This is a genomic window from Oleiphilus sp. HI0066, assembly GCF_001635725.1.
This window is the reverse complement of the sequence record NZ_LWFH01001200.1, coordinates 1-47512: the sequence shown is the minus strand read 5'-3', so window position 1 is coordinate 47512 and position 47512 is coordinate 1. Positions and strand designations below refer to the sequence as shown.

At 44.4% G+C, this 47512-nt stretch carries 42 protein-coding genes, 1 tRNA gene and 1 pseudogene; 17 read left to right on the top strand and 27 right to left on the bottom strand.

Annotation, left to right across the window (positions count from 1 at the left end):
- Window positions 1–515, bottom strand: a pseudogene (locus tag A3738_RS16465) (hypothetical protein); the annotation flags it as partial.
- A 3-nt stretch (window positions 516–518) separates the two neighbouring features.
- On the bottom strand, window positions 519–1361 hold the full coding sequence (locus tag A3738_RS16460; RefSeq protein WP_068479702.1) for a MoxR family ATPase: 843 nt from the start codon (window positions 1359–1361) through the stop codon (window positions 519–521).
- Window positions 1362–1562: 201 nt separating this feature from the next.
- On the opposite strand from A3738_RS16460, the gene A3738_RS16455 reads away from it, so the two are divergent.
- The 7 genes from A3738_RS16455 to pta all read left to right on the top strand — a co-directional run bounded on the left by A3738_RS16455 (window position 1563) and on the right by pta (window position 8415).
- The gene (locus A3738_RS16455; RefSeq protein ID WP_068477186.1) at window positions 1563–1919 is read left to right on the top strand and encodes a sirohydrochlorin chelatase; all 357 of its coding nucleotides are present in this window, start codon (window positions 1563–1565) and stop codon (window positions 1917–1919) included.
- A 55-nt stretch (window positions 1920–1974) separates the two neighbouring features.
- A complete protein-coding gene (locus A3738_RS16450) occupies window positions 1975–2886 on the top strand; it encodes a TIGR01777 family oxidoreductase (RefSeq protein WP_068503042.1) in 912 nt (303 codons plus the stop codon).
- Window positions 2887–2911: 25 nt separating this feature from the next.
- Window positions 2912–3502 (top strand): hypothetical protein, encoded by a 591-nt coding sequence (locus A3738_RS16445; protein WP_068479700.1) that lies wholly within the window; start codon window positions 2912–2914, stop codon window positions 3500–3502.
- 82 nt (window positions 3503–3584) lie between these two features.
- A tRNA-Glu gene (locus tag A3738_RS16440) sits at window positions 3585–3660 on the top strand.
- A gap of 186 nt (window positions 3661–3846) precedes the next feature.
- Window positions 3847–5058 carry an EAL and HDOD domain-containing protein gene (locus A3738_RS16435; protein ID WP_068479698.1) on the top strand — a complete coding sequence of 404 codons (1212 nt, stop codon included), beginning with the start codon at window positions 3847–3849 and terminating at the stop codon, window positions 5056–5058.
- 19 nt (window positions 5059–5077) lie between these two features.
- Entirely contained in the window at window positions 5078–6265 is a 1188-nt protein-coding gene (locus A3738_RS16430) for an acetate/propionate family kinase (RefSeq protein WP_068479696.1), read from the top strand.
- Between the two features lie 41 nt (window positions 6266–6306).
- Window positions 6307–8415: a phosphate acetyltransferase gene (gene pta, locus A3738_RS16425; RefSeq protein ID WP_068479694.1), complete on the top strand. Its 2109-nt coding sequence runs from the start codon at window positions 6307–6309 to the stop codon at window positions 8413–8415.
- On the opposite strand, the gene A3738_RS16420 is transcribed toward pta, so the two are convergent.
- From A3738_RS16420 to A3738_RS16400, 5 genes are all read right to left on the bottom strand, one after another.
- Window positions 8393–9166 (bottom strand): hypothetical protein, encoded by a 774-nt coding sequence (locus tag A3738_RS16420; protein ID WP_156504256.1) that lies wholly within the window; start codon window positions 9164–9166, stop codon window positions 8393–8395. The genes pta and A3738_RS16420 overlap by 23 nt on opposite strands.
- Window positions 9167–9260: 94 nt before the next feature.
- Window positions 9261–10829: a cation:proton antiporter family protein gene (locus tag A3738_RS16415; RefSeq protein WP_068479690.1), complete on the bottom strand. Its 1569-nt coding sequence runs from the start codon at window positions 10827–10829 to the stop codon at window positions 9261–9263.
- A gap of 44 nt (window positions 10830–10873) precedes the next feature.
- Window positions 10874–12211: an AarF/ABC1/UbiB kinase family protein gene (locus A3738_RS16410; protein WP_231876678.1), complete on the bottom strand. Its 1338-nt coding sequence runs from the start codon at window positions 12209–12211 to the stop codon at window positions 10874–10876.
- The gene (locus A3738_RS16405) at window positions 12201–12887 is read right to left on the bottom strand and encodes a fumarylacetoacetate hydrolase family protein (RefSeq protein ID WP_068479688.1); all 687 of its coding nucleotides are present in this window, start codon (window positions 12885–12887) and stop codon (window positions 12201–12203) included. Before A3738_RS16405 ends, A3738_RS16410 begins: the two co-directional genes overlap by 11 nt.
- 19 nt (window positions 12888–12906) lie before the next feature.
- Entirely contained in the window at window positions 12907–14301 is a 1395-nt protein-coding gene (locus tag A3738_RS16400) for an FAD-binding oxidoreductase (protein ID WP_068479685.1), read from the bottom strand.
- 264 nt (window positions 14302–14565) lie between these two features.
- Between A3738_RS16400 and serA the strand changes: the two genes are divergently transcribed.
- Window positions 14566–15795: a phosphoglycerate dehydrogenase gene (gene serA / locus A3738_RS16395; protein WP_068479682.1), complete on the top strand. Its 1230-nt coding sequence runs from the start codon at window positions 14566–14568 to the stop codon at window positions 15793–15795.
- Window positions 15796–15937: 142 nt separating this feature from the next.
- Complete coding sequence (locus A3738_RS16390) at window positions 15938–17086, top strand: acyl-CoA dehydrogenase family protein (protein WP_068479474.1); 1149 nt, start codon at window positions 15938–15940, stop codon at window positions 17084–17086.
- 110 nt (window positions 17087–17196) lie between these two features.
- Here A3738_RS16390 and A3738_RS16385 read toward each other — a convergent pair whose 3' ends face one another.
- From A3738_RS16385 to A3738_RS16365, 5 genes are all read right to left on the bottom strand, one after another.
- On the bottom strand, window positions 17197–18171 hold the full coding sequence (locus tag A3738_RS16385) for an alpha/beta hydrolase (RefSeq protein WP_068479680.1): 975 nt from the start codon (window positions 18169–18171) through the stop codon (window positions 17197–17199).
- 328 nt (window positions 18172–18499) lie between these two features.
- Window positions 18500–20464 (bottom strand): hypothetical protein, encoded by a 1965-nt coding sequence (locus A3738_RS16380; protein ID WP_068479678.1) that lies wholly within the window; start codon window positions 20462–20464, stop codon window positions 18500–18502.
- Window positions 20465–20607: 143 nt separating this feature from the next.
- The gene (locus A3738_RS16375) at window positions 20608–21933 is read right to left on the bottom strand and encodes a DUF6160 family protein (protein WP_068479676.1); all 1326 of its coding nucleotides are present in this window, start codon (window positions 21931–21933) and stop codon (window positions 20608–20610) included.
- A gap of 90 nt (window positions 21934–22023) precedes the next feature.
- Window positions 22024–23394: a DUF6160 family protein gene (locus A3738_RS16370; protein WP_068479674.1), complete on the bottom strand. Its 1371-nt coding sequence runs from the start codon at window positions 23392–23394 to the stop codon at window positions 22024–22026.
- 424 nt (window positions 23395–23818) lie between these two features.
- Entirely contained in the window at window positions 23819–24403 is a 585-nt protein-coding gene (locus A3738_RS16365; RefSeq protein WP_068479323.1) for a hypothetical protein, read from the bottom strand.
- A 218-nt stretch (window positions 24404–24621) separates the two neighbouring features.
- Here A3738_RS16365 and A3738_RS16360 point away from each other — a divergent pair, with 218 nt between their 5' ends.
- Window positions 24622–25860, top strand: a complete 1239-nt coding sequence (locus A3738_RS16360; RefSeq protein ID WP_068479672.1) for an anthranilate synthase component I family protein — start codon at window positions 24622–24624, stop codon at window positions 25858–25860.
- 50 nt (window positions 25861–25910) lie between these two features.
- Here A3738_RS16360 and A3738_RS16355 read toward each other — a convergent pair whose 3' ends face one another.
- The 15 genes from A3738_RS16355 to gspE form a co-directional block, all read right to left on the bottom strand.
- Window positions 25911–27029 carry an SET domain-containing protein gene (locus tag A3738_RS16355; RefSeq protein ID WP_068479670.1) on the bottom strand — a complete coding sequence of 373 codons (1119 nt, stop codon included), beginning with the start codon at window positions 27027–27029 and terminating at the stop codon, window positions 25911–25913.
- An 83-nt stretch (window positions 27030–27112) separates the two neighbouring features.
- Entirely contained in the window at window positions 27113–27781 is a 669-nt protein-coding gene (gene scpB, locus A3738_RS16350) for an SMC-Scp complex subunit ScpB (protein ID WP_082890070.1), read from the bottom strand.
- Between the two features lie 92 nt (window positions 27782–27873).
- Window positions 27874–28755: a ScpA family protein gene (locus A3738_RS16345; RefSeq protein WP_082878520.1), complete on the bottom strand. Its 882-nt coding sequence runs from the start codon at window positions 28753–28755 to the stop codon at window positions 27874–27876.
- A gap of 13 nt (window positions 28756–28768) precedes the next feature.
- Entirely contained in the window at window positions 28769–29986 is a 1218-nt protein-coding gene (locus A3738_RS16340) for a tryptophan--tRNA ligase (protein ID WP_082878521.1), read from the bottom strand.
- A gap of 88 nt (window positions 29987–30074) precedes the next feature.
- On the bottom strand, window positions 30075–31427 hold the full coding sequence (gene gor / locus A3738_RS16335; RefSeq protein ID WP_068479668.1) for a glutathione-disulfide reductase: 1353 nt from the start codon (window positions 31425–31427) through the stop codon (window positions 30075–30077).
- A 28-nt stretch (window positions 31428–31455) separates the two neighbouring features.
- Entirely contained in the window at window positions 31456–32082 is a 627-nt protein-coding gene (locus tag A3738_RS16330; protein ID WP_068479666.1) for an N-acetyltransferase, read from the bottom strand.
- A gap of 68 nt (window positions 32083–32150) precedes the next feature.
- On the bottom strand, window positions 32151–32651 hold the full coding sequence (gene gspM / locus A3738_RS16325; protein ID WP_068479664.1) for a type II secretion system protein GspM: 501 nt from the start codon (window positions 32649–32651) through the stop codon (window positions 32151–32153).
- Window positions 32652–32659: 8 nt separating this feature from the next.
- Window positions 32660–33952, bottom strand: coding sequence for a type II secretion system protein GspL (gspL, locus tag A3738_RS16320; RefSeq protein ID WP_068479662.1), 1293 nt, complete (start codon window positions 33950–33952; stop codon window positions 32660–32662).
- 2 nt (window positions 33953–33954) lie between these two features.
- The gene (gene gspK, locus A3738_RS16315; RefSeq protein WP_082878522.1) at window positions 33955–34974 is read right to left on the bottom strand and encodes a type II secretion system minor pseudopilin GspK; all 1020 of its coding nucleotides are present in this window, start codon (window positions 34972–34974) and stop codon (window positions 33955–33957) included.
- The gene (gene gspJ / locus A3738_RS16310) at window positions 34971–35768 is read right to left on the bottom strand and encodes a type II secretion system minor pseudopilin GspJ (protein WP_156502718.1); all 798 of its coding nucleotides are present in this window, start codon (window positions 35766–35768) and stop codon (window positions 34971–34973) included. The genes gspK and gspJ overlap by 4 nt, the downstream gene beginning before the upstream one ends.
- Window positions 35769–35772: 4 nt before the next feature.
- Window positions 35773–36153 (bottom strand): type II secretion system minor pseudopilin GspI, encoded by a 381-nt coding sequence (gspI, locus tag A3738_RS16305; RefSeq protein WP_068479656.1) that lies wholly within the window; start codon window positions 36151–36153, stop codon window positions 35773–35775.
- Complete coding sequence (gspH, locus tag A3738_RS16300) at window positions 36153–36761, bottom strand: type II secretion system minor pseudopilin GspH (protein ID WP_068479654.1); 609 nt, start codon at window positions 36759–36761, stop codon at window positions 36153–36155. Before gspH ends, gspI begins: the two co-directional genes overlap by 1 nt.
- A gap of 3 nt (window positions 36762–36764) precedes the next feature.
- Entirely contained in the window at window positions 36765–37202 is a 438-nt protein-coding gene (gene gspG, locus A3738_RS16295; protein ID WP_068479652.1) for a type II secretion system major pseudopilin GspG, read from the bottom strand.
- Between the two features lie 29 nt (window positions 37203–37231).
- The gene (gene gspF / locus A3738_RS16290; RefSeq protein ID WP_068479650.1) at window positions 37232–38443 is read right to left on the bottom strand and encodes a type II secretion system inner membrane protein GspF; all 1212 of its coding nucleotides are present in this window, start codon (window positions 38441–38443) and stop codon (window positions 37232–37234) included.
- Window positions 38444–38445: 2 nt separating this feature from the next.
- Complete coding sequence (gene gspE / locus A3738_RS16285; protein WP_369819816.1) at window positions 38446–39972, bottom strand: type II secretion system ATPase GspE; 1527 nt, start codon at window positions 39970–39972, stop codon at window positions 38446–38448.
- 302 nt (window positions 39973–40274) lie between these two features.
- On the opposite strand from gspE, the gene A3738_RS16280 reads away from it, so the two are divergent.
- The 7 genes from A3738_RS16280 to A3738_RS16250 form a co-directional block, all read left to right on the top strand.
- Complete coding sequence (locus tag A3738_RS16280; protein WP_156502719.1) at window positions 40275–42275, top strand: methyl-accepting chemotaxis protein; 2001 nt, start codon at window positions 40275–40277, stop codon at window positions 42273–42275.
- Window positions 42276–42395: 120 nt separating this feature from the next.
- Window positions 42396–43028: a type II secretion system protein N gene (locus A3738_RS16275; RefSeq protein WP_068479646.1), complete on the top strand. Its 633-nt coding sequence runs from the start codon at window positions 42396–42398 to the stop codon at window positions 43026–43028.
- Window positions 43028–43726 carry a transglutaminase-like cysteine peptidase gene (locus A3738_RS16270; protein WP_197473657.1) on the top strand — a complete coding sequence of 233 codons (699 nt, stop codon included), beginning with the start codon at window positions 43028–43030 and terminating at the stop codon, window positions 43724–43726. Before A3738_RS16275 ends, A3738_RS16270 begins: the two co-directional genes overlap by 1 nt.
- Before the next feature lie 72 nt (window positions 43727–43798).
- The gene (locus tag A3738_RS16265; RefSeq protein WP_068479644.1) at window positions 43799–44176 is read left to right on the top strand and encodes a MerR family DNA-binding transcriptional regulator; all 378 of its coding nucleotides are present in this window, start codon (window positions 43799–43801) and stop codon (window positions 44174–44176) included.
- A gap of 57 nt (window positions 44177–44233) precedes the next feature.
- Window positions 44234–45406, top strand: coding sequence for an isovaleryl-CoA dehydrogenase (locus A3738_RS16260; RefSeq protein WP_369819815.1), 1173 nt, complete (start codon window positions 44234–44236; stop codon window positions 45404–45406).
- 12 nt (window positions 45407–45418) lie between these two features.
- Entirely contained in the window at window positions 45419–47023 is a 1605-nt protein-coding gene (locus tag A3738_RS16255; protein ID WP_068479642.1) for a carboxyl transferase domain-containing protein, read from the top strand.
- A 26-nt stretch (window positions 47024–47049) separates the two neighbouring features.
- Window positions 47050–47512: enoyl-CoA hydratase-related protein (locus A3738_RS16250; protein WP_197473891.1), on the top strand; the 463-nt coding region annotated here is incomplete at its 3' end.

Sequence of the window (47512 nt, the reverse complement as noted above, 5' to 3'; positions counted from 1 at the left end):
TTATAACCGCGTTTTTCCCATACCTTTACAGCCTTCCCATGGCGCCCTTTCTTCTGACCAATTCGAACCCCTTCAGGGTTGTAACCGTTTTGGCCGAAAGGTGAGGTACCACCAGAGCCAATCATTCGGTTGCCGCCCTCGTGTTTTTTCTCTTGATTCTCGAGACGATCTTTCAAGGCATCCATGAGCTCTTCAAAACCGCCCATAGATTCAATTTCTTCTTTCTCTTCGTCAGTAAGAAACTTTTGAAGCTCAGACTTTAACCAATCTTCGGGAATCAGTTCGTTTAACAACTCATCCATAGCTTCAATGCCTTTGAAGTAGCTCTCAAAAGCACGATCAAACTTGTCGAAATTTTTCTCATCCTTTACTAGGCACAAACGACTCAAGTAATAAAAGTCGTCGATCGACGCAAAAGCGAGATGGTTCTCAAGCGCATTGATAAGATCCAACAACTCCTTAATGGTTGCAGGAACCTTATTTCTGCGAACTTCCTGAAAAAAGCCAATCAGCATGGATTACCCCTTGCGTCGAGCCATAAACGCTAAGCGCTGTAACAACTGTACGTCTTGTTCATTTTTGAGCAATGCGCCATACATTGGTGGAATCGCTTTGCTAGGGTCACGTTCGCGTAAAAGCGCTTCACCTACTTCGTCTGCCATTAGGAGTTTCAACCAATCTATCAATTCACTAGTAGATGGTTTCTTCTTAAGGCCTGGTACCTTACGCACGTCGAAGAACACGTCTAAAGCATCTCTAAGAAGCTCTTTTTTGATGTCTGGATAATGCACTTCAACGATTTTCTGCATGGTTTCGGCATCAGGGAAATCAATATAGTGAAAGAAGCAGCGGCGCAAGAATGCATCAGGCAGTTCTTTTTCGTTATTACTCGTGATGAGAACAATTGGGCGATTTTTAGCAACGATTCGCTCTTGTGTTTCGTAAACATAAAACTCCATTTTGTCGATCTCAAGTAAGAGGTCATTTGGAAACTCAATATCAGCTTTGTCGATTTCATCGATCAACAGAATGACACGCTCTTCTGCCTCGAATGCTTCCCACAGTTTACCCTTCACAATGTAGTTAGAAATGTCGTGTACTTTATCGACACCAAGCTGAGAGTCACGTAGGCGAGATACTGCATCGTACTCGTACAAACCTTGCTGCGCTTTCGTGGTTGATTTGATATGCCACTGAATCAAACGAGCGTCTAGGGATTTTGCTAACTGCTCAGCAAGCATGGTCTTACCCGTGCCAGGCTCACCTTTAATTAGTAGAGGTTTTTGCAATGTAATCGCCGAATTAACAGCCATTTGAAGATCACTAGTAGCGACGTATTCGTTTGTACCCTTGAAACTCATAACCAATTCCTAAAACATTTGTTGTAGCGCGAGCATTTTAATCTATGCCTAGCCTCTGCGGGTATTCAAAATATAGAATACTGTGTTCAGATACCAGAGTTGATGGTTCATCGCGCACGGAATACCCAATATAACTCATGAAACTAATCGGACATGACGATTCATCCGTAGCGTCGAGCAGAACTACTTTCAGGAAAATACATGAAGACAAAAATTATTCTTTTGGCTCACGGAAGCAGTAATACGAGTTGGTCCGACGCCTTTTTTGATATGACAAAAACATTGCGCGAGCAATTTGATCAAGCCGACTTAGCCTTTATGGAGCTAAGCGAGCCTAGCCTGCAAGACGTTTGTGCACACGCTGCGAGCGAGGGATACGAGCAAATACAGGTTCTCCCCTTATTTTTCGCGACAGGCCGACACTTGAAGAAAGATGTGCCGAACATGATTAAAGAGATCAAAAACGATCTGTCGGTCGATATAAAACTTCTACCCGCTATTGGGGAGTTGCCTGAGTTTCGCGACGCGCTAATGACAATCGTGCAAAGTAAACTATAAGTCAGATCAAGGCGTAGCGATTCATACTGAACTTGCCATGTTACAGGATGCGACAATGCAAACACATTATGATTACTTGGTCACTGGTGGTACTGGACTGATAGGTTCAACATTTATTAAGTCGCTACCAGCCGGCATCACAGTTCTTGTATTAACAAGACAAAAGCACCCAAAACGTCTCGATAAGGTCACAGCGAACCTTAAGTTGATTAGCAACTTAAATGATATTAGCGACGACACGATAATCGATCACGTGATTAATTTAGCGGGTGAGCCAATTGTCGATCGCCCATGGACCGAGTCACGCAAGCAGGTTCTACGCAGCTCACGAATCGGAGTAACTGAACAACTTGCAGATCTGTCGGCTCGTCTAGCAAAGCCCTTTAAAACCCTCGTATCCGGTTCAGCAATTGGTTACTACGGTTCAGATAACGGCACTCAGTGTAGCGAAACAAGTCCTAGAGGGAGCGATTTCGCCGCAAGCTTGTGCAGCGGGTGGGAGCAAGCTGCTACGACAATCAGATCCGAGCGAAGGACAGTATTAAGGATCTCTATTGTTTTGTCCGGAGATGGCGGAATGCTCGCTAAGCTCTATCCGAGTTTTATATTAGGCGCCGGCTCAGTGATAGGTGATGGCAAACAAATGATGTCTTGGATTCATATTTCAGACCTGGTTGAACTTATTCATCAGGCTATCAATGATCAATCAATGGAAGGCGCATTCAATGCTGTCGCCCCTATAAACACGACTAATCAGGAATTTAGCCGCGTACTCGCTCAAAATCTTAGGCGCCCTCTACTATTGAAAATGCCAACTATTGTGACGAAATGGATCTTTGGTCAGCGTAGCGATTTACTTCTCGGAAATCAGGATGTTGTTTCGGATAAGCTTCAGGCTTTAAGCTATAGTTTTAAATATCCTGAAATTCACGACGCACTTTCTCAGATCTATAAGCATAAGAGATAGGCGTCTTTTAAACCGGCAGTCGAACTTGCGTAATCAACACCTTGTTAAAGTATTAACTTATCTAATCACATTAGCCACTTTAACAAACGCTCACGCATCTACCGATACGAACAGCGCGCAAAGTAGTTTCATTGAACACAGCTATATTTCATGCAGCGTATTGAGCGCAGAGCAGCTTACAATTGCCCAGCTCGCGCAGCGTGGGGTTAGTGAGGATCAAGCTCTTAAAAACCTCCCCCAAAAAACCAAGAATGCCAGTTCGCGTATTAAACAGGTTTATCAACTGATTAGTGATGAAGGCATCTTAAACGCCTACTCTATTATCAACAGCAACTATGCGCGATGTGCAAAACTTGTCCATGAGCGCGATGGGGCGCCTGCTCAAGATATGTATGAGTTTGGTTTTTATTATTGTGCCGGTGAGAATAAAATTCGTTACGAAACGATTTTACGAATTAATAATAGCTTCAACATTGATCGCGTACTTGCTGAGACACCAGACTCCCATTTTGATGTCGCAATTAACTACTTTAAGCTCATCGAATCGAAAGGACTTTTAGCCGGATTTGATTACACAGCGAACAATTTAAAGGCCTGTTTAGAGCGTATTAGATAATTTTTAATTTCTTTAATTATTTTTGTTGACTTGAAAAAACATTGCGCCTAATATTCGCGCCACTTCGACGAAGTACAGATGTGTCCCGTTCGTCTAGAGGCCTAGGACACCGCCCTTTCACGGCGGTAACAGGGGTTCGACTCCCCTACGGGATGCCACTTTCTTCGTTAGCAAATTAACCACTTACGGTTTCCGTAACGTGGTTTTTTTGTGCCTGAATTTTGTTATTTTAGGTTTTGTGCTCACAGACCTCCGCAAAGTTCATAAGCTCGTCTACACTAATAATTCAAGCGTACAAAAACAAATGCTCACTCATAGAGCTCATCGCGTATTTACCTGAAGTTATGCAAAAACAAGACGTCTTATTGGCTCGTCAGCCTATTTATAATCGACAAAAAGAAGTACATGCGTACGAGCTACTCTTCAGGGATAACGAAGAAAATAAAGCAACTTTTTTCTGCGATCTCAGCGCAACATCAAACGTGCTTTTAAACCTGTTCACTGAAACGGACCTAGAATTTGTGACGTGTGGATTACCCGCGTTTATTAACTTTTCAGGCGAACTGTTAATGGAAAAGCCCATCTTTGATCCTCACATGGTGGTCATCGAAATCCTTGAGCACGTTAAAATTACTCCAAGCTTCATAAAGCGCGTCATTGCGCTTAAGAAAGTCGGTTATACGATTGCGCTGGACGACGTAGTAAAAGCACCTCACTACAAACCTCTGCTTCCTTATATCGATATCGTGAAAATCGATCTACCTAGTTTGAGTGAAGATGAGTTGCGACAATCAGTCGACTATCTAAAGGACTTCGACGTCACTTTGCTTGCCGAAAAAGTTGAAACTCACGAAGAGTTTCAACTTTGTTCCGATTTAGGCTTTGAGTTGTTTCAGGGTTATTTTCTTGCTAAGCCTGAATTGGTTAAGGGTAAAAAATTAAACACCAACCAAATATCGGTACTTGGGCTAATCGCTGAACTCCAAGACCCCAATATAGACATAAACCACGTCAGCGATATTATAAGCCAAGACCCCATTATCAGTTTTAAGTTACTGAAATTGATTAATTCAGCCGCTTATCGACGCACGAAAGAAATTGACTCAATTAAATCAGCTGTCGCCTTACTTGGTTTAAAGCGCATTAAAAGTTGGGCAACACTGCTTGCGTTGAGCAAACTTGATAACAAGCCTGATGCACTACAATACATCGCCATTGTTCGTGCAATGACCTGTGAAAAACTCGCGGACTTTGTAAGTTCAGATTTACAGAATGAATTCTATACAACTGGTCTGCTCAGTTGTTTAGACGCGTTTTTTGACCAACCTATCGATCAAGTTATTGAAAGTATTCCAATTAAAGACTCAATGCGCTCTGCACTGATGGAACGTAAAGGCGTGCAAGGTTTAATATTGCAATCTACACTGCTTTTCGAACAAGGTTTACTTGAACAAATAGACTGGAAGGCTCTCGGCGAACTGGGCTTAGATGGGCAAACCTTTAACGACATTTATTATGAATGCTCTGCAATAGCACTAGAGGCAACCGCAGCTTAATCACACACGGAAGAAAACTATGAGCTCAAAACACGTACTTGTCATTAATTGCGGTAGCTCTTCATTAAAGTACGCGTTATACGCCGTAGGCGACGCCACCCCATTACAAACCGGTCTCGCTGAAGAACTTAATAGCACCAATGCAAGGCATATTTCAAAAGATCTTTCTGGAAATAGGCAAAGCTTTGACACGCCAAATGCTTCTCACGGCGACTCAATTCAAGCAATTGTTGACGCACTCAACTGCGAATTTAACTTAAGCAATTCATTAATTGCTGTCGGGCATCGCGTTGTTCATGGCGGCGAGCGATTTAATAAAGCAACGCTCATCGACGATTCTGTGTTAGCGGAAATTAAACAATGCATTCAACTCGCGCCCTTACATAACCCAGCAAATATTACTGGCATAGAACTTTTGCAAAGTCAGTTTCCTGGGGTACCGCAAGTTGCTGTCTTTGACACAGCGTTTCATCAAACTATGCCCGAGCACGCATATCGCTATGCGATACCAAGCGAGTTTTATACTAAGTACGGCGTAAGACGATACGGGTTTCATGGAACAAGTCATCAATATGTAGCTAGTTCGACCGCACAACATATTGGCAAACCTATTGAAAATTGCTCCTTTATAACTGCACACCTTGGTAACGGCGCAAGTGTATGCGCGATCGAGAATGGCAAGAGCGTTGACACCAGCATGGGCATGACACCGCTTGAGGGATTAGTTATGGGCACCCGAAGTGGTGACGTAGACCCAGGCCTTATCGGCTTTTTAGGTTTACAAGGTTATGACTGTACTCAGATTGATAAAATCTTGAACAAACAAAGCGGCCTTCTTGGTCTATCTGGCATTTCAAACGATTGCCGAACACTTGAGGAACAAGCATCTAAAGGAAACAAAGATGCCCAACTCGCGTTAAAAGTGTTCAGCTATCGTCTCGCCAAATATATCGCAGGCATGCGCATTGCGCTGACTCAATGCGACGGTCTGATCTTCACAGGCGGTATTGGCGAAAACTCGGTATTTATTCGGAAAGAAACTGTGGCCCTTCTTAATGGTCTCGGTTTCATAATTGATGAAGAACTCAATCGCGACATTACTGACAATGTATGCGCCATTCAATCAACAGACAGCTTACCTATATTTGTATCACGCACCGACGAAGAACGTTTAATTGCGGAGCAAAGTGCTGCACTCTGTTCGTAAATGAAACCTATTTTTAAATTTAACAGCTACGGATTAAGCAGATGAGTAAGGCTTTTTTCTTAACAACTACCGCACAGAATTCAGGACTAACGTCAGTCACATACGGTTTGGTATACGCCTTAGAACGGCTCGGCGTTAACGTAGGTGTATTTCAGCCAATTAGCTATCAAGTCGGGCACGACGACAACTCAAAATATTTTGCCAAAGTCCTTAATATCGAAAGCGATGTGGAGATCATTTCACTATCAGACGCGCAAATGTTGATGAGTGAAAATAAAGGTGGTTTGTTGATGGAACGTATTGTTGCTAACTATGAAAAAGTAGCAGCTAAGAAAGACGTGATCGTTGTTGAAGGTATTCCGAATGATAGAAATGAAGCCTATTTAACACGACTTAATATCGATATTGCCCAGAATCTAAATGCGCCCGTTATTCTTGTCGCCGACGTCAATCAACGGACACCCACTCAATTATCTAAACACCTTAAAGTTGCGGCTTCGCTATATCACGGCACGGAGAGTCCTGACGTGCTTGGAGTAGTATTAAATCGCGTTGGAGAAATATCTGATGAGGACTTTTCAGCGCGCCTCGTTTCAATAAGTGACCTAAATGTATTTACCAATAATTTCCATTTAATTGGTGCAATACCACTTCTAAAAGAACTCGCAGCCCCAAGGGTCAGTGATCTTAAGTACACATTAGAAGTTAACTCGCTTAACGAAGGTGAATCAGACTATCGCCGAATTTATGACATCGTGTTTGCTGCAAAGACCGTAGACAATATCATTCCTAGGCTAACGCCTGGCACGCTTGTGGTAACACCGTCAGACCGAAGTGACGTCATTGTCGCTGCGTGTATGGCTGGCTTATCAGGCATTCCTCTCGCGGGCATATTGCTCACAAGTGATTCGAATATCGACCCTCGCATACACAAGCTTTGCGCAGCCGCTTTAAAAGCTGGTTTACCGCTTCTATCAACACCAACTGACACATTTAGAACGGCAGCAGCTCTTGCTAACCTTAACCGTGTCGTGCAGGTCGATGATGAAGCCAGAATGCGTCAGGTTGTGAGTATGGTTTCCGAGCATCTCGATTTGGAATGGCTCGCTCAAGTATGCGCCAAAGAGCGAAAGAGTCGCCTGTCGCCCCCTGCATTTCGCCACATGCTTACGTCTCGCGCTCGTTCCGCCAAAAAACGTATCGTTTTACCTGAAGGAAACGAACCGCGCACCGTTGCTGCTGCGATTGCTTGCCAAGAAAGGAATATCGCTCAATGCGTTATGATTGGGGAGCGCAGCGACATTAGCTCGGTTGCTGAAGCACAAGGTCTGACATTTCTAGATGAAATAGAAGTCATCAATCCCGACGAAGTGCGTGAAAGATACGTTCCTCATATGGTGGAGGCACGCAAGCACAAAGGCTTAGCGCCTGATATGGCACGCTCTCTACTTGAAGATAATGTAGTTCTTGCGACGATGATGGTTGCCTTAGATGAAGTAGACGGATTAGTTTCAGGTGCTGTACACACGACAGCAAATACTGTTCGCCCAGCACTTCAGTTAATCAAAACTGCACCATCAGCCACTGTTGTCTCTTCGGTCTTCTTTATGTGCTTGCCAGAGCAAGTACTGGTCTATGGTGACTGTGCAATCAATCCAGACCCTAACGCTGAAGAGTTGGCGGACATCGCGATACAGAGTGCAGACTCAGCCCTAGCTTTTGGAATTGAGCCAAAAGTAGCGATGATTAGCTACAGCACAGGCGCTAGCGGTGCGGGGGCCGATGTCGAGAAAGTAAAACAAGCAACTGAGATCGCAAAAGCTCGTCGTCCAGACCTTTTGATCGATGGACCTTTGCAATATGACGCTGCTGCAATTGAAAGTGTCGCAGCGAAGAAAGCGCCAAACAGCCCTGTTGCGGGACAAGCAACGGTATTTATCTTCCCCGACCTGAACACTGGAAACACGACGTACAAAGCTGTTCAGCGAAGTGCGAATGTCATAAGCATGGGCCCGATGCTCCAAGGTCTAAACAAGCCGGTTAATGATTTATCGAGAGGCGCATTAGTAGATGACATCATCTACACGATTGCGCTCACGGCGATTCAATCAAAACAAGCAGACGACGCTAAAGAACAAGCTCAGCAATAATTATGGGATGATCAGAGTAAGGTGCCATCGATATACTTTGGTACCGCTGACACGAGAAACCTTTGTACAAGACATGGTCGATCATATAACGAAGCTTTCGCTTGGCCTTATGCTCTACTGAGTCGCAGGAAACTGATGCATTGCGCAGCTCTAGCTGCTTTTCTAGTGTTTTGAGAACTGGAGAAGCACGAAAGTCATTAAAATCACCTAATACAACAATGCGCGCTTGATCAAATTGTTGCACACCTTTCACCAAACCCTTTGATTGCATTAATCGCTTTGAGGCCTTTTTGGGTGACTCCTTCCGCTTTGATAAAAAATGCGTAGTAGCAAAAGAAACATCTTTATCGGTATCACCGATTCGGTATCTGAGGGTTAAGCCTAAGACTTTAGATAACCGTTTAGGCTTATAGCCATCCACATGCCCTGACGGGAATCCAAAATCTGTGACCTTAATTTGCTCTGCATCTTTCCAAACAAACGCAACATCTTGCCCCGTTGCCGTATCACGCCCTTGTTTGAATGCATAAGACCAGCCCTCACCAAGTGCATCGACGATATCTTTCGCAACCTGCTTATTTTCGATTTCGATAAACGCAACAAGATCTATACTTTGATCAAGAATAAGTTCACGATAGAACCCAAGTTTTTTGTCGTAATCAGAAACAGACGGATCACCCTTATTGAATCTTGATCCGTCGACATGACCATCATGAGGAGTCCAAAACCACTCGGAATTAAGTGTTGCCACGCGAAGCGTTTTTTCTGCACTAGCTAGAGTCGAGACACCCACAAATAGGATTACAAAAACGACTGAGACAAATATCCGCAACCGTGACATGTAACTAAGCTTCTTGAAGCAAGTGAGAAGTCTCTTCAGCGAAGCCTGCGCCAACCTCAGAGTAGTAATTGAACACCACATCCACACCATGAGATAAAAGCAGTAGACGCTCATCATCATGCTGCGCAACGGCTGAAATCTTTCCCTTGTAATCGCGTAATTTGAGCTGTTCAATAATGTTGATCATTTCTTCTACATTAGGGATCGCGAGCATCACAAGTTTTACTCGGTCAAGATCCTGCGATTCCCAGAACTCAATATCATCTGCGTCGCCATGAATCACATTTGTGATGCCATTATTGATGTGCCCTGCAACACGTGACTCATCTATCTCTACACCCCAAACAACATTACCTCCGGCTTTAACCAGCGCGTGATAGGCACCTAAGCCAACGCGGCCAAGCCCGACGAGCATCACATCAGCGCCCTGCGCAACCTGACTACACATGGATGTATTCGCGTTTGCACGCTGAAAACCTTGCAAGCGGCCGGACAGCTTTGCATAAAACAAATGTGCTTTTTTATAGATAAGTGAGGTGATGACAAAGCTCTGCGCTGTCGTGATTGCTAGGATAATTAGCCACTCTTGAGCCAATAAACCTTCTCGAATACTAAGCGCTGCAACAATTAACCCAAACTCACTAAAATTCGATAACAGCAATGCACTAAGAAACGCCGTGCGCGCGCGTAAAGACATCACGCAAAACACTGCGTAAAATAGTATGAATTTGAGCGGCAATAACAGCAGAAGAAGTGAAGCTAAAATAAACATTGAGAAATCGGGCAAGGCTGACAAGCCAATACTCAAGAAGAAGGACACTAAGAATAAGTCTTTAAACGAGATAAGTGATTTATATAACTCGCCTGACTTACTACTTGTCGCAACTAACATCCCAACAAGCAATGCACCCAAGTCACCTTTTACATTCACCAGTTCAAATAGCGCATAGGCGCCAAGCGCGAGCATAAGCCCACTCAAGGGCAACAATTCTCCGTGACCAGTTTTATTCAAAAGCTTATCGACGAAACGAGTAAGAAGTGGCAGCCCTAGTAACAACAATGCCCAAAATGAAGGCACTTTGCCGGTCGCAACCACGAGAAAAGCGACGGCGATAATGTCCTGAATAATCAGCACACCCACTGCGATAACGCTTTGTCGACTGCGGATTTCTCCGGAATCTTCGAGTACCTTGATGACGCAAACTGTACTACTAAAACTCAGCGCGAAAATGAGTAGCGCAGTCTGTTCTACAGAGAGTTCAAAAACTAATAAACCAGCCCACGCCATTACTGCGTTAATAACGAAGCATAAGGCAATCCACAAACTCATGTGACTGATTGCCGAACCCCAAACTTCTTTTTGAATGAGGTCTCTTACATTTATTTTTAGGCCGATCGTAAAGAGCATTAAGGTAATGCCTAAATCAGCGAGTCGTTGAATATCATCCGTTAAGGTGTAGCCCGCAAAATGCAAACCGAAACCCGCGAGCAAGTATCCAACTAATGGAGGTAGGCCAAGGACCTTAGCGGTCAGACCAGAAAAATAAGCGGCCAAAATTAAGGCTATGCTCATACGCAACAAATCCTGAGGTTTTGGTGTATAAAGTAATCAATTACTTAAACAAGATACTTTTTGTTATACAAATGCTTATCGAGCTGCGGTCTAAAATCAGCGGATGCATCCATAGACTTTAAAATCCAATAATGCCCGCTAACCAGTCGATCAATATACAAACTATCAACCGGAGGTTTAAATCGTTCTAAGTTTTTGAAAAACAGACCTGTGTGCTCCATCGCATCAACATGAAGTTTTGACTCGCCGTAATTAAAAGGTTGTCCGGCAAATGGCTGAAAAAAAATGTCCCGCCAAAGTTTATAGAAGTCAGAACCAGGACTTGCTTTATTTGCCACGCGCGCCCCGAGTCTTATCAAGGCCTCATCCAAGGCTGCATAATCCTCGTCGATAGCACTAACGACCGAATCTCGATAGGCCTGAACAATTTCAGGCTTCAACTCTTTGATACAACCAAAATCATAAATAATGATTGAGCCATCGGGTCGAAATGCAAAATTACCGGGGTGTGGATCACCATGAATGCACTGACCAGAAAACAATTGATCACTCAACATTTTAAAGACCCGCTCAGCAATCACAGATCTTTGCTGCTCGGTATATCCCAGCGAAACAAGATCTTCGGCCGCATCACCCTCAACTAACCCCAGTGTTAAAACACGCTTTGTGGAATATTTATCGAAGACTTCGGGTATTATTATCCCTTCGTCTTTCGAGTGAAACTGAGCAAAACGATTTAAGTTATGAGCTTCTAAAGTGTAATCGAGCTCTTCTTTTAAACGATCTCTTAATTCATTAAACAACGCGTCGACACTTTCTTTTGGCATTTTTAATAAACCGCCAAGCTTGAGTGTGAGTTTTAATTGCTTTAAATCTGAATCAACAGAACGGTCTACTCCCGGATATTGCACCTTAACGATGACGTCTTCGCCGTTTAAAGTGACCGCCCGGTGTACTTGACCTATAGAGGCCGCCGCGTAGGGTTCTTCGTCAAAAGTCTTAAATAGATCGGTGATAGGCTTACCTAATTCTGACTCGACTTGCTCTTTAATCACTGAAAACTCGACAGGAGGCGCTTGCTTCTGGAGCTTCTTCAAGGCTTGCGAGAATTCCTCAGGGAGAAAATCTTGAGTCTGAGAGACGATCTGACCGACTTTCATTACCGCGCCTTTCAACTCGCCAAGCGTTTCTGTAATGTCATCAGCCATTTTTTCGTAACTAGCGGCTTTTCGACGATCACGATCATCGCCCTTACTGACAACATCAACTAGTTTGTCACCTGCATATCGTGCAGCAACACTAGCCGTCATCCCTGCAAGCTTTACAAAACGCTTTGTTCGGCTCTGAGCCGGTTTCTTCCCTGCCACCTGCTTACCTGTCACCTACTAATCTGTCACACAAAACAACGTTGTACTGGGGAAAATCTATCTGCTGCTCCCCTGCTTTTAGACTCAAATTAAGCCGATCATTATTTTTCAGCACGCCGACACCTTTTGGAGTACCGGTAAACAAAATATCCCCTTTACGTAAACTGAACACAGACGTAACTTCTTGTATTAAGGCAGGGATATCAAATAGCATGTCTGAAGTCATACCATCTTGCACGACCTCATCATTAATAAGGAGCTGGAAATTAATCTGGTTCAAATCCTGATCACTGAAAGGAATAAAAGACGTGAGTACTGAAGCGCCATCGAAAGATTTCGCTCTTTCCCACGGATGCCCCTTTTCTTTTAATTTAGCTTGAAGCCCACGATCCGTGAGATCAAGCCCAAGTCCTAAACCAGCAATATCCTGACTAACATCGACTGGAGCGTCGACGTTTATGTCCCGCCCGATTAAGACAGTGAGTTCAGCCTCGTAATGAATACCTTCGCGTGGAATTACGACTTGCTCACTGGTTTGAATAGTAGATTCCGGTTTAATAAATAGAATTGGCGCCTTGGGTATGGGATTGTTTAGCTCTTTCGCGTGCTCCGCGTAATTTCGGCCAATACACACAAGCTTTGAGCAACGCGCGTCAAACTCTTTACCGTCAAACCAAACCGGCTGATACATCTACTACTCCATAGGTTAATTAGTCGAATATTTTGCCAGGATTCATAAGTCCTTTCGGATCGAATACCTGCTTGATACCTTTCATCAAAGCAATGTCTGCTGCGCTGCGTGTGTATTGCAAATAATCCTTTTTCACAAGACCAACCCCATGCTCAGCAGAAACACTCCCGCCATGCTTTTCAACGATATCAAAGACCCATTTGTTCACATCAACACATTTTGCGAAAAACTCATCCGCGGGCAAATCTTCTGGCTTCAGTATGTTGAGGTGTAAATTGCCATCTCCGATATGACCGAACCAAATTATTTCGAAATCAGGGTAATGCGTGGTGACAACCTCGTCGATTTCCGTGAGAAACTCGGGGACTTTTGAAACCACGACGCTTATATCGTTTTTATACGGAGTACGCGGCGCAATCGATTCAGAAATCCCTTCACGTAAACGCCATAAGTTCATAGCCTGCGTTTCGCTTTGGCTAATCACCCCATCAATTACCCAGCCTTGTTCAACGCAGTGTTCAAACAACTCCATCGCCGAATCCATTACCGCGTCATTGCTCGCCTCAAACTCTAGCAAGGCATAATAAGGTGCTTCAGATTCAAACGGCGCTGGCACATCTGCGTGCGCACGCACATGGTCCATCGCTTGATGTGAAAAGAACTCATAGGCAGTCAAATCGAGCTTGCCTTGGAAAGACTTAAGAACATCCATCGTATTAGTAATATCGTTAAGACCCAGAACAAGTACAGTCAGATTCTCAGGTTGACGCGTCAGGCGCATGGTAGCTTCGGTAATTAAACCCAAGGTACCTTCTGCACCAATGAACAAATGGCGCAAGTCATAGCCAGTGTTGTTTTTGAGCAAATCAGAGTTCAAGTTCAGAACTTCGCCAGCGCCGGTGACGACAGTTAAACCCAAGACCCAATCTCGTGACATACCGTATTTGATTACCTTGATTCCGCCAGCATTGGTACTCAAATTACCTCCAATTTGGCTTGAACCGGCAGAGGCAAAGTCAACCGGATAGTAAAGACCTTGTTCTTCAGCGAAATTCTGTAATTGCTCAGTGACTACGCCAGCTTGAACTTTGACACAGCGATCACTTGCACTGAAATCAACGATTTGATTCATGTAGTCAAAGCTAACGACGACCTCTCCATTAGTCGCGACAGCACCACCGCTTAACCCTGTACGCCCACCAGATGGAACGATTGCAAACTCTAGTTCGTTTGCCAGCTTAACGATGGCTTGCACCTGCTCTGTACTGCGCGGAAATGCAATGGCCAAGGGTGCCACCTCATACATCTTTGTCCAGTCTTTACCGTGCGTAGCTAGTGAGTCTGCATCTGTACGAAGCTTTCCCTCATCTAGTATGTTTGTTAGCGCATTAATAATTTGATCAACAGCGGCCATGCTTTCCTCGCGTACTACTAAGTTTTCAAGTTGGAGTGATTTTACACGACTAAATGCGCATTGCACTGGTCGATTAGGTAATCTTTGTGCATAAATAAATACGCTCAGTGAATAGCAATTATTAATCAAATATCAGTAATTTATAGATCAGTACAGAAGCACCGAATTAGAAACCTGTGGTAGAATACGCGCCCTTTCATTACCGTAGCCAGCCTATCATTAAAACTATTGGTCTGGCATTGAACAAAAAGGTAGAAGTAAGTCATGGCAAACACGTCTTTGGATAAAGCAAAAATCCGGGTTCTTTTGTTGGAAGGTGTTCATCAGTCAGCTGTAGATATTCTGCACAAAGCTGGTTACACAAACATCGAGTACCTCAAAACGTCTCTTTCCCAAGAAGACCTTATTGAAAAAATCAAAGATGCTCATTTTGTTGGAATTCGCTCACGCACCCAACTTACCGAAGAAGTATTTGCAGCTGCTGAAAAATTGATCGCTGTTGGCTGTTTCTGTATTGGGACAAACCAAGTCGATCTTGATGCAGCTACCCGCCATGGCGTTGCGGTATTCAACGCACCATACTCAAACACGCGAAGTGTGGCAGAACTCGTTCTTGCAGAAGCCATTCTTCTATTGCGCGGCGTACCAGATAAGAACGCTAAAGCTCATCGCGGCGAATGGCTCAAATCCGCAGCGAACAGCTACGAAATCCGCGGCAAGAAACTCGGCATTATCGGCTACGGAAGTATCGGTAGTCAGTTAAGCGTATTAGCTGAAGCGCTAGGCATGAATGTTTACTTCTATGACGTAATCACTAAGCTTCCTTTAGGAAACGCGCGCCAAGTTGACTCGCTAGAAGAGCTTCTAGGTATGTGCGATATTGTGAGTCTTCATGTTCCGGAAACTGCAGCAACACAAGACATGATCGGTGCGACCGAACTTGCGCAAATGAAGCAAGACGCGATTCTAATCAACGCTGCACGTGGCACTGTCATCGATATCGATGCACTTTCAGCATCGCTACGCGAAGGCAAGCTGCTGGGCGCAGCGATCGACGTATTCCCTGTCGAACCTAAATCAAACGATGAAGAGTTTGTGTCTCCTTTACGTGAATTCGACAATGTCATCCTTACACCGCACGTTGGCGGAAGCACAATGGAAGCACAAGAGAATATCGGTTTCGAGGTTGGTGAGAAACTTGCCACCTATAGCGACACTGGTACTTCAGTGACATCTGTAAACTTCCCTGAAGTCGCATTGCCTGCACACCCAGAAAACCACCGCCTTCTTCATATCCATGAGAATGTTCCAGGGGTTATGTCTGAGATCAACCAAGTATTCAGCGAGAACAACATCAACATTTGCGGCCAGTATCTGCAAACTAACGAGAAAGTTGGCTACGTAGTTATCGATGTCGATAAAGAATACAGCGAACTTGCTCTAGAGAAGCTGCGTAATGTTCGTGGTACGGTGCGAGTGCGCGTACTGTTCTAAGCGATTCAATCATAATGAATCCCAAAAAGGCTGTACTATTAGGTACGGCCTTTTTTATATGTAAAAGCCGCCTTCACACAGTTGTTCAAGTACTTATTACACGTTAAGTTAATGCTTCCGATAACAAGTAATAAGAATAAAAATGAGCAAACTTCATGAACGCCACTTTGGCGAAACGCAAAATATTGTACGCGCAAATGTAAGACGCTTTGTCGATACACATATCAACCCGTTTATTGATGAATGGGAAGAAGCCAACGAGTTTCCGCGCGAGCTCTACAAACTTGCTGGCGAGGCAGGTCTTCTCGGGATTGGTCACGATGGAGAGTTTGGCGGCGCTGGCGGGGACGTATTCACCAAAATTGCAGCATCAGAGGAACTCATGCGATCAAGCTCTGGTGGACTTGTTGCGAGCTTAGGAAGCATAGATATTGGTTTGCCACCCATCGCTCGTTGGGGCTCTAACGAACTGAAACAACGAATACTCCCTGATGTTATTCTCGGCAATAAAGTTATTGCTCTTGCCATCACAGAACCTTCCGGCGGATCAGACGTAGCAAACATCAAAACCACAGCTAAAAAAGATGGTGATTATTACATCGTCAATGGCAGTAAAACCTTTATTACAAGCGGGCATCGCGCCGACTACTATACAGTGGCGGTTCGTACCGGTGGCGATGGCTACGGCGGAATCAGTCTATTACTTATAGAGCGCGACACCGAAGGTTTTACGAGAGGTAAAAACCTTAAAAAAACAGGATGGTGGGCAAGCGATACAGCAGAACTGTTCTTTGATAACTGCAAGGTGCCCGCTTCGAATCTTATTGGTGCCGAGAATGCAGGATTTTTGGCCATCATGTCGAACTTTGAAATGGAACGATTAAGCCTTTGTGTGATGGCCAACATGACATCAGAACTTGCACTCGACGAAGCGCTCGCTTACGTGAAGCAGCGAGAAGCTTTTGGCCGTCCAATCGGTAAATTTCAAACCATCAAGCACAAGCTTGCAGAAATGGCGACAGCCCTAGAAGCGAGCAAAACATTTACCTATTCACTCGCACAAGCAATTAGTGAAGGCCAGCCGGTCATCAAAGAAATATCAATGGCAAAAAATCTAGCAACGCAGACCAGCGATAAAATCACTTACGATGCAGTGCAAATATTTGGCGGAATGGGCTTTATGCGTGAATCGAAAGTAGAGCGTTTAGCGCGAGATAACCGGATTCTCTCGATTGGTGGGGGAACCTACGAAATAATGAATGAGGTGATTGCCAAACAGCTAGGTCTATAGTCGCCCCCAGCCATTAACCTTCAACTAGACAGCACGTTACTAAATCAATCAGTGCGGGAGCATAAAGCTATTTCACTTTACTCCCCTTGCTTTACTTCTCTCACTAAGCGTCAGATTGAAGACTCAATAATACTGAAGACCTTCTGACGATATTCAGCAGATTCACCAACCAAGTGATGACCAGCGCCATCGACCACACTGACCTTCACTAAAGGAAAGAGTGTTTGGTAGAACGGAAGATTAAAGGTCCAGTCCACCGTTGTGTCATCGTTTCCTTGAATCAAACTCAATTGAGCACCGTTTATAAGACCGCTTACTGTCGCTCGCTCAGACATTTTTGGAATCCAATTACGTAGAGCTCCGACCCAATCAACTGACAAACCATCATGCTGCAAAGGATCTTTATTCTGAACAAAATCTAAAAATGCTTGATCGTGAGAATTATCTTTAAAACTACGAGGCCAGTACTCTTTGCGACCTTGCAAAATACTGTGCGCAAATTCCGCCATATGCCAACTCTGCGGCTTCATTAATGGCGCCAACATAAATACATGCTTTAGATTAAGCGGCGATAACACCGTCGCCGACTCTTCTGAACTTAACAAGTCTGCCAAGATGGCTGCGCCCGTGCTCTGACCAAGCAAATACAAAGGAAGTTCACTATCGCATAACGCAAGTATACTTTTTAGCGCAGGCTGATATTGCTCAAAGGCATCAATACTGGCGCGCGCGCCACTCGATAAGCCATGCCCGGGCAAGTCAAATGCAACAACGCGCAGGCCATTAGCAAGAAGGCGCTTCACGATATTTCCATAAAGTCCTGCATGATCATAGTAACCATGAACGATGACTACCTGCCCTTTGATTTCCATTGCGGGCTCAAAAATCTGAGCAACTAGATCAAACTCAACAGACGGCACTACTTGAATTGACTGCGACTTAGCAAGTCCGATCGACAACATATCAATATTGTAAAAATCGGCATAAGACTTGTATAACAAGCCGGAATGCGACTGAGGTTTGCCGCTTAACTTTAATGAACGAGTACTCAGGGCGAGTAAAAAACGATCTCTATCCCAAAACATGTTGAATGGTTCTCACTGACTTAGCGTTTAACATTCGTTATCACCGTGCACCACCAAATGGATCAAGATTTTAGTTACAATTCGCAGCATAAGATAACGAAGCGGTTACTCAATAAACCGCCGATAGTTGAATACTTTTAAGTATAACTAACTTGCGAGATACAGCCTGTGAAAATCAATAATCAAGCACTAAGTGTGATCGATGTCGTAGTAGCCACCACAGTGAGTTTTATATTTATTGGTTTTCTATATCAACACGTGTATGTGTAAGCTGATTTAGTTTAAATAAAAAAGCACGCTTTTTAGCGGGCTTTTTTATTTGGTTATCTCACTCAAAGTCAGAGAAAGGCTGAGCATAAAATCGATCGTAACTTAAGGCTTCGTTAGCATATAACATCAAAGAACGACCATCTTTCTTAATCATTTCTACTTCGTACACATTCGCCTTAGAATTATTAGTAATTGTTTCAGCATCAGACCAAGCTTCGTTCCATTCAATATTGTGCAAAAAACGAAATGTAGTTAAAAAAGATCCCTGAGCACTAACAGCCAAATGTGCATTGCCTTCTCTATCCGCAGATAACTGGAGACCAGTGTAATCACCAGAGAGAGAGTCAATCGTTTGTACCGGAACTAACGAATACGCATTCGCGCCATCAATCGGAAAATATCCCTGCGACTTAATAAAGCTGGTAGAAACTCCCTTTTCAACCCAAGCAAAAAGGGACTGACCATCTTGAAACACCGATAATCTTTTATCTGTTATATCGCCTTGGCTTGGATTAACAGTAACAGGGTCATTCCACCTAAAACCATTAAAGCGCGACACTTTCAAGCGCGTCGAACTACTCGCACCCTCTAGCCATGCTGCGACGCCGAAGCCACTAGCATCAAAGCCAAGCTCAGCTTTGGAAAGCGAGCTAACCGATATATAGACAGATTCTCTAGAAAAAGTGCCTGCCGAATACGTCATCGTACTCATCTCATACCCACTAACAGTGCCACCATTATACAGCTCGCTAACGAACGACAAGAAAGGTAAAGTGGCACCAAGATCTAACTCAGGAACTTGAATTAAATCAGTCGCAATAATTTGATCTGAAGCCGAACCAAATTGCTGGTTTCCGGTTAATGACAACTGGTCATTGGCTAGCTCCAACACATCTACATTTAAGATATTATTATCAATATAAGACAGTAAGAAAGTGGCATCTTTTGCATGATGCAATCTAAAGTCGGACAACGCTGCCCCACCAATGATTTGCTTTAGAACAACTCGAGGCCCCTGATCTCCACATCGCGATAACAACGAGCGTGCTTGAGGGGCAACACTCACATCTAAATTAACCCAAACGGTGCACACAAGGTCTGAACCAGTGGTGCCAGTTCGAGAAGAACTATACTGAGTCACATTACCTTCAAACCCGGTTCTTATAGTGTCTAGTGCGGCAATATAATCGAACCTTACTACCGAGTTACCAAATTGCCCTGTCGTCGTATCGAACTCTTTAGAATAAATTCTCTGGTCTACGCCCCCTCCAATATCTTCCGTCTGTAACCAGCGAACCCAACCTTTGTCGCCAACGTCAATATATGAAAATGCAGATGATTTATTTGTTCCAGCGTGCGCAAACTCATTCATTGGTATTGCAGACAACCAAGCGCCATCTTCGGTTTGAAATTGAAAATCGATATCTTCAACCAAATAATTCCCCGTGCTTGCTTGCCCATTTGGTCCAACGCTTTCAATGAGCGAGACATCTTTCACGGTAGTATCAAACTCTACGGCATAAGAAGTTGCTAGTGCTAACCTTTCGGCCGCTGCAACTCTTACACTTGTCGCCAACCGCTCTACCACGCGTTTTTCTACAACATTATCTTCATCACTGTCAGCATCGTCTTCATTCTGCTCCTCCTCTTCCGCAATCACTTCAGTAACTGTTATAAGTCGATTTTGAACTTCATACGAAAACGCTCGCTGATCCCCCACCACTGGATCCCTCGTAGAGGAGCCTAAAATAATAGTAGAGTATATGTCACGACCTTTAAGCGAATAAAAAGACAACCCATTCTTAAGAGAATTCTCATCCAACAGCTCATCAAAATTCACGATAAAATCTTGATTGCTATTAACAATTGAATCTTCATTAAGCGGCGGTTCGATTCCGAGACTACTTGGCGCTACACCATCTAATTCCACTTCAGGCAGAACGCCACCGTTGTTACTGCTTGAACACGCAGCAACTGAACATGCCGAAATAACAATTGATATAGTCTTTAAAAAAGAGTGCACAGGCAGATACTTCTCAATAAAACAAATATTATAAGCGAACTCGTAATCAACGTAACGAGAAGCGGTTCATAGGAAAACCAACAACAAAAAAGGCCGCTGACAAACAGCGGCCTTAATCAGATCAAACTGACACTATACTAATGTTAGTGCGCAGAGATCGTCCAACGCGTGTCACTTTCAATATCTGTCCAGTATAAAGAACCAATGGATTGATCAGTGTCGCCAAACTTAAGCGCGCCAATTTCCATATCGCCTTTAAACTTCGTATTGAGAGCAATACCATCACGCCCCATAGCTTCGATCACAGCAACGGGATCACCGTTACCAATTAGAGCAGGGTTAAGTGATGCTAGATCAAGACCTGCAGTGTTGCGTACTGCATAGATCTCACGCTCAGATTGCGCGAAACCAAATGCAAAGTCACCATTTAGATCTGTAACATCACCACGTACGTTATTGATCTTCATGTCTTCAATCAATACGCCAGCGATGTCTAAGTAAACGTCAAGATCAGTTACGTTAACGTAGGTGTTCCAATTGATCTTAGAGTCAGCATTGCCAACTGTGTCGATGTCTTTCACACCGTCACCATTCACATCTAAACCAAAGCCATTGCCGTTGTTTTCAATATGAATATCAACTGGACCTAAGTAACCGTTGATCGAAAGATCAGAGATCAACACTGTAGTCGCTGAATCACCATCAGAGTCCACACCAGTACCCGTATGAGTATTGTATGCATCACCAATAGAGTCACCAGCTTCAAATGCAGACGATGCAATACCGATTGCATCAATACTGAAGTTGAAATCTTTACCCTTCGTATAACCGTTACCAAGGAAATCACTAAACGTTACATCAGCGATGGTTCCGTCAGCGATCAGGTTTTCTACACCACCTAATTTTTCCCATGCATCTTTAGCGCTAACGTGGATCAGTAAGTCACCATCACCATACGTTTTTTTCGCACCAATAGTCATTGGGCCAGTGGTAGTCGCGTTATCTGAAACCAGTCCTGCTGCTTGCGCGTCAGTGACTGTTACACTACCAGATTGAGCTAAAATAAACTTCGCTTCATCAGGGTTACTGTTAGTTGCCGCAGCAATTGCTTGGAACTCAGCCGCTTTACGCACGCCAGAGAAACCAGTTTCCAGGTAATTATCAGCATAACCACTAGAGGTATCAGTACCGTCACCAGCAATATCAAGCTTTACACGAACGTTGTCGAAAAATCCGCCGACTTCAACATTTTCATTCGAACCAAAACTAATACCCGTTAGATATACCGAACCCGCATCCTTATACATGAATTCGCCAATACTGTATTTAGTTTCAAGGTCGATAGTCAGGCCAGCTTGACCCGTCATCTCACCCATTGCCGAATCGTCTAGCGCTTTAAGCTCAGCTTGAGCGCCTGCAGAGATTGCGGCTACCGCAACAGCAAGAGCAGTCTTGTTAACTACAGACATAATAGCCTACTCCTTATTATTGTTTTTAACCAAAAAAAGCCGCTCATGGGAGCGGCTTTCTCTGAGATTAACTCAACATATCAAGCGATATTAGTGAGCAGAGATAGTCCACTTAGTGTCGCTCTCGATGTCAGTCCAGTACAATGCACCGATTGACTGATCAGTATCACCAAACTTAAGTGCGCCGATTTCCATGTCGCCCTTGAATTCAGTGTTGATTGCTACACCGTCAACACCGATTGCTTCAGTTACTGCAATAGCATCGCCGTTACCGAATAGACCTGGGTTAGTAGCAGCAAGCGCAAGGTTTGCACCAGCAGTGTTACGTACCGCGTAGATTTCACGCTTAGACTGAGCGAAACCGAAAGAGAAGTTTCCGTCTAGGTCAGTAACGTCACCACGTACGTTGTTGATCTTCAAGTCTTCGATCAATACGCCAGCGATGTCTAAGTAAACGTCAAGATCAGTTACGTTAACGTAAGTGTTCCAGTTGATTTTAGAATCAGCGTTACCGATAGTATCGATATCTTTAATCCCGTCACCGTTCACATCGATACCGAAGCCGTTACCGTTGTTTTCGATATGAATGTCAACTGGGCCAAGGAAACCGTTGATAGAAAGATCAGAGATCAATACTGTAGTTTCTGCGTCGCCGTCTGAATCGATACCGTTACCAGTGTGCGTGTTGTACGCGTCACCAATAGAGTCACCAGCTTCGAAGCTAGAAGAAGCAAGACCGATAGCGTCGATGCTGAAGTTAAAGTCAACAGACTTCAAACCGTTAGAAAGGATAGTGTCAAAACCAGTAGTTGCGATTGACGCATCAGCGATCATGTTAGAAAGACCACCACTCTTCTGCCATGCATCTTTAAACGATACGTGGATAAGAAGGTCACCGTCGCCGTAAGTTTGCTTACCAGCGATAGAAACGTCAGTGTCACCTAGACCAGATTCGCCCCATGCGTTTTCATCGTCAAGGCCTACAGCAGTTTCAAGCTCAGAGATTTCACCAGTACCACCAGCTGCTTTCGCAAAGCGAGCATCAGCAGAACCAGCGTCAGAAGCATCAACTGCAGCCATGAATGCAGCCAAGTCACGTACACGTGAGAAGCCAGTGTCTAGTTCGTTGTCAGCGTGACCACTTGAAAGATCAGTACCATCACCAGCGATGTCTAGTTTGATACGGATGTTATCAACGTAACCTGCAGCACCTGCACCAGCGTTAACACCGCCAGCGTCGTTAGTGTTAGCGCCCAAGCTAATACCAGTCAAGTAAACAGAACCAGCGTCTTTGTACATGAATTCGCCGATGGTGTACTTAGTTTCTAGGTCGATAGTCAAACCAGCTTGACCAGTCATTTCACCCATAGTGCTGTCGTCAAGAGCTTTCAATTCAGCTTGTGCGCCAGCAGATACAGCAGCGATTGCAGAAGCAAGTGCAATTTTTTTCAGGCCTTTCATATTATTCTCCTAATATTTAGGTAAGAGCGCTTCCTCTAAGTAATGCTTATATGGAAGCCAATATTATTGTTAGATTTCATTTCCGGCTGGCTTTCGCTAACCAGTGAGTGAATATTAAGGAATTCAATCACGCGTTTCCGTGAATGGACTCACAAAAAGTTACGCGGCGTTACAAAGCTAGAATTAGTTAACGCCAGTTTGCATTTCAAACCAATAACTGAACAAAAAACAGCCAGATTAAGCGTATTTTCCGTGTAAAACTTGATTTACACACACAACTAGGAAGGTGGCGTTCGGTATTTGGCAAGTTCTAATCCTCCTTGACCTCGTAAATTCGCTATCTGTTAAGCGAATTAAATTATCGTTACACATAAAAAAGCCGCTCTGAGAGCGGCTTTTTTATGTGTATGGCGTAAAGCTTCATTTAACGTTGGTAATAAACCGGCTTCATTTCAGTTTCAACAGGCTGCCCCATTTTGACTTCACCATCTACTATATAAGGGTAGTTCCAACTGCGTGCCCATCCTGCAATATGCTCTGCAGCAACAACAATACGACGTAACATTGTTCCGTCCTCCTGCTCTTTACCTGTTACATATATCAAACCAACGGCCCACTGAGTTCTATTAGACGCCAAACCCTGCAAAGCTCTAACTAAGGCCTCAAGTGCAACTTCCTGCGGCATTTCATCTTGTCCATCTACTTTAATCGCACGAAAGTTACCGTCTGGATCCAGTGTCATCCCCATTGGTTTGAACGAGCCACGCTCTAAAAGGTCTGGCTCTACGCGTTTGAATGCCGCAATCATCATATATTTTAACTGCGAAATTGCTTGCTCTTCAGTTACCTTAGCCCGCTTTGATTGCCCTAAGCTTAGATCTGTTGCAACAGCCTCTTGCGGCTTTTCAACCATATCTTCGATACGTTGCTTCTTTTCTTCGGCGTATGCACTAAATGGCAAAACGAGTAATGCTGCTGACACAATTGCCAACAATCGAAATTTAAACATAACGGGCTCCGTTTGATTTGTTTATAGATTTATTTAAAGCCAGTTGGCACAGTGCTATTAAAACCGTTCGATTCCAAATATCATTGCGCCGCGACACTCGCGCTAAGTTATATAGACCGATATTAAAAAGCTAGCCAAGCCACTGATTTATTTGTCAATTAGATCACACTCTTGTACAAGTAACTCATAAGACGAGATTTTGAAAAAGCATAACTTCGATGTACTACACATACACGCTCTCACTGATTGAATTAATCCACGTTGCTCAAGCTCTTAATAATGTTGCCATCCTTTATTCGGACAACTCGCGCTCTTTGGTGATAACCGGCCACCCTAGCGCAACAACTAATAAACAATCTATCGACGTAACTCACCCGCCAACCCTGTGCAGCGACTTTCAAAGTTCGAAAACATTCCAAAGTGGTTGGATCGGTATAAATGGTTACGATGACGACCTTTTCTTCGCTGGTTTATATAGTTGGAGCATTAATTACAACTTCGATACCAATCAGGTAATCGTCTATTTTTCGAAGCGTTGTCCAAAAGATCTAAAGAATAGTCTTCTAAAACTGCTTGAAGAGTCTAGCGGTGTAAAGCAGAGTGAGGTATGTATTTCTTTTACGGATTTAAGTTGGGAAAAATCTCAATCTAAAGAAAGGTATGCATCAAGTCTAAACAAGATTAAATCTTATATAAAAGCTGGCGATTGCTACCAAGTAAATCTAACGCAACGCTTTGAGGCTTCCTGTGGATGGAACAAGCGCCAAGCAATTCACGCTTTTTTCCATTCGGCAATCAATTCGCATGCTGATTACTGTGCTTTTATTGAAATAGCGGATAACCATTTTGTCGCTTCTATATCCCCTGAACAGTTTATTGAATGCGACCACGGAACAATGATGACGAAACCTATAAAGGGAACCGTCAAATCAACAGGCAGAATCACAAAAGAGCAGACATCAGAGTTACAGAACTCAAAAAACCGTGCAGAGAATCTTATGATTGTCGACCTATTACGGAATGATTTGAGTAAAGTCTCGCGATTACATTCAGTGAATGTTACAAAACTATTTGATATTGAGAGCTTTAATAATGTTCATCACTTAGTTAGCACAATTACTAGTGAAATAGATTGCTCAAAACACACCCCGTTTACCGCTTTTTTAAGCGCATTTCCCGGAGGATCTATTACCGGCGCACCCAAAAAGCGTGCACAGGAAATTATCACGGAGCTAGAGGCTCACCCTCGCCGCTTTTACTGTGGGTCAATATTTATGTGGGATAACGATCTGGATAAGTTTCAATCTAATATTCTGATACGTACCGTGGAGATTGAAAAGAAAAAAGCTTTTTGTTGGGGAGGGGGCGGAATCGTGGCTGATTCTCAATTAGACGAGGAATATATGGAAAGTCTCAATAAGATCGCGCATATCACCGGAAAATTGATTGAGACTTAAACTCAGTCACGAGCAGTGTAGCTATATAACTAACCTCATCATGCAACTACCTAGTTTTTCGTAAGGCTCGAGGCAGTTTGTAAAAGTATAGTTCGCTCTTTAACAAGCATATGATACATATAACGCAATTTTTCAGGGAACACAGATTCCGTTATTTGATGAACCAGGTTTTGTTCAGTTAACGCATTAACATAGCCAAGCAATCTAGCTCTTGAGGCTCGACCTAACTCACTTTTATTCGAGCTTTTTGGAAGCCTTGGCGATACTTCGTGATGCAAATACGTAATAACGGACTTATCGACTTCGCCAAAACGAATCATTCCTTGCCCTTGCTCTAACTGATACTCAAATGCACGATTAGACTCTGGATATACTTTAACCTTAAGTACTTTGCTCAGCTGCTTCATCGCGGTGATCTGTTCTGGAGTACTCGCAACTGAGCTGACACGAAACCCTAAATCAATAGCGTGGTCTGCATCTGGGTCAAAGTAGCCATAATTTATTGCATGCAAATACATGTCCTTCGCACCATAGCTTATCCAGATTTGATCGCCAGGCTTATAATCTTTACCTGCCAAAAATGAGAAATTTTGCTTTTTAGTTGATAGCAAACGCCCTTTTTTGTCTGAGTGATTGAACATGTCTAACACAGGTAAAAAACCGAATTCTCCCCAAGCACGATATCTATAATTGAGCGCGACTTGAGCTAGCGTATCGGCATCCAGTTGCGGATCTAGCTCTAACAAACCATCAACCATGCGAGCAATTGATTTTTTCTCTGCAAGCGCAAACTTATACAGCAAAGGCGAGCCTCGTTTTAAAGTCTCCAACTCCTCATTTGTGCAGTAGTAAACGTTGTGCTCTTTGAAAAAAGACAAGGGATAAAAAGAATCAGTGTAAAACCAAGGTTCTGCCAGACCGGACATTCGTCGCGCAATGACATGAATAGTTTTCAGTTGATTCGTTAATTCAAATGGATAATCAAAGTCTATATCCATGGGCATAAGAGCTGATTGAGGCAAAGACGCGAAAATTTCATTCTTGGCAATCGGGCCTGATGCATACATGCCATAAACACCGTCGACACATCGTCTTTCAATATTTGGATGCAGCGTCATACCAACCGCTTCAGCTTGGCTTCGCATTGAAAGATATTGTTCGTAATTCATACTGCTAATTCTTCTTATTTAGATAAATGCACAAGTTTAATGACAAAGTGAAAGCACAGCTTTGCGCTAGTTCTTAGTTCGTACTATTGAGCTATGGGATTAATACTTTCAGATGGACTTACTGCCAACTCCAACTGCTCTGATACATCTTTTGCTACCGCGTCAATATCACGCATTTCTGACAATGGCGGCAGTTGCTCGAGACCTGAAAGATTAAAGTAATCAAGAAATAATTTAGTCGTGGCATAAATTGCTGGGCGACCTGGAACTTCACGATGACCTACGACCTTTATCCATTGTCTTTCTAATAAGGTCTTCATTATGTGCGAGCTAACAGCCACACCACGAACATCTTCGATTTCACCTCTGGTAATAGGTTGTCGATATGCAATCAGCGACAGAGTCTCGAGTAAAGCACGTGAATACTTTTGCGGTCGCTCTTCCCATAAACGCCCTACCCACATAGATAAATCTTTCGCGGTCTGGAAACGATACCCACTCGCGACCTTGCTTAGCTGAATACCACGAGATAAATAATCATTCTGAAGTTCTTCCAAGACCAAACGAATGTCTGATTTCTGCGGCTGTTCATGCAATTCAAACATTGCATGGAGCTTATCAACGCTCATGGGCTTGTCCGATGCCATTAACGTTGCTTCAACAATGCGCTTCAACTGCGTTAAATCGAATGAATTACTTGTTGAACGCACTGAGCCAGCTTGATTGACTTCCGTTATTTCAATGTCAGACATGATCTTGTTTTTTTGTTTATCTAATTGGGAATAACTAGATTGTCGCCGTTTTGACTAAGAAAACGCAACCGAGGGTTTCATTTAGGTTTGAATTATTGCGGAAGCAACTTTGCTTTCACGTGAATAGCGCCAAAGGCTTCTGCTTGCACGAACTCTACTAATTGCTCTTTGATCAATTCCATAATCGCCAAAAACGTAACCACAACACCTTGCCGACCTTCTTCGAGAGTGAAAAATCGCTCGAATGGTACGTAGCTAGCATCATTAAGTTGTTGCAATACAAGAGACATCCGTTCACGCGTGGAAAGCGTTTCACGCTCAATTTGATGACTAATAAAATGGTCGGACCGTTCTAGAACATTTTTTAGCGCGAACATTAGCTCATCAAGACTAACATCAGGTTGTCGAACAGCAACTTCTTCCATGTTTGCCGCGACGCGCGATGCGAAATAATCTTTGTCAAAACGAGGTAAAGCATCAATATCTTCGGCAGCAACCTTAAAGCGCTCATATTGTTGCAGGCGACGAATCAATTCAGCACGCGGATCTATTTCTTCGCCATCTTCATTTTTTGGCTTAGGTAGCAACATTCGAGACTTAATCTCTGCCAACATCGCGGCCATCAATAGATATTCTGCCGCAAGCTCAAACTTTAACTCTCTGGCTGCATCGATATATTGCATATACTGTTTCGTAATTGAAGCAACATCAATATTCAACACATCCATGTTTTGCTTTCGAATCAAATAAAGCAATAGATCTAGCGGACCTTCAAAAGCCTGTAATATCACTGATAATGCGTCAGGCGGAATGTAAAGATCTTGGGGAATTTCGGTGAGAGGTTTGCCATCAACAAAAGCTAATGGCAAAACATGCTGTTCATGTGTGGCAGGTGACTCTAAAGTGTTTGATAACTCAGCATTGTCATCATTTGGCGTCTGCGCTGATGTATTTACTGAGTTATCATTTTGCATAAATCGCTCGTAGTTACGCTCCGAATGAAAGGCCCATCACCTGACGGACTTCTTCAAGTGTGGCTTTCGCTGCATCACGCGCACGCTCACGACCTTCAACAATAATACTTTGCACTAACTCAGGGTTCTCTTCATATTGGCGAGCGCGTTCACGAATTGGACGCTGTTCTTCAAGTACCGCGTCAATCACGGGCTTTTTACATTCAAGACAGCCAATTCCTGCACTGCGACACCCAGTTTGAACCCACTCTTTCGTTGATTCATCAGAGTAGACTTCGTGAAGTTTCCAGACAGGACACTTATCAGGATCACCGGCATCAGTTAAGCGAACGCGCTGAGGGTCGGTTTGCATTGTGCGAATCTTCTGTTCAACGACATCAGGCTCTTCACGTAATGCAATCGTGTTGCCGTAAGACTTCGACATTTTTTGACCGTCAAGCCCTGGCATTTTAGATGCCTTGGTCAATAATGCTTGCGGCTCTGGCAAGACGACCTTACCGCCACCTTCAATGTAGCCAAACAAGCGTTCACGATCACTAATCGTAATATTTTGCTGATCTCGAATTAGCGCGCGTGCTGTCTCTAATGCCTCGTCATCACCTTGTTCTTGGAAACGTTTTTGAAGCGTTCGATATAGCTTAGATGCCTTCTTGCCCATTTTTTTGATGGCTGCTTCTGCTTGCTCTTCAAAACCTGGATCTTTGCCATACAGGTGGTTGAAACGTCGAGCTACCTCGCGCGTTAATTCAACGTGCGCAACCTGATCTGCACCTACCGGAACAAGACCGGCACGGTACACAAGGATGTCAGCGCTTTGAAGTAAGGGATAACCCAAAAAGCCATATGTTGCGAGATCACGCTCTTTAAGTTTCTCTTGTTGATCCTTATAGCTTGGCACTCGCTCTAACCAACCAAGCGGGGTCATCATAGATAAAAGTAAGTGAAGCTCGGCGTGCTCAGGCACGTGAGATTGAATAAACATGGTTGCGTTGCCAGGGTTAATCCCCGCAGCTAACCAATCAATCACCATATCCCAGACGCTTTGCTCAATGTCATAAGGCGCTTCGTAATGCGTTGTGAGTGCATGCCAGTCAGCTACAAAGAAAAAACATTCGTAATCATGCTGCAACTCAACCCAGTTTTTTAAAACACCGTGATAATGCCCCATGTGTAATTTACCCGTTGGGCGCATACCGCTTAACACACGCTGTTGTAATTCAACCGAACTCAAAACTAACTCCTAAGCAAAAAATTAAAGCGCGAGTATACAAGCTTTTATGATACTCGCTAAGGCATTTGTTGTACTTATGCGACTTGGTCTAACGCGCTTGACGCATTGTCACAAACTCTTCTGCGGCTGTCGGGTGAATGCCGATCGTACTATCGAATACAGATTTGGTAGCTCCAGCCTTGATGGCAATTGCGATACCTTGAATAATTTCACCAGAATCAGGACCTACCATATGAGCTCCCAACACTTTATCCGTGTCTTTATCTACAATGAGTTTCATCATACTGCGTTCATTTCGACCACTCATTGTATGCTTCATTGGTTTAAAGCTTGAAGCATATACGTCTACATTAAATGATTCTCGTGCTTGCTCTTCTGTTAAGCCAACCGTACCGATATTTGGTTGGCAAAATACCGCTGTAGGAATATTTTCATAATCAACTGAAGATGGTTTTTTATCAGCAAAAAACAGTTTTGAAAGATACATACCCTCAGCTAAAGCGACCGGCGTCAATTGAACACGGTCAATCACGTCACCAATTGCGTATACACTCGGAACCGACGTTTGGAAGTCATCATTTACGCACACTGCTCCGTTTGGTTTGAGTTCTACGCCTAAGTCTTCCAACCCCAAACCGTCAACTTTAGGCACACGCCCCAATGCTGTAAGAACCAAATCGGTCTGCAAGACCTCGTGGTCAGACAGGTATACTTGATACGAGTCATCGCAATGCGTGACGCTATCGATATTCGTATGAGATATCAGCTTGATACCTTTGTTTTGAACTTGCTTGGCGACAAAATCACGAATTTCTTCATCAAAACCTCGCAGTAGTTTCTCTCCTCGGAATACCACTGTGGTGTCAACACCGAGTCCGTTCAAAATACCTGCGAGCTCAATCGCGATATAACCACCGCCCTGAACAACTGCAGACTTGGGCAATGTATCTAGATAAAAGAATTCATTCGAGGTGATGATATGTTCACTACCTGGGATATTTAGTTTGTGAGGCCAGCCCCCTGTCGCGACCACAATTCGTTCGCTGGTATACTGCTGGTCACCGACTTGAACGATATTCGGCCCAACGAGCTTAGCCGAGCCGTTTATAATCTTAGCTCCGCTATTCTCTAGCAGGTTCTGATAGATGCCGTTCAAACGACCAATCTCTTTGTTCTTGTTATCACGCAAGGTCGGCCAATCGAAATTCAAGTCACCCGAGTTTGTCCACCCAAACCCCTCACCGTCTTCCAACTCCTCTATGACATGTGATGCATATACGAATAGTTTTTTAGGCACGCAACCGACGTTGACACAAGTACCACCAAGATAACGGTCTTCAGCAACCGCAACTTTTGCTCCAGAAGCTGCTGACATACGTGCTAAACGTACGCCACCAGAACCAGCACCAATAACAAACAAATCAAAATCGAATTCAGACATTTCTTACTTCAGTATGTGAATTTATAAACTAGAAACTTTTAAAAAGGACGCTCTCAGTCACGTCACCAACAGCTACACTGCCGACAATGCGATAACCAAGCTTTTCATAAAAACTGATATAGCGCATATTGCCAGTATCTAGCGCGATTCCAGATGATGCAGGATTTTCTCGGCAAACTTCTTCGACCGCAGCCATGAGCTGTTTACCGTAACCAAGACTACGGTGTTGGGCATCGACACCAATCAAAGGAAGCTCATGGTGCTCTCCGTGAGGAAGAACTTTATGAATTTGCTTATGATATTCAATGTATCGCCAAGTACTTTCAGAACCTGCCGTTAATAACATTCGCATTCGCCAAGCAAATTGCCGACTCAAATCAAGACGAACCACAGGGCTACCAACTAGAGCAACCGCGATCAAGCGACTGTCTAGTGTTAAACCGATTACTTCTTGATCTAACGAAAAGTGTAAGTGGCATAATTCCCGAATAGTGGCGCGTACTCGCTGATCATAGCCAGGACGTTCCGCTTGGAACAAATATTTGAAAGTAGGTTCGTGCTTGTAAGCACGAAATAGAATTGTTCTTGCTTCCTTAATGGCACTGGCATCAAGCCTTACTACACGCGCCTCTACTTCATCGGTGGTAATTGGCATCCTGGGACCCCTTTTATAGATGAACGAGCTAAACGTAGTGTGCTCATAAGAGCACAAGTGCAGTCAGTTTAGGACGATAGCGTCAACCTTGCACTAACAACACCGGGTTTATCTTCTTTTTCAACGGAAATTTGCTCGACCTGCACCCCAACACTACGTTCGAGAGTGCTGAGCCATGTGACTAATGTATCGAAGGACACATCTTCAACCCAGAGTTTGACCTTATTCTCTCCGCTAGGTTCAAAACGTTTTAGGTTTAATGATTGCTTTCGTGCCATGTTCGTCACAGTAGAAACCAATTGCTGGCTATTAAGATTAGAAGCATTCGACGTATTCGATGAAGAACTGCGCAGCTGATCGCGCGAACTCTTAACCAATTCAAGAAGAGCTGCTTTATCTTTTAGGTCTTGCTCGGCGCGATCCATATAGCTTTGTGCTGGCACCCACATTGCGAAGTACATAAGTGAAGTAACAACTGCGACAAACATAACTTTTAGGCTGAGCTGCTCACGCGCTTCTAGCGATTCCCAACGATCCTTCGCCTGAGTAAACAATGGACTTTTAATCATGATTTACCCTACCCCTCACTTACGCTCAAACGTCCGCGGTAATATTGATTCTCTTGAACCGCGGAACTTATTTTCGCAATCAAACCTGCCGAAACAATTGCGGTTTTCAGCTGATCCATCTGTTCAAAATTCTTAGCGCGTAGTTCGATTACTAGCTCACCGCGCTGGGCGTTAAAACTCAAGGCAGTAAACTGAATATCAGTAGAGTTTTTGCGCTGCTGGTATTGATAGCCTGCTTCGCCTAATAAGGTCAAGAATCCAACATCAGTACCTTTATTGTTCGATTGGCGAAGCTTACCTTTGATAATGCGAGCTAACCTTCCAACCGAAACATTTTTCGAATTTGGTACCGCTTGCTTGTAAGTTGCTAAGGCTTGTTGAGCCAGATCATCCGCAGATGACTGGTAGTGCATGCCCTTACCAATAAAAACACCAAGCTGTAACAAGAAAGCAATACATGCAACGCCTGCAACCCATGCCCATTGGCGCAATTGACCTGAACCCTCTTGGACGATTTTAAGCTCACCTTGGCATAGATCAATCTCTGGCGCACCCGCGTGAAAATAAGACTCTACCAATAAGTCTAAACTCGATATCGACAAGGCTTCGATATCGATATCACACCCTGGATATTGCTCTAACTCAGCCAATAAAATCTTATGATCGGCCTCATTCGCGTTGTGATCGTACACCTTAATTTTGATCGTTTCAGCGCTTTCGTCATCTGGACCAAGCAACAAAGTATCCATGTAGGGAACTAGATTTTGTGCTCGAACACGCACGGCACACTGTTTAGCGTTGACGATAGCGGTATCACCTTCGAGGCTGATAACAATATCAGCTTCAGATGAAACCAGCATCTCAGCGTCTATATACGATGCACTTAGTTGAACGTCCGGCTTAGCCTCAAGAACATCATCGTGAAACCCAATAAACAACGACTTCTCGACGCAACGCACAGGCGTACCCGTCTTACTGTTATTTTTACCTAATGCAAAATGCAGTAATTCGATATCTGTTGCTAGCTTATCTTCGATTGCGAATGCTATGGCTTGCTGGGCGTAACGGGCGTTCTTAGATGGAAGGTCAACGTTCGTACTGAAGCTCAAATTGCTCGGCCATACCAACACAGCCTTAACGCCTTCTGCTCCGTTTTGCATCAAGACTTGTTGCAAGTCATCTGTTGAAATAGCTGAGCCACCGCCGACTTTCACGCCACTCAAATCATAAAGACGCCAGTCATACCGCGCATCATTGGGTGAATAGGGTTCAACAGGTAAAAGAAAAACTTTATGTGCCATTATTATTGTGTACTCGTTTGCGAACCAGACTTAGTTATAAGGTACTTCTGGCCTTGATCACGTTGAATTAAGGTTACACTACCATCTTCTTGAGCGCGATAGAGAATTGAACGCAATCGAACTTTTCTCTCATCCAGCGTTATGCGTGTCGCTAGTTCATAAAAACTTGATGCGACACCTAAATAGGTTTGGTCTAATTTAAGTCCCTTTAAATCAGGTTCTTGAGCAAATTCTTGGATGTTTACCCAAGGCGTTTCGTCTGATTTTGACGCGAGACTCTCGGCTACCTCATCGGGCAAATTCTCAATGAGGCTTTGAAGTACTTCTGGGCTCGCCGTATTAACATTGATGGGCGCTCGACCTTGAGGGAGAGTCGATACGAAAGGCAGTAATACTTCATACGCTCCCTGGTTCACCCCCTCAATCAACAACATTTCGCTTGGATGCACGAACACCTGCCCTCCAGTGCGATAAGGCACATCCTTCGATAGATACTCTCCATCTTCATAGCCCTCAATACCGGTCGCATCTTGATTTTCATCTATCCAATCTTGAAAACGCTCTACCTTTACATCATCAAGGGAGAGTCTGTTAAGCAAACGCTTAAACCGATCAGCCATTATTTGATTCGCCACACCATCAACATAAACAAGGTCGTTGAGATTAATTCTTCCGTGTAAGTCATTAAACTGAGCTTCCAACAGAGCATTATCAACAGGAAGCAACAAGGCATCTTGCGTTTGCGCAGTATCGTCTACAAATTCGTTTTTATCTTTGTCTTCGCGCCAATCTTCTAAAAGCAAGCGCCGCGCATAAGTCTCGGACCCGAGCGCATATTCATAGGCTTGTGCGCTAGTAACCAAACCGCTCGCCCCGTATATAAATATTTTTTGTCGTTTATAAATGCCTGTTGCAAGAATCGCTACTAGCGCGAAGATCAATATGACAAGCATTAATGCGACACCACGCTGCTTTACGAGCGAGCCTTTAAACGGGGAAGATTGCGAGAATCCTAGCATCATAAATTCCCGCCTGTGATGCCATTATCAGGTGACGAATTTTGCTCTCCTGCGCCATTGTTAGAGGAACCCGTCCCATCTGAGTTGCCTTGATCACCACCGGCATTTTGATCATCACTATTTTCACCCTGCCCTCCATTCCCGCTCTGAGAGTCAATAAGCGTATTTTCCAGGTAATTCGGTAGCTGAAAAAGGCGAGAGATATTTCCGTAGCGAGGATGAGAGAGATTGATTTCTACAGCTTTTGGCAGCACTACGAAGCGGCGCATATTGTCTAATTCAGAGTCGTCAACCTCGAACTCTTGAGGTGGCCACTCGTCCACCCATGCATCACTATCATTGAGGTAACGAACAGAGAAAGATTCAACATCACTTAAAAGTCTTCGCGAAATCGCCTCCGAATCCTGGGCGCGGTCAAGAACCTTCCAATAACGCCTTATCAAATCGCCATCATCGATTGAATAAGCGACTCGCTGCGTATCTGAACGCTCTTCCTGAATTGGGTTTCGCCATCCAACACGCGTCAATTCGACGACATCAAACTCATCACCTGAAAGTAAGGCGGCAGAATAATCACCATATTCGTCTCGAATTGCACGGGGAACGACCTGTTGGAAGTCGCGAGCGATAAGTAATTGAGCACGTTGCAATTGCGACAAACTCTCTAAACTTTCCTGACCCAACTCGTAGGTGCGTATTGCAGTATTCAGCAATTGCCATGCCCCTAGGCCGATCAATGCAGTAATACTGATCGCTATCAATACTTCTAACAGGGTAAAACCATGACTGCGACGCATACGATTAATACCGACCAATGAACCCTGTTAATGAACGAATTTGCGACAATTCATTATCTTCAGACTGCCGAAGAGACACTCTCACTTCAACGCGATGGATATCTGGATTTTCTGTCGCTTGAACGGCCGTCACGACCTGCCACTCATCAGTGCCATATTCGATGTCTTCTTTATATTCTCGCGTGGCTGGCAAGCCTTCCTCAAGACGAAGCTGGGTTAACTTGTTCTCAGCAATCCACGTTGCGTAACTATTTAAACGAGCTGATAGTACGTTGTTGGTAGATGATGCACTCACTTCAAGCAGAACAACACCAATCAAAGAAAAGTAAACAAGCGCGACAAGCACCTCGATCAACGTAAACCCGCCATGGTTCGTTCGAAACATTACTGAGACTCATCTTCAAGGTGGGGTAACGATATTTCCCCAAACTCATTCAGCGTAACTTCTTTGAATATATCGAGGTCGTCTCGCAAACTTAAACGTACCGTAAAATTGGTAATCTCGCCGCTAGACAGAAACATGAAATCGGGCGTCTTTTTATCCCGCAGAGAAGAATCGCTAGTAGAACTTGAATCGTCATCATCAAAAACACTGCCACCAAATTCACTTTCTTCTTTTTCAGAGCTCGGGAGAACTACCTCTTCACCTTCTCTCTCAAATTCGAGAAACATCCATTCGGGCAATACTTGAGGTTTTAGGACTGGGCTGGTCGCGAGGGACCAATTTTGTTCTTCTTCGTTGTACGAAATGAAATCGTAAGCCTGCTCACTAATTCGAACACCGATTTCAGCATTACTAAAGATAGCTTCATTTGCCGCGGTTCGCATGAGCGCATGCATTCTATTGGTTTCTATATCCAATTCACGCGCTTGATTACCGCCGAAGCTCGTCGTAGCAAGGCCAGCGAGCAATCCAAGCAATACCATCACGACCAACAATTCAATGAGCGTAAAGCCCTTATTACGTTGATATTGCTCGGAAGAAAAAAACATAACTTAGTTCAAGTCGTGCACACTAATATCAGCCGCATCACCCTCACCGCCTTCGCGCTGATCTGCGCCAAACGAATACAGGTCGTAAGGACCTTCAGAGCCTGGGCTTACATACTGATATTCAACACCCCAAGGATCTTTTGGAACGCTTGGCAAGTATCCATCTTTGCTCCAGTTCTTTGGTTCAGGTGAACCTGATGGCTTATTAACCAAAGCCTCTAAACCTTGCTCAGTGCTAGGGTAATTGAAATTATCGAGCTTATATAAATCCAGAGCAGACGAAACGTTACGCAACTGCGTTTTAGCAACGCCAATTCTCGCTTCTTCCCCGCGTCCAAGTATATTTGGCGCTACCACTGCCACTAAAAGACCCAAAATAACCATCACAACCATGATTTCAATCAAGGTAAAACCATGTTGTTTTTTACCGTGGACACTCATTGAATAACACCTTTCTTCATTAGTTTTTTTTAGCCAACCAAGTTACTCATTCCAAGGATTGGCAACATAATCGCGAGGACGATAATTAATACCACGCCCCCCATTAATAAGAGCATTAAGGGCTCGAACAAACCGACAATCGTTTCAATTAGTGCGGCCAAATCACTCTCTTGATGGCTCGCAGTTCGCTCTAACATCTGATCCAGTTCGCCGCTAGACTCACCGCTAGCAATCATATGAACCATCATCGGTGGGAAATATCCCGTATTCTCTAGCGCTTTGTGCAGACTCGCACCTTCACTGACTTGTTTCGCGGAGTCTTGTAATGACGCTTTAAGACAGTCGTTACTGAGAACCTCTGAACTAATTTTCATCGCTTCAACTAGCGGCACGCCAGAGCTAGTTAAAATACTCAAGGTACTTGCAAACTGAGCAGTATTTGTTCCCCGACTCAATTTCTTAATAAATGGCCAAACAAGCAATTGTCGGTGCCACTGAAATCTAAAGCTGGGCCGTTTCAACATATACTGGAAACCAATAAAAGCGATCACCAACAATGCAGCTAGTAATCCACCCCATTCTGCTAAAAAGTCGCTAACGCTCAGTAAAGCTTGCGTCAAAGGAGGGAGAGCCTGCCCATTATTGATAAATACCTCAATGATGTCAGGCACCACATAGGTCAACAAGAACACAACAATAGAAATTGCAACGATCGACAATATCACTGGGTAAATAGCTGCTAATTGGATTTTCTGACGCGCAGCCTGACGTCCTTCGGTATAATCAGCGAGTCGATTCAACACTAAATCTAAATGCCCGGCAGTTTCGCCAGCTGCAACAGTTGATCGATATAACTTAGGGAAAGCCGCGGGGTATTCCGCCAAGCTATCTGCCAAGGTAAAACCTTCTAAAACCTTCGATCGAATCGCCAAAATCATACTGCGAATATTAGGTTTCTCACTTTGAGAGGCCACGGCACTGAGCGTTTCTTCGATAGGGATCCCGCTTTGAACTAATGTGGCGATTTGGCGAGTAACTAAAGCAAGATCGCGTACGCTCAAACTTGGCTTACGCGCTAGAAGACTTTTAGACTGTTTTTGTTCAGCCGCTTGATTCGCCTCGAGCGGCATCCATCCTTTATCTCGAAGAGACTGACGCACCTGACGCGCGGAATCCGCTTCTATAACGCCTTTCTGTTTTTTACCACGCTCATCAAGAGCGACATATTCAAAGGCTGCCATAACTAACCTTTGTGTGTGACACGTAAGACTTCTTCAACAGTCGTCACACCATCTAAGATTTTCCTTGCCCCATCATCAAAAATTGCAGGGGATTTTTCTCGAGCGCAGGCTTCTAGTTCTTTCTCACTTGCACGATCGTGGATCAAGCTACGCATCTGATTATCGATCTCGATAATCTCGTAAACACCTAATCGTCCTTGATAGCCTAAGTGATTACATTCACTGCACCCTTTGGCACGGTATAGGGTTGGTGGATTTTTAGGATCAACTCCTAGCAATCTGCATGTTCCCTCATCTGCAACATACGCTTCTTTACAGTCATCACAAAGCACTCGAACTAGACGCTGCGCAATAATTCCAACGAGACTGCTGCTAATCAAGAATGGCTCAACACCCATATCCATCATACGGGTTATAGAGCCAACAGCCGTATTAGTATGCAGTGTAGACAGCACTAAGTGACCAGTTAAACTGGCTTGAACTGCAATTTCCGCCGTTTCTAAATCCCGAATTTCACCGATCATCACGACATCTGGGTCTTGACGAAGTATGGCGCGCAAGCCTCTAGCGAAAGTCATATCCACTTTCGTATTTACTTGGGTTTGACCGACTCCTGGAAGGTTGTACTCGATCGGATCTTCGACCGTAAGTATGTTTCGACTACGGTCATTAATCTCAGACAATCCGGCATATAGTGTGGTTGTTTTACCAGAACCAGTCGGACCCGTGACCAGCATAATTCCATGTGGCTGAGCCAAAATAGATTTCAGCGTTCCGCTATCACGGTCAGTCATGCCTAAGTGTTGGATGCTTAGCCGCCCCGCGTTTTTGTCTAATAGACGCAGAACGATGCGTTCACCATTTGCTGACGGCATTGTGGATACACGAACATCTACTTCTCGCCCCCCAACACGAAGAGAGATACGACCATCTTGCGGAATCCGTTTTTCGGCGATATCTAATTTAGACATAACCTTGATTCGAGAAACGAGCAACGGCGCCAAAGCACGTTTTGGCTTTACGATCTCACGCAAAATGCCATCAATACGAAAACGCACGACAAGCTGTTTCTCGAAAGTCTCGATATGCACATCGGACGCCCCTGTTTTAACAGCCTCGGTCAAGATCGCGTTAATCAACCGGATAATAGGAGCGTCGTCTTCTTGCTCCAAGAGGTCTTCAGTTTCAGGCACTGAGTTTGCAAGGCTTGCAAGGTCCATATCGTCACCCAAGCCCTCAACCATTTGCATGGCCTCAGCTGAGTCACTTTGATAAGACGCGTTTAATGCTTCTTCGAATTCTTGCTCACTAACTAATTCAAAATCCAGCGAGCCACGAGTAACACGATTCACTTCTACGAATGCGCTATTAGTGATTCCAGCGCGATACAAAACCTTTTGTTCGTCATTAACCAACGCAATAACAACCCCCTGTTTTTTAGCGAATGTGAAGGGAAGCCTTTCAAACTCGGGGATTGTTGACGGTAGGTTTTCTTCTAGCTGATCAGGTGCGGGTGCGAGTTCGGTCACGCAACTCTCTCTATCATCTCAAAAATAATCGGGGCAAAAGCCAAAACGAATTGCCAAAACAGGACGCCATTCTATGTGTATTTATCGGCGCACCGTAAGCACAGTACATTAAATCATTGTAAGTCGAGTTTAAACTGAGCCATGCGTCACACCCGTCACGATGCCGTAAACTATGCGCCGATTTAATTAGCGAAACACAGATAATGGACTAAATTATCAGACCTCATAGCCGATATTAATTAACACAACGCTATGACAGCTTGTTTACCAAGTACATCAAGTTAGAAAAAACAGGAGTTTTCTTGAATAGCCTAATGTCCCCTGCGATTGCATTAATGAATCGCCTTAGCTACACACAAAAGTTCGCGTTAATCAGTATTCTATGGATACTGCCGATTGCCGCACTTGGATGGATTCTTCTTTCTCAGCTTCAGGATCAAATTAGCGACTCTAAAAACAAGTTAGGGGGCGCAGGTATATACTTTTCGCTACTGTCGTATGAACACAACTTTCAGCGTCAGATTGACTTTGAGTCATTAAATCGACAGCGTCAAAATATGGCGTTCGCAAATCAATCTCGGCGAAGCAATAATTTAAATAACGATCTATTGGAAAACATCTCAGAAGATTTGAGTGTGCTAAACCCAGAGATCGTTGAAGCTTTGAAAGCGGCGCAATCTGATGTCATTAATACTCCTCAAGACCTTGATATTGCCAGCCAGCGAAACTCGTATAAGAAGCTAGAAAGCTCTGTTCAGCAATTGGCTCTAGACGTTGCCCAATCGACCCATTTGGCTTTAGACGAAGATCCGTTGATCCAGTCATACTTTCAAATCGCTTCAACCTTAAACAACTCTCTATCACCACTACTTGCGCAGGTCAGAACCTATGGCGTTTATTCGTTATACGATGGCAACCTTAGCTATCTCGCAAGCGATGAGCTCAATCGTCAATACGAAGCTCTACTGTTAGCCCAAGACAAGTTGAACGCACTGCTTGAGCAAGAAGGCAATATAAACCCCGAACTCAAGCAAGCGCTCAGCAGTATCAGTTCAAACATCAACAAGCTAAATACCACCATCGATGAAGACCTAATGAATGCGGTGCGTTTATCGCTAGACTGGCAGCTGTTCAGTAATGAGATCGATGAAACCTACGTACAGCTCGAGAATTTAAATGAGATTGCGGCGACTGAATTAAGCGATATTCTTAAAGCACGCATTCAAGAACAGCAATCTTATTTGGTTTACCTGTTCAGCACTATTTTTGTCGTATTGATCGTAATTGCTTATCTGTACACGGGCTTTTCGATGTCTGTGAAGCGCGCGATTGAATCTTTCTCGGTAGCTGCCAAACGCGTTGCTTCAGGCGATCTCACCGTCAAAATGGAAAAGCAATCGTCAGACGAACTTGGCGCGCTCACGTACTCCTTTAACGATATGACCATGCAAGTCAAACAGCTCATTGAAACAGCTCGCTTCATGATTAATGGCTTATCGACTGACGCAAACAAGCTCAACGACATTGCAACGGAAACACGCGACACTTTCCACAAACAAAAAGCTGAAACCGATGAAATCTCAAATGCGATGACCCAAATGGTTGCAGCAGTTGGTGAAGTCGCTCAAAACACGGCTCAAACCTCTGAAGCGGCGCAACAAGCTGAGGCACGTGCACAAACTGGACAATCGATCGTTCAAGCAACCGTTACAGCTATTGATCGCCTAGCGAACGAAATAAAACTTTCTGTCGACCACATCCACAAGGTATCGGACGACAGTAAAGAAATTACGAATGCATTGGTCGAGATTAAAGCCATTGCAGAGCAAACCAATCTTCTCGCTTTGAATGCCGCGATCGAAGCTGCTCGAGCTGGAGAACAAGGACGCGGCTTTGCCGTGGTAGCTGACGAGGTACGAACCTTGTCACAGCGCACTCAAAAGTCGACCGAAGATATCGATTTAATGGTAGACAAACTCCACAAAGGTGTTGGTCTTGCTGTCAACTCAATGACCAAGAGCCACCAAACGACTGATGAAACGGTTTCACACAGCGCTGAAGTCAGCGCGGCCCTCGAACAAATCGTAAACAGCGTAGGAAGCATTGTTGCGATGAGCCAGCAAATTGCAGGCGCCGCCGAAGAGCAGTCAATGATGACCGAGCACATTCAAAACAGCGCTCAACAAATATCTCAACTTGGAGCTCAGTCTCAAACAAATGCTGACGAATCTCTGACAGCAAGTGATCAACTTATGTCTAGCACGCAGAACCTTGAAGCCTTAATCAACAACTTCAAAATTTAACGCACCACTCACTCTCTGGCGCACCTTTATGATAAGTTTATAAATCGTGCGTCAAACTATTTGTATGACGGCACCGTTTAATAACAATTACATTATGAATCGTCGCGGATTTTAGTAAACATGCTCGCTAAACAATTTCCATGGATCATCGCACTTTTATTACTAGCGGGTTCGGTCGCGGCAACTGCATACCAGTTATACCCATTTTATTTAGATGAAACCTCGAAGAAAGAGCAGCAGGCTTCAAACATTCCAAAACAAGCGATCACACCAGAGCGAACACCCAAAAGAAATATCGCAAAATTTGAGCTTTTTGGGGACTTTTCTGCGCCTGCAGCCCAAATAACAAAACAAGAAAATCTTCCAAAAACCCGTCTTCGTTTAACTTTAACAGGGGTGTCAGCAAGCAACGATCCTAAGCGAGCCAAAGCACTTGTCGAAGGGCCAGATCGCACAACTTTGAATTACGCAATTGGTGATCAACTTCCAGGCAATGCGACTTTGCATGCCGTATACAGAGACCGAATTGTGCTTGATCGCGCAGGTTCACTCGAAACGCTCGAATTTCCTAAGCTGAGCTCCAGCAACTTCGTTGCCAGTACAACTCCTGAGCCGGAACCAATACCCACAATCACAACTCCACCAGTAGACGTAACCAACATCAACACGATGAGAAACAACCTCTCTGCCGCTGACAAAAAAAGTATTAAAGACAAGCTATCCGCACTAAGGGCCAAACTAAAACAGCCATGATGGCATTTCGCTTTAATTCTTTAACGCAATACCTCTACATTGCGTTAGCCGCAATGCTCATCACACCTGCAATGACGTCGTTTGCTGTGGAATTTAAAAATCAATTGTTAGAGGTCGTAGAGCAACGATTTGGCAGTGATGCCGCACAACGCCTTGTCGATTGGCAAAGTATGGCTTGGGACCTTAAACAGTCGTACACACAAGATGTCGAGCTAGCACAGCTAAAACAAGTTAACGATTTCTTCAACCAAGCGGCGTTTATAGACGATATCGAACTATGGGGAGACACCGACTACTGGGCGACCCCTGTAGAGTTACTAGCTAAAAATGCCGGAGACTGTGAAGACTACGCGATCGCTAAGTTCTTTACTTTGCTATTCGCGGGTGTTGACGAAAGCAAACTTCAAATCTCTTATGTAAAGGCTCTAGAGCTTAATCAAGCGCACATGGTATTGGCATACTACCCAACACCAAACTCAGAGCCACTCATACTCGACAACATCAATAAGAATATCTTACCGGCCTCTCAGCGCACGGATTTAGAACCCGTTTATGGTTTCAATGGGCTTGGCGTCTGGTTAAACCGCTTTAGTCGTAGTAATGCGAAACGTGTCGGTGATCCAAGTATTATGGATAATTGGTCCGACATGCTTCGCCGTCAAGGCATTCTCATGCTGCGAAGAGAATCAAATAAGTAAATTACAGCTTGACGTTTACGTTAACGTAACTATACCCTCTTATCCTTTCTTAGTTATACAAATGAGCGCTACATGCCTAGCTATTCAATTTCAGAGTTATCGCACGAGTTCGATATCACTACACGCACAATGCGATTCTATGAATCTGAAGGGCTATTAAGTCCAAAACGTGATGGTCAAACGCGTATATACGCAGAAGCTGACCGGGTTCGTCTAAAGCTCATTTTACGCGGTAAACGCTTAGGTCTTTCGCTCGCCGAATCAAAAGAGCTGATCGATATGTATAAACCTCGCGGCAATAACGAAGCACAGTTAATCAAGCTACTCGAAAAAATACGCGAGAGAAAAAACATATTGGCGCAACAGCTTTTAGATATCCAAGCAATGGAAAACGAATTAAATGGCGCCGAAGAGCGCTGCCAAGAAGCACTAAACGCTTTAAGCAAATAAATATAATTACTTTTCAGGCGTTGTTGCCTGAGGATCAAAGCATTACAGGAGTCACTCATGGGCATTGCATCAATGCAACAACTTAATTTCAACCTTGGCGAAACCTGCGACATGCTACGCGACCAAGTTGCGGCGTTTACTCGCGATAAAATCAGCCCTATCGCCAGCCTTGTTGATTCAGAAAACGAATTTCCAAACGAAATGTGGCCCAAGTTTGGTGAACTTGGTTTATTAGGAATGACCATACCAGAGGAATTTGGTGGCAGCGGTCTGGGTTACATGGCGCACGTTGTTGCAATGGAAGAGATCAGCCGTGGTAGCGCCTCTATCGGCCTGAGTTACGGTGCCCACTCGAATTTATGCATTAACCAAATACACCGAAACGGTAATGACGAGCAACGCCGCAAATATCTACCCAAGCTCTGTTCAGGAGAGCATATCGGCGCTTTAGCAATGAGCGAACCGAACGCGGGAAGCGATGTCGTTAGCATGAAGCTGCGCGCTGAATATAAGGGCGACCACTACGTCCTTAACGGTAGCAAAATGTGGATTACGAACGGGCCAGATGCGAACACCTACGTCATCTACGCCAAAACCGACCCTCAATTAAATGCTCATGGCATCACAGCGTTCATTGTTGAGAGAGATTGGAAGGGTTTCTCTCGTTCACCAAAGCTCGACAAGCTTGGAATGCGCGGTTCGAACACTTGTGAGTTGGTATTTGAGAACGTTGAAGTGCCCGTCGAGAACGTATTAGGAGGTGAAAACAAGGGTGTAAAAGTCCTTATGAGCGGGCTAGATTACGAACGAATTGTTCTTAGTGGCGGGCCAACCGGCATCATGCAAGCCTGCATGGACAACGTTGTGCCGTACATCCACGAGCGTAAGCAATTTGGTCAATCGATTGGTGAGTTTCAATTGATCCAAGGCAAAGTCGCCGACATGTACACATCTCTCAACGCGTCACGAGCTTACTTATATACCGTCGCTCAAGCAGCTGATCGAGGGGAAACAACAAGAAAAGATGCCGCTGGCGTTATTCTTTATTGCGCCGAAGCTGCAACAAAAATGGCCTTAGATGCCATCCAGATATTAGGCGGCAACGGCTACATCAACGAATACGACACCGGGCGTTTGTTGCGTGACGCGAAACTGTACGAGATCGGTGCTGGCACATCAGAAGTGCGCCGGATGTTAATTGGTCGTGAACTGTTCAACGAAACGCGCTAAACGGAGCAAGCTATGCCAGTCATCAAATCAAAAGTGACCGTAGGCAGTGCGGAGTTTAATTCGCGACGCGACACAATGGATGCCTTAGTCGACGACCTACGTGAAAAACTGTCTGCTAACGCATCAACCCCGCATAATATCGCAGAGCGTCATCGAGCTAAAGGTAAATTGCTGCCTCGCGAGCGACTCGCTCATCTACTCGATCCTGGTACACCGTTTTTAGAGTTGAGCGCTTTAGCGGCGCATGAAGTTTACGACGAAGATATCCCTGCTGCTGGCGCTATCTGTGGTATCGGCATAATCAATAACACCGAATGTATGGTCGTGGTAAACGACTCGACCATCAAGGGAGGAACATATTACCCTCTATCAGTTAAAAAGCACCTTCGCGCACTTACCATTGCGGAAGAGAATAGACTGCCATGCGTATACCTGGTTGATTCAGGTGGAGCAAATCTACCGAACCAGGACGAGGTGTTTCCTGATGAAGACGATTTTGGTAATATTTTTTACCGCCAAGCAAATATGTCAGCCAAAGGCATTCCTCAAATAGCTGTCGTACTCGGCTTGTGCACAGCTGGTGGCGCGTACGTTCCCGCTATGGCTGATGAAAGCATTATGGTTCGTGAGCACAGTACAATATTTCTGGCCGGCCCTCCGTTAGTGAAAGCCGCTACAGGGGAAGAAGTAAGTGCCGAATCCTTGGGTGGTGCAGATGTTCACTGCAAAGTAAGCGGTGTTGCGGATCATTACGCTGATAGCGAAGAACATGCGCTGCAGATTGCCAGAGATTGCGTTGCACACCTTAATTGGAAAAAAGCAAATCCCATTGAACGTAAGACACCCGCTAAACCTATCTACGACTCTAGTGAACTGAATGGCACTGTACCGAGCGACTTGAAAACCCCTTATGACGTGCGTGAAGTCATTGCAAGAATTGTCGACAACTCAAACTTCCAAGAATTTAAGCAGTATTTTGGCGACACGCTCGTATGCGGATTCGCGCATATTGACGGTTTTCCGGTTGGTATCGTCGCAAATAATGGCATTCTGTTTTCTGAGTCTGCGCAAAAAGGCGCTCACTTTATTGAGCTTTGCTCGCAACGAAAAATCCCTTTGGTTTTTCTACAAAATATCACCGGATTCATGGTCGGCAAGTCGTTTGAAGAAGGCGGCATTGCCAAGCACGGCGCAAAGATGGTGATGGCCGTCGCCTGCGCGAAAGTCCCTAAGTTTACAGTCATTATTGGCGGCAGTTTTGGCGCTGGTAATTATGGAATGTGCGGTCGAGCCTATCACCCTCGGTTTTTGTGGATGTGGCCTAACGCGCGCATTTCAGTGATGGGCGGCGAACAAGCAGCAGGTGTGCTTGCTCAAGTAAAGCGCGATAGCATGGCAAAGCGCGGTGAATCTTGGTCTGACGATGATGAGGCGAAACTGAAACAACCTATTATTGATCAATTTGAAAGGCAATCTCACCCCTATTATGCAACAGCTAGGTTATGGGATGATGGCATTATTGAACCCGCGCAAACGCGTGAGGTCCTTGCCATGGCACTATCGGCAAGCATGAATAAAGACATTCAAGACACGCAATTTGGCGTCTTCCGAATGTAAGTTTTTACGAGCATTAGAGTAATACAATGTCAGAGCAATCTGTAATCTTGAAAATAGAGAACCATACGGCGCGTCTCGTGCTTAATCGTCCGGATAAGCATAATGCTTTTGGCGATGAAACAATTGCTTCTTTACTTACTAAGCTTACCGAAGTTGAGCAAAACCCTTCTGTGCGAGTACTCTGCCTGAGTGCAACAGGAAAGAGCTTTAGTGCTGGCGCTGACCTGTCATGGATGAAACGTATGGCCTCACTGGATTACCAGCAAAATCTTGAAGACGCCAAGCAACTCGCATTGTTGATGGAGACGCTTAACACCTTGTCCGTCCCAACCATCGTTAAAATTCAAGGCGCCGCGTTCGGTGGTGCTCTTGGCCTGATTAGTTGCTGTGACATTGCCATCGCGTCTGATAATGCTAAGTTTTGCTTGAGCGAAGTAAAACTAGGTTTAAGCCCTGCAACAATTAGCCCGTATGTCCTCAAAGCGATGG

What these genes read in the sequence shown, in the direction of transcription:
- A3738_RS16375 (WP_068479676.1), bottom strand. Translation starts at nt 21,933, where the DNA reads ATGTCTGTAGTTAACAAGACTGCTCTTGCTGTTGCGGTAGCCGCAATC.
- A3738_RS16390 (WP_068479474.1), top strand. Translation starts at nt 15,938, where the DNA reads ATGAGCAAACTTCATGAACGCCACTTTGGCGAAACGCAAAATATTGTA.
- gspH (WP_068479654.1), bottom strand. Translation starts at nt 36,761, where the DNA reads ATGTTTTTTTCTTCCGAGCAATATCAACGTAATAAGGGCTTTACGCTC.
- A3738_RS16450 (WP_068503042.1), top strand. Translation starts at nt 1,975, where the DNA reads ATGCAAACACATTATGATTACTTGGTCACTGGTGGTACTGGACTGATA.
- A3738_RS16265 (WP_068479644.1), top strand. Translation starts at nt 43,799, where the DNA reads ATGCCTAGCTATTCAATTTCAGAGTTATCGCACGAGTTCGATATCACT.
- A3738_RS16385 (WP_068479680.1), bottom strand. Translation starts at nt 18,171, where the DNA reads ATGTTTTGGGATAGAGATCGTTTTTTACTCGCCCTGAGTACTCGTTCA.
- A3738_RS16405 (WP_068479688.1), bottom strand. Translation starts at nt 12,887, where the DNA reads ATGTATCAGCCGGTTTGGTTTGACGGTAAAGAGTTTGACGCGCGTTGC.
- gspL (WP_068479662.1), bottom strand. Translation starts at nt 33,952, where the DNA reads ATGGCACATAAAGTTTTTCTTTTACCTGTTGAACCCTATTCACCCAAT.
- A3738_RS16330 (WP_068479666.1), bottom strand. Translation starts at nt 32,082, where the DNA reads ATGCCAATTACCACCGATGAAGTAGAGGCGCGTGTAGTAAGGCTTGAT.
- A3738_RS16460 (WP_068479702.1), bottom strand. Translation starts at nt 1,361, where the DNA reads ATGAGTTTCAAGGGTACAAACGAATACGTCGCTACTAGTGATCTTCAA.
- gspF (WP_068479650.1), bottom strand. Translation starts at nt 38,443, where the DNA reads ATGGCAGCCTTTGAATATGTCGCTCTTGATGAGCGTGGTAAAAAACAG.
- A3738_RS16365 (WP_068479323.1), bottom strand. Translation starts at nt 24,403, where the DNA reads ATGTTTAAATTTCGATTGTTGGCAATTGTGTCAGCAGCATTACTCGTT.
- A3738_RS16345 (WP_082878520.1), bottom strand. Translation starts at nt 28,755, where the DNA reads ATGCAAAATGATAACTCAGTAAATACATCAGCGCAGACGCCAAATGAT.
- A3738_RS16435 (WP_068479698.1), top strand. Translation starts at nt 3,847, where the DNA reads ATGCAAAAACAAGACGTCTTATTGGCTCGTCAGCCTATTTATAATCGA.
- A3738_RS16275 (WP_068479646.1), top strand. Translation starts at nt 42,396, where the DNA reads ATGCTCGCTAAACAATTTCCATGGATCATCGCACTTTTATTACTAGCG.
- gspJ (WP_156502718.1), bottom strand. Translation starts at nt 35,768, where the DNA reads ATGCGTCGCAGTCATGGTTTTACCCTGTTAGAAGTATTGATAGCGATC.
- A3738_RS16260 (WP_369819815.1), top strand. Translation starts at nt 44,234, where the DNA reads ATGGGCATTGCATCAATGCAACAACTTAATTTCAACCTTGGCGAAACC.
- serA (WP_068479682.1), top strand. Translation starts at nt 14,566, where the DNA reads ATGGCAAACACGTCTTTGGATAAAGCAAAAATCCGGGTTCTTTTGTTG.
- A3738_RS16415 (WP_068479690.1), bottom strand. Translation starts at nt 10,829, where the DNA reads ATGAGCATAGCCTTAATTTTGGCCGCTTATTTTTCTGGTCTGACCGCT.
- A3738_RS16255 (WP_068479642.1), top strand. Translation starts at nt 45,419, where the DNA reads ATGCCAGTCATCAAATCAAAAGTGACCGTAGGCAGTGCGGAGTTTAAT.
- A3738_RS16455 (WP_068477186.1), top strand. Translation starts at nt 1,563, where the DNA reads ATGAAGACAAAAATTATTCTTTTGGCTCACGGAAGCAGTAATACGAGT.
- A3738_RS16355 (WP_068479670.1), bottom strand. Translation starts at nt 27,029, where the DNA reads ATGAATTACGAACAATATCTTTCAATGCGAAGCCAAGCTGAAGCGGTT.
- scpB (WP_082890070.1), bottom strand. Translation starts at nt 27,781, where the DNA reads ATGTCTGACATTGAAATAACGGAAGTCAATCAAGCTGGCTCAGTGCGT.
- A3738_RS16370 (WP_068479674.1), bottom strand. Translation starts at nt 23,394, where the DNA reads ATGAAAGGCCTGAAAAAAATTGCACTTGCTTCTGCAATCGCTGCTGTA.
- gspG (WP_068479652.1), bottom strand. Translation starts at nt 37,202, where the DNA reads ATGAGTGTCCACGGTAAAAAACAACATGGTTTTACCTTGATTGAAATC.
- A3738_RS16270 (WP_197473657.1), top strand. Translation starts at nt 43,028, where the DNA reads ATGGCATTTCGCTTTAATTCTTTAACGCAATACCTCTACATTGCGTTA.
- A3738_RS16430 (WP_068479696.1), top strand. Translation starts at nt 5,078, where the DNA reads ATGAGCTCAAAACACGTACTTGTCATTAATTGCGGTAGCTCTTCATTA.
- A3738_RS16400 (WP_068479685.1), bottom strand. Translation starts at nt 14,301, where the DNA reads ATGGCCGCTGTTGATCAAATTATTAATGCGCTAACAAACATACTAGAT.
- gspK (WP_082878522.1), bottom strand. Translation starts at nt 34,974, where the DNA reads ATGATGCTAGGATTCTCGCAATCTTCCCCGTTTAAAGGCTCGCTCGTA.
- gspM (WP_068479664.1), bottom strand. Translation starts at nt 32,651, where the DNA reads ATGATTAAAAGTCCATTGTTTACTCAGGCGAAGGATCGTTGGGAATCG.
- gspI (WP_068479656.1), bottom strand. Translation starts at nt 36,153, where the DNA reads ATGTTTCGAACGAACCATGGCGGGTTTACGTTGATCGAGGTGCTTGTC.
- gor (WP_068479668.1), bottom strand. Translation starts at nt 31,427, where the DNA reads ATGTCTGAATTCGATTTTGATTTGTTTGTTATTGGTGCTGGTTCTGGT.
- pta (WP_068479694.1), top strand. Translation starts at nt 6,307, where the DNA reads ATGAGTAAGGCTTTTTTCTTAACAACTACCGCACAGAATTCAGGACTA.
- A3738_RS16360 (WP_068479672.1), top strand. Translation starts at nt 24,622, where the DNA reads ATGTACTACACATACACGCTCTCACTGATTGAATTAATCCACGTTGCT.